47 protein-coding genes (1 of these 47 running past the window's edge) are annotated in these 57,671 nt (G+C 74.3%); 21 read left to right on the top strand and 26 right to left on the bottom strand.

Translation table 11 applies throughout. The features are described 5' to 3' along the window. Window positions 1–1,152 (bottom strand): acyl-CoA dehydrogenase family protein, encoded by a 1,152-nt coding sequence (locus tag ESG85_RS28835; protein WP_128984114.1) that lies wholly within the window; start codon window positions 1,150–1,152, stop codon window positions 1–3. A gap of 73 nt (window positions 1,153–1,225) precedes the next feature. Here ESG85_RS28835 and ESG85_RS28840 point away from each other — a divergent pair, with 73 nt between their 5' ends. Beyond that, window positions 1,226–1,762 (top strand): hypothetical protein, encoded by a 537-nt coding sequence (locus ESG85_RS28840; RefSeq protein WP_128984115.1) that lies wholly within the window; start codon window positions 1,226–1,228, stop codon window positions 1,760–1,762. 23 nt (window positions 1,763–1,785) lie between these two features. Here ESG85_RS28840 and ESG85_RS28845 read toward each other — a convergent pair whose 3' ends face one another. Further along, window positions 1,786–2,268 carry a DoxX family protein gene (locus ESG85_RS28845; protein ID WP_128984116.1) on the bottom strand — a complete coding sequence of 161 codons (483 nt, stop codon included), beginning with the start codon at window positions 2,266–2,268 and terminating at the stop codon, window positions 1,786–1,788. A gap of 644 nt (window positions 2,269–2,912) precedes the next feature. Here ESG85_RS28845 and ESG85_RS28850 point away from each other — a divergent pair. From ESG85_RS28850 to ESG85_RS28880, 7 genes are all read left to right on the top strand, one after another. After that, window positions 2,913–4,457, top strand: a complete 1,545-nt coding sequence (locus ESG85_RS28850) for a vanadium-dependent haloperoxidase (protein WP_128984117.1) — start codon at window positions 2,913–2,915, stop codon at window positions 4,455–4,457. 11 nt (window positions 4,458–4,468) lie between these two features. Then, the gene (locus tag ESG85_RS28855) at window positions 4,469–5,041 is read left to right on the top strand and encodes an HPP family protein (protein WP_128984118.1); all 573 of its coding nucleotides are present in this window, start codon (window positions 4,469–4,471) and stop codon (window positions 5,039–5,041) included. A 5-nt stretch (window positions 5,042–5,046) separates the two neighbouring features. Beyond that, on the top strand, window positions 5,047–5,973 hold the full coding sequence (locus ESG85_RS28860; protein ID WP_128984119.1) for a sulfurtransferase: 927 nt from the start codon (window positions 5,047–5,049) through the stop codon (window positions 5,971–5,973). Continuing rightward, window positions 5,966–6,382, top strand: a complete 417-nt coding sequence (locus tag ESG85_RS28865) for a cupin domain-containing protein (protein WP_181019145.1) — start codon at window positions 5,966–5,968, stop codon at window positions 6,380–6,382. Before ESG85_RS28860 ends, ESG85_RS28865 begins: the two co-directional genes overlap by 8 nt. Before the next feature lie 585 nt (window positions 6,383–6,967). Further along, on the top strand, window positions 6,968–7,438 hold the full coding sequence (locus ESG85_RS28870) for a cobalamin B12-binding domain-containing protein (RefSeq protein WP_128984120.1): 471 nt from the start codon (window positions 6,968–6,970) through the stop codon (window positions 7,436–7,438). Next, window positions 7,435–10,770 (top strand): FAD/NAD(P)-binding protein, encoded by a 3,336-nt coding sequence (locus ESG85_RS28875; protein ID WP_246095352.1) that lies wholly within the window; start codon window positions 7,435–7,437, stop codon window positions 10,768–10,770. Before ESG85_RS28870 ends, ESG85_RS28875 begins: the two co-directional genes overlap by 4 nt. After that, window positions 10,767–12,491 (top strand): acetate--CoA ligase, encoded by a 1,725-nt coding sequence (locus ESG85_RS28880; protein ID WP_128984121.1) that lies wholly within the window; start codon window positions 10,767–10,769, stop codon window positions 12,489–12,491. Before ESG85_RS28875 ends, ESG85_RS28880 begins: the two co-directional genes overlap by 4 nt. A 125-nt stretch (window positions 12,492–12,616) precedes the next feature. Here ESG85_RS28880 and ESG85_RS28885 read toward each other — a convergent pair whose 3' ends face one another. After that, the gene (locus ESG85_RS28885; protein ID WP_128984122.1) at window positions 12,617–13,210 is read right to left on the bottom strand and encodes a TetR/AcrR family transcriptional regulator; all 594 of its coding nucleotides are present in this window, start codon (window positions 13,208–13,210) and stop codon (window positions 12,617–12,619) included. Window positions 13,211–13,340: 130 nt separating this feature from the next. On the opposite strand from ESG85_RS28885, the gene ESG85_RS28890 reads away from it, so the two are divergent. Further along, a complete protein-coding gene (locus ESG85_RS28890) occupies window positions 13,341–13,889 on the top strand; it encodes a carboxymuconolactone decarboxylase family protein (RefSeq protein ID WP_246095353.1) in 549 nt (182 codons plus the stop codon). 145 nt (window positions 13,890–14,034) lie between these two features. Beyond that, the gene (locus tag ESG85_RS28895; protein WP_281288091.1) at window positions 14,035–15,048 is read left to right on the top strand and encodes a LysR family transcriptional regulator; all 1,014 of its coding nucleotides are present in this window, start codon (window positions 14,035–14,037) and stop codon (window positions 15,046–15,048) included. A 336-nt stretch (window positions 15,049–15,384) separates the two neighbouring features. Here ESG85_RS28895 and ESG85_RS28900 read toward each other — a convergent pair whose 3' ends face one another. Beyond that, window positions 15,385–15,792 carry a hotdog family protein gene (locus tag ESG85_RS28900; RefSeq protein WP_128984125.1) on the bottom strand — a complete coding sequence of 136 codons (408 nt, stop codon included), beginning with the start codon at window positions 15,790–15,792 and terminating at the stop codon, window positions 15,385–15,387. Window positions 15,793–15,918: 126 nt separating this feature from the next. Further along, a complete protein-coding gene (locus tag ESG85_RS28905; protein ID WP_128984126.1) occupies window positions 15,919–17,364 on the bottom strand; it encodes a glyceraldehyde-3-phosphate dehydrogenase in 1,446 nt (481 codons plus the stop codon). A 195-nt stretch (window positions 17,365–17,559) separates the two neighbouring features. Between ESG85_RS28905 and ESG85_RS28910 the strand changes: the two genes are divergently transcribed. Further along, on the top strand, window positions 17,560–18,258 hold the full coding sequence (locus ESG85_RS28910; RefSeq protein ID WP_128984127.1) for an esterase/lipase family protein: 699 nt from the start codon (window positions 17,560–17,562) through the stop codon (window positions 18,256–18,258). 173 nt (window positions 18,259–18,431) lie between these two features. Here ESG85_RS28910 and ESG85_RS28915 read toward each other — a convergent pair whose 3' ends face one another. Beyond that, window positions 18,432–19,448: a PhzF family phenazine biosynthesis protein gene (locus tag ESG85_RS28915; protein ID WP_246095354.1), complete on the bottom strand. Its 1,017-nt coding sequence runs from the start codon at window positions 19,446–19,448 to the stop codon at window positions 18,432–18,434. A gap of 255 nt (window positions 19,449–19,703) precedes the next feature. On the opposite strand from ESG85_RS28915, the gene ESG85_RS28920 reads away from it, so the two are divergent. From ESG85_RS28920 to ESG85_RS28935, 4 genes are all read left to right on the top strand, one after another. Further along, window positions 19,704–20,870 carry a hypothetical protein gene (locus tag ESG85_RS28920; RefSeq protein ID WP_128984128.1) on the top strand — a complete coding sequence of 389 codons (1,167 nt, stop codon included), beginning with the start codon at window positions 19,704–19,706 and terminating at the stop codon, window positions 20,868–20,870. Between the two features lie 143 nt (window positions 20,871–21,013). Then, the gene (locus ESG85_RS28925) at window positions 21,014–21,631 is read left to right on the top strand and encodes a phosphoribosylanthranilate isomerase (RefSeq protein WP_128984129.1); all 618 of its coding nucleotides are present in this window, start codon (window positions 21,014–21,016) and stop codon (window positions 21,629–21,631) included. A 157-nt stretch (window positions 21,632–21,788) separates the two neighbouring features. Then, a complete protein-coding gene (locus ESG85_RS28930; RefSeq protein WP_128984130.1) occupies window positions 21,789–22,484 on the top strand; it encodes an alpha/beta fold hydrolase in 696 nt (231 codons plus the stop codon). A gap of 144 nt (window positions 22,485–22,628) precedes the next feature. Continuing rightward, window positions 22,629–25,094 carry a SpoIIE family protein phosphatase gene (locus ESG85_RS28935; RefSeq protein ID WP_128984131.1) on the top strand — a complete coding sequence of 822 codons (2,466 nt, stop codon included), beginning with the start codon at window positions 22,629–22,631 and terminating at the stop codon, window positions 25,092–25,094. 21 nt (window positions 25,095–25,115) lie between these two features. Here the strand turns inward: ESG85_RS28935 and ESG85_RS28940 are convergent, their stop codons facing one another. From ESG85_RS28940 to rpmB, 10 genes are all read right to left on the bottom strand, one after another. Next, window positions 25,116–28,214 carry a HAMP domain-containing protein gene (locus ESG85_RS28940; protein ID WP_128984132.1) on the bottom strand — a complete coding sequence of 1,033 codons (3,099 nt, stop codon included), beginning with the start codon at window positions 28,212–28,214 and terminating at the stop codon, window positions 25,116–25,118. A gap of 41 nt (window positions 28,215–28,255) precedes the next feature. Then, window positions 28,256–28,636, bottom strand: coding sequence for an ATP-binding protein (locus ESG85_RS28945; protein ID WP_128984133.1), 381 nt, complete (start codon window positions 28,634–28,636; stop codon window positions 28,256–28,258). Between the two features lie 358 nt (window positions 28,637–28,994). Further along, window positions 28,995–29,567, bottom strand: a complete 573-nt coding sequence (locus tag ESG85_RS28950) for an ATP-binding protein (RefSeq protein WP_246095355.1) — start codon at window positions 29,565–29,567, stop codon at window positions 28,995–28,997. Further along, window positions 29,564–29,956 carry an STAS domain-containing protein gene (locus tag ESG85_RS28955; RefSeq protein ID WP_128984134.1) on the bottom strand — a complete coding sequence of 131 codons (393 nt, stop codon included), beginning with the start codon at window positions 29,954–29,956 and terminating at the stop codon, window positions 29,564–29,566. Before ESG85_RS28955 ends, ESG85_RS28950 begins: the two co-directional genes overlap by 4 nt. Window positions 29,957–30,027: 71 nt before the next feature. Continuing rightward, on the bottom strand, window positions 30,028–30,444 hold the full coding sequence (locus ESG85_RS28960) for an STAS domain-containing protein (protein WP_128984135.1): 417 nt from the start codon (window positions 30,442–30,444) through the stop codon (window positions 30,028–30,030). Window positions 30,445–30,624: 180 nt separating this feature from the next. Then, window positions 30,625–31,872: a GNAT family N-acetyltransferase gene (locus ESG85_RS28965; RefSeq protein WP_128984136.1), complete on the bottom strand. Its 1,248-nt coding sequence runs from the start codon at window positions 31,870–31,872 to the stop codon at window positions 30,625–30,627. 262 nt (window positions 31,873–32,134) lie between these two features. Beyond that, window positions 32,135–34,492 (bottom strand): RNA polymerase recycling motor ATPase HelR, encoded by a 2,358-nt coding sequence (gene helR / locus ESG85_RS28970; protein ID WP_246095356.1) that lies wholly within the window; start codon window positions 34,490–34,492, stop codon window positions 32,135–32,137. 212 nt (window positions 34,493–34,704) lie between these two features. Further along, window positions 34,705–35,547, bottom strand: coding sequence for an arylamine N-acetyltransferase family protein (locus tag ESG85_RS28980; protein ID WP_128984137.1), 843 nt, complete (start codon window positions 35,545–35,547; stop codon window positions 34,705–34,707). A 345-nt stretch (window positions 35,548–35,892) separates the two neighbouring features. After that, entirely contained in the window at window positions 35,893–36,198 is a 306-nt protein-coding gene (rpsN, locus tag ESG85_RS28985) for a 30S ribosomal protein S14 (protein WP_128984138.1), read from the bottom strand. Then, on the bottom strand, window positions 36,198–36,434 hold the full coding sequence (gene rpmB / locus ESG85_RS28990) for a 50S ribosomal protein L28 (protein ID WP_128984139.1): 237 nt from the start codon (window positions 36,432–36,434) through the stop codon (window positions 36,198–36,200). The genes rpsN and rpmB overlap by 1 nt, the downstream gene beginning before the upstream one ends. Window positions 36,435–36,501: 67 nt before the next feature. Here rpmB and rpmG point away from each other — a divergent pair, with 67 nt between their 5' ends. From rpmG to ESG85_RS29005, 3 genes are read left to right on the top strand one after another with little or no spacing between them, the layout of a single operon-like run. Then, entirely contained in the window at window positions 36,502–36,666 is a 165-nt protein-coding gene (gene rpmG / locus ESG85_RS28995) for a 50S ribosomal protein L33 (RefSeq protein ID WP_123456582.1), read from the top strand. Between the two features lie 49 nt (window positions 36,667–36,715). Beyond that, window positions 36,716–36,901 (top strand): hypothetical protein, encoded by a 186-nt coding sequence (locus ESG85_RS29000; RefSeq protein ID WP_128984140.1) that lies wholly within the window; start codon window positions 36,716–36,718, stop codon window positions 36,899–36,901. Beyond that, window positions 36,901–38,055, top strand: a complete 1,155-nt coding sequence (locus ESG85_RS29005) for a CobW family GTP-binding protein (protein WP_128984141.1) — start codon at window positions 36,901–36,903, stop codon at window positions 38,053–38,055. Before ESG85_RS29000 ends, ESG85_RS29005 begins: the two co-directional genes overlap by 1 nt. Before the next feature lie 206 nt (window positions 38,056–38,261). Here ESG85_RS29005 and ESG85_RS29010 read toward each other — a convergent pair whose 3' ends face one another. Continuing rightward, a complete protein-coding gene (locus tag ESG85_RS29010; protein ID WP_128984142.1) occupies window positions 38,262–39,278 on the bottom strand; it encodes a LacI family DNA-binding transcriptional regulator in 1,017 nt (338 codons plus the stop codon). A gap of 253 nt (window positions 39,279–39,531) precedes the next feature. On the opposite strand from ESG85_RS29010, the gene ESG85_RS29015 reads away from it, so the two are divergent. Continuing rightward, on the top strand, window positions 39,532–41,763 hold the full coding sequence (locus tag ESG85_RS29015; protein ID WP_128984214.1) for an RICIN domain-containing protein: 2,232 nt from the start codon (window positions 39,532–39,534) through the stop codon (window positions 41,761–41,763). A gap of 84 nt (window positions 41,764–41,847) precedes the next feature. Here the strand turns inward: ESG85_RS29015 and meaB are convergent, their stop codons facing one another. The 4 genes from meaB to ESG85_RS29035 form a co-directional block, all read right to left on the bottom strand. After that, on the bottom strand, window positions 41,848–42,843 hold the full coding sequence (meaB, locus tag ESG85_RS29020) for a methylmalonyl Co-A mutase-associated GTPase MeaB (RefSeq protein ID WP_128984143.1): 996 nt from the start codon (window positions 42,841–42,843) through the stop codon (window positions 41,848–41,850). Between the two features lie 4 nt (window positions 42,844–42,847). Next, window positions 42,848–45,043 (bottom strand): methylmalonyl-CoA mutase, encoded by a 2,196-nt coding sequence (scpA, locus tag ESG85_RS29025; protein WP_128984144.1) that lies wholly within the window; start codon window positions 45,041–45,043, stop codon window positions 42,848–42,850. Further along, window positions 45,043–46,860 (bottom strand): methylmalonyl-CoA mutase subunit beta, encoded by a 1,818-nt coding sequence (locus ESG85_RS29030; protein WP_128984145.1) that lies wholly within the window; start codon window positions 46,858–46,860, stop codon window positions 45,043–45,045. The genes scpA and ESG85_RS29030 overlap by 1 nt, the downstream gene beginning before the upstream one ends. 272 nt (window positions 46,861–47,132) lie before the next feature. Further along, on the bottom strand, window positions 47,133–47,750 hold the full coding sequence (locus tag ESG85_RS29035; protein ID WP_128984146.1) for a histidine phosphatase family protein: 618 nt from the start codon (window positions 47,748–47,750) through the stop codon (window positions 47,133–47,135). A gap of 404 nt (window positions 47,751–48,154) precedes the next feature. Here ESG85_RS29035 and ESG85_RS29040 point away from each other — a divergent pair, with 404 nt between their 5' ends. Next, entirely contained in the window at window positions 48,155–49,570 is a 1,416-nt protein-coding gene (locus ESG85_RS29040; protein ID WP_128984147.1) for a signaling protein, read from the top strand. Window positions 49,571–49,673: 103 nt separating this feature from the next. Here ESG85_RS29040 and ESG85_RS29045 read toward each other — a convergent pair whose 3' ends face one another. The 4 genes from ESG85_RS29045 to ESG85_RS29060 form a co-directional block, all read right to left on the bottom strand. After that, the gene (locus tag ESG85_RS29045) at window positions 49,674–50,129 is read right to left on the bottom strand and encodes a tellurite resistance TerB family protein (RefSeq protein ID WP_128984215.1); all 456 of its coding nucleotides are present in this window, start codon (window positions 50,127–50,129) and stop codon (window positions 49,674–49,676) included. Window positions 50,130–50,320: 191 nt separating this feature from the next. Then, window positions 50,321–52,348: a SpoIIE family protein phosphatase gene (locus ESG85_RS29050; protein WP_164986346.1), complete on the bottom strand. Its 2,028-nt coding sequence runs from the start codon at window positions 52,346–52,348 to the stop codon at window positions 50,321–50,323. A 179-nt stretch (window positions 52,349–52,527) separates the two neighbouring features. After that, entirely contained in the window at window positions 52,528–53,127 is a 600-nt protein-coding gene (locus tag ESG85_RS29055) for a TetR/AcrR family transcriptional regulator (RefSeq protein ID WP_128984149.1), read from the bottom strand. Window positions 53,128–53,382: 255 nt separating this feature from the next. Beyond that, a complete protein-coding gene (locus ESG85_RS29060) occupies window positions 53,383–54,642 on the bottom strand; it encodes an amino acid deaminase/aldolase (protein WP_128984150.1) in 1,260 nt (419 codons plus the stop codon). A gap of 278 nt (window positions 54,643–54,920) precedes the next feature. Between ESG85_RS29060 and ESG85_RS29065 the strand changes: the two genes are divergently transcribed. Beyond that, window positions 54,921–56,240 (top strand): D-arabinono-1,4-lactone oxidase, encoded by a 1,320-nt coding sequence (locus ESG85_RS29065; protein ID WP_128984151.1) that lies wholly within the window; start codon window positions 54,921–54,923, stop codon window positions 56,238–56,240. Window positions 56,241–56,321: 81 nt separating this feature from the next. On the opposite strand, the gene ESG85_RS29070 is transcribed toward ESG85_RS29065, so the two are convergent. Continuing rightward, on the bottom strand, window positions 56,322–57,671 hold the 3' portion of the coding sequence (locus tag ESG85_RS29070) for a DUF2264 domain-containing protein (RefSeq protein WP_128984152.1). It continues 807 nt past the right edge of the window; the window shows 1,350 of its 2,157 coding nt (coding positions 808–2,157); its start codon lies beyond the right edge, outside the window; the stop codon is at window positions 56,322–56,324.

The following is a 57,671-nucleotide window of genomic DNA, read 5'->3' on the forward strand; positions in this document are numbered from 1 at the left end:
TTACGGGAGGTTGCGGGCCATGACGATGCGCTGGACCTGGTTGGTGCCTTCGTAGATCTGGGTGATCTTGGCGTCGCGCATCATGCGCTCGACGGGGTAGTCGCGGGTGTAGCCGTAGCCGCCGAGGAGCTGGACGGCGTCGGTGGTGACCTCCATGGCGACGTCGGATGCGAAGCACTTGGCGGCGGCGCCGAAGAAGGTCAGGTCGCCGTCCACGCGCTCGGACTTGGCGGCGGCGGCGTAGGTGAGCTGGCGGGCGGCCTCCAGCTTCATGGCCATGTCGGCGAGCATGAACTGCACGCCCTGGAAGTCGGCGATCGGCTTGCCGAACTGCTTGCGCTCGGTGACGTAGCCCTTGGCGTAGTCCAGGGCGCCCTGGGCGATGCCGAGGGCCTGGGCGGCGATGGTGATGCGGGTGTGGTCGAGGGTCTTCATCGCGGTGGCGAAGCCGGTGCCCTCGGCGCCGATCATGCGGTCGGCGGGGATGCGCACGTTGTCGAGGTAGACCTCGCGGGTCGGGGAGCCCTTGATGCCGAGCTTCTTCTCCGGCGCGCCGAAGGAGACGCCCTCGTCGCCCTTCTCCACGACGAAGGCGCTGATGCCCTTCGACCGCTTCTCCGGGTCGGTGACGGCCATCACCGTGTAGTACTCGGAGACGCCGGCGTTGGTGATCCACCGCTTCACGCCGTTGAGGACCCAGAAGTCGCCGTCGCGGACCGCGCGGGTCTTCATCCCGGCCGCGTCGGAGCCCGCGTCGGGCTCGGACAGGCAGTAGGAGAACATCGCGTCGCCCTTGGCCAGCGGGCCGAGGTACTTCTTCTTCAGCTCCTCCGAACCCGACAGGATCACCGGCAGCGAACCGAGCTTGTTGACGGCCGGGATCAGCGAGGACGAGCCGCAGGCGCGCGCGACCTCCTCGATCACGATCACCGTCGCCAGCGCGTCCGCGCCGGCGCCGCCGTAGCTCTCGGGCACGTGCACCGCGTGCAGGTCGTTGGCGACCAGCGCGTCCAGCGCCTCCTGCGGGAACCGGCCCTCCTCGTCGACCGCCGCCGCGAACGGAGCGATCTTCGCCTCCGCCAGCGCACGGACCGACTCCCGGAGCATCTCGTGCTCCTCCGGCAGGCGATACAGATCGAAGTCCTTGGCCATGGTCTGGGGCTCCCCTAACGACGCTCGCGAGCATATTGGCACTGAGTACCCTCAGCAAAACACACTCAGTGCCATGATGCCAGTGGCCAGGGTGCCGACATGGACACGCAGGGGGGACGAGGGGCAGCTCCGGATCCACGAGGTCGAGGAGAACGGGCCGGGCCGGCCGCTGTGCGTCGTGCGCCGCGTCGGGGGAGTGGTCCGCCGGGGCGACCGGCTCGACGGCGGCCATCCGACCGTCGACCGCATCGAGGCGTACCCGCGCGCCGACCCCTACCCCTACCCCTACCCCGACTCCGTCGACGGCGTGGCGTCCGCCCGGGTCCTGCTGTCCGGCCCCGGTGTCTCCGGGCTGCGCCGCGCGACGCTCGTCGTCGGGACCGCGGGACCGCGAGTACGGCTGCGCCGGTCCGCCCGAGATCCGGCGGGCCGGGGGCTGGGATCATCCGGGCGGCCCGGTGCCGTCAGCTTCGCGGTGACCTACCGCCGAAGCCCCGCACCCGGCTGCGGGCAGCTCGACGTCGTGCGCGACGGGCTGTACGCATGCGCGGTGTGCGGGGCGACGCTGCCGGCGGGCGGGAACGCGGCAGTGGAGAACGCGGCGGAGTGAGGAGGGCCTCCGCCGGGCCGTGTCTACTCGGCCCGTGGGCGGGTCGTGAGGACGACGGCGGCGGCCAGGAGGACGACGTTCTTCACCACGAACTCGCCCACCAGGGTCAGCAGCACCGGGTTGCCGTGGTCGAAGGCGAGGTGCGGGGTGAGGACCAGGACGGCGAAGGTGCCGAGGAGGTGGCCGCCGAGCACCGGGAGGAGGAGCGCCGGGGCGCGGCCGGTGAGGAGCCAGGCGCCGAGGACGATCTCGGCCCAGCCGAGGGCCGGGACGAACCAGGCGCCCGTCTCGAACGGGATCACGGCGACGACCAGTTCGGCGGCCGGGCTCAGGTCCATCACCTTCAGGACGCCGAACCAGACGAAGACGCCGCCGAGCCCGGCCCGCAGCAGCACCAGGCCGTAGTGGTGCAGCCGGGGCGCCAGCCGGTCGTAGCGTCCCGCCGGCCGCGGCGCGGTGGGACGTGAGGTCGTACGCGTCGGTCTGAGCTGCGAGGAAACGGTCATGCGCGGCCACTCCAAACGGATCGGTGCGGGATCGGTGAGGTCCTGGCGGACGTCTCGGTGGTCGTAGGGATGCGATCACCGGTCCGGCGGCCGGCGGCCCGCGGTGTCCGCCCCTGAACCGGGGGCGACCGGGGTGGCCGGGATGACCGGGCGGACCCGGGGAACGGGTCGGCGGTGCGCGAGGGTGTCCTGCGGTACGGGCGGTGCCGTCCCACAGGGCTCGCCGGCCGCGGCCCCGCCCGGCGATGCGGGCGACGGGGTAAGGGCCGCGGGTGTCACGGACGCCGGCGGATGTCGGGCCCCCGGGCGGTACGGCGGTACGGGCGGCGCGGGCGGCACGAAGGCCCCTGGTGGACCGGCGCGCGCGACCCGGCCCCCGAGGAAGCCGCCCCGGGAACCGGGACCGGGTGCCGTGTCGGCGTGGCACGGCGTACCCGTCGGCCGGGGAGCCGACAGTGCCTGGCGTCGTCTCACGCTAGCCACTCGCCGGGCCCCGGACATATGCCCATCGCTTCCTTGCATGCCTCCGATGGAAGAAGCCGATAGGCCGTTGCCCCGGGCGATCGGATCTCGCCAGCCTGAGCACAGTTCGATCTCGTGTTTGATCCGCTCCCGCCACGCACCGCACGCGAAGGAAACCAGGGATGTCTCAGCGACCTGCCTCCACCGCCCGCACCACCTCGGCGCCGTTCAGCCGGCGCCGGGTCCTCACCGCCTCCGCCGCCGCGGCCGGCGCCTTCGCGCTCGCCGCCGGTGGCGGCACGGCGTACGCCGCCGCGCCCGCCACCCGCTTCGAGGCGGAGACCCGGACCGGCCGCCGGGCTCCCGGCGCCGTCCGCAACCCGAGCGTGGTGGTGCGCTGGAACCAGGCCACCATGGACGCGATCCTCGGCCGCTACCAGGCCGTCGGCAACCGCTTCGGCCCCGCGACCGTCAACGCCCGCATCCTCGCGATCGTGCACAACGCCATCTACGACGCCTGGGCCTGCTACGACAGAGTCGCCGAGGGCACCCGCTTCGGCGGCGGGCTGCGCCGGCCCCGCTCCGAGCGCACCCTCGACAACAAGAACGAGGCCGTCAGCTACGCCGCGCACCTCGCGCTCCTGGACTTCTTCCCGGAGTACAAGACCGCCATCGACTCGATGCTGAGCAGCCTCGGCTACGACCCGCAGCTGACCTCGCCGCGCCGCTACAGCCCCGCCTGGATAGGCCGCCGCACCGCCCAGGCCGTCCTCGACTACCGGCACGGCGACGGCGCCAACCAGCTCGCCACCCCGCCGTACGCCGACACCACCGGCTACCAGCCGAAGAACCCGCCGCAGACCGCCGGTTCCTTCGACCCCTCGATCGTGGTCGCGCCCGAGCACTGGAGCCCGCTGATCGTCGGCGGCAAGCTGCAGAAGTACCTGACGCCGCAGTTCGCCGTGATGAAGCCCTTCGCGCTCAGCCGCCCCGACCAGTTCACGGTCCCGGCGCCGCCCGCGTACCCCTCCGTGCGCATGACCGCCGCGATCGAGGAACTCCTCGACATCAGCGCGAACCTGACGGACGAGCAGAAGTGCATCGCCGAGTTCTGGCTCAACGACGACGTCACGCCGCCCGGCGCCCAGCAGATGTGGGGCCGCTTCGTCTCGGCCCGCGACGGCTACGGCATCGACGAGGACGCCAAGCTGTTCTTCGGCCTCAACATGGCCGAGTGCGACGCCGCCATCGGCTCCTGGGCCGTCAAGCTCGACTACGACTTCGCCCGCCCGTCCACCCTCATCCCGTACGACCGCCGCGGCCGGAGCATCCGCTCCTGGGGCGGCCCCGGCCTCGGCACCGTCACCATGGACGGCGTCGACTGGCAGGCGTACGTGGCGGTGCCGCCGTTCCCCGCCACCGTCTCCGGCCACAGCACCTTCTCCGGTGCCGCCGCCGAGTTCCTGCGCCGCTTCACCGGCACCGACGCCTTCGGCGACTCCTTCCGCTTCAAGGCCGGCACCTCCACCGTCGAGCCCGGCCTCACGCCGCACACCGACGTCGTCCTGACCTGGCCCACCTTCAGCGAGGCCGCGCGTCAGGCCGGCATCTCCCGCGTGTACGGCGGCATGCACTGGAGCTTCGACAACGAGCCCGGCATCGAGATGGGCCACCGGATCGGCAAGGTCGTCCACCGCCGCGCCATGCAGTACTTCCACGGCTGTTGAGGAGCGAGCACGTGACCAACCAGACCCCGACCCAGACGCCGGGAACGGGCGCCGCGCCGGGCTCGCCTCCGGCCGGGGCGGCCCCGGCCGCCGCGGCCAAGGGCGGCAGCGGAGCACCGCCGTTCCCCGGCGCGAAGCCCGCCCTGCTCGGCACCCTCGCCACGGTCGTCTCCCTCGTCGTCCTCGTGGCGCTCGGCGAGGCCACCGGCCATCTGCTGATGATCGCCCCGCTCGCCGCGACCGCGATGATCGTCTGCTCCACCCCGGCGCTGCCGCCCGCGCAGCCCCGCAACGTGGTCCTCGGCCAGATCGGCTCCGGCGCCCTCGGCCTGGTGGCCGTGGCCCTCCTCGGCCACTCCCTGTGGGTCGCCGCCGTCGCCGCCGGCCTCAGCGTCGGACTCATGCTGCTGCTGCGTGCCGTGCACGCACCGGCGGCGGCGACCGCCGTCCTCGCCGTCCTCCAGGACCCGAAGCCCGTCTCGTTCCTGGTCCTGCTCGCCGTGGGCAGCGTGCTGCTCGTCCTGCTCGGCCTGATCGCCTCCAAGGCCGGTGTGATCGCCAAATACCCGACGTACTGGTGGTGAACGCGATGACCGCGAAGAACCGCGACGGCCTGCTCGTCAGTGCCGAACGGATACAGGAACACCTGCGCACGCCCGTCGACGGGCTCGTCCTCGTCGAGATCACCGACGGCGGCAACGACGGCGGCGGCCGCGCCGGGCGCATCCCCGGCGCCGTGCGCCTCGACTGGACCGGAGACCTCCAGGACCCGGTACGGCGCGACCTCATCGGCCCGGAGGCGTTCGCGGCGCTCCTCGGCCGGCACGGCATCGGCGAGGACGACACCGTCGTCTTCTACAGCGGCAACAACAACTGGTGGGCGGCGGCCGGTTACTGGCAGTTCCGCCTGTACGGGCACCGCGAACTGCGCCTCCTCGACGGCGGGCGCGCCCGCTGGGAGGGCATCGGCGCCCCGCTCACCACCGAGGCCCCGGCCCGGCCCGAGGTCCGCTACCCCGTGCCGGCCGGCACGGACGAGACGATCCGGGCCCGGCGCGAGGACATGCTCGACCACATCGGGCGCCGGACCCTCCTGGACGTCCGCTCGCTCGAGGAGTACCTCGGCCACTCCAACACCCCGCCCGGTGTGCCCGACGACATCGGCGTGCGCTGCGGACACGCGCTGTCCGCCGAGCACATCCCGTGGCACACCGCCGTCGACGCGGACGGCACCTTCCGCGACGAGGACGAGCTGCGGGCCGCGTACGGCGAGCTGCGCACCGACGTCCCGACGGTCGTCTACTGCCGGGTCGGCTGGCGCTCCGCCCACAGCTGGTTCGTCCTGCACGAGCTGCTCGGCATGACGGACGTCCGCAACTACGACGGCGCCTGGCGGGAGTTCGGCTCCCTCATCGGCGCGCCGATCGTCAAGGGCCCGAAGCAGTGGGGACCCGATCCCATCCCGTCCGTCGTGCCCCAGCGCACCGCAGCATCGGAGGTCACCGCCCGTGCCTGATGTCACCGTCTACCGCGACGTGCTGCGCGACGGCTTCGCCCAGACCGACCTGCCCTGGGTCCCGTGGACCGAACCCGGCCGCGAGGGCGTCGAGTACGTGGTCCTGTGGGGACCCGGCCACGCCGGCGAGGAGGACTCCGCGAGCCTGCTCCTCCGCTTCCCGCCGGGCGCGCACGGCGACTTCCACGAGCACCTCGGGCACGAGCTGATGCTGGTCCTCGACGGCACGCTCGACCACAGCGACGGGCGCCGCTTCGAGCGCGGCGACCTGGTCGTCGAGGAGCCGGGCACCCGGCACCAGATGTCCAGCGCGACCGGCTGCACCGTTCTCGCCGTCCGCGCCCGCCCGGCCTCGCCGCGCACCCCGGTGCCCGGCGAGATCACGACGGGCGTGGGCGCGGGCGCCTGAGACGGACGACCGGCCGGGGCCCGGTGATCCGGGCCCCGGCCCGATCCGACGGGCACCACGGACCCACCCGTCCGCACCGCGGCAACCACCCGCACGGACACGCCTGCACCACCTGCACGGATCCATCCGCGCCACGGCACCGTCCCAGCCGCACCACGGCACCACCCCGCCCGTACGGACCCACCCGCATCACGGCACCACCCGCACCACCCGCACCACCCGCACCACCCGAACACACACTGCGGCCCCGGACGGACAGCGGTGCGGGGCTCCCCGTACCCCGCACCGCTGTCGGCGTCCACGCCGTCGTCCGTCCGCCCGTCCGCGCGCCCCGCGCCGTAGACGCACGCCTTCCGCCGTCCACGGGCCCGGACCGACCCACGCCCGCCGGCGCCCCGTGCGCCCGCGCGGCTCCGCCGCATCCCGTACGACCGGCCACGCCCACGACGGGCGGACGTCCCGACGGCCGGTCCGTGTCACCACTCCACCGGTCCGGCGACCCCACGACCCGGACGTGCCCCACCGCACCCGCACACCCCGGCCGCACACCCGTTCACCCATCCGCACCGTCACTGGAGACACGCCATGCAAAGTCTGCACAGTCCCGAGCCGTCCCGCCGGGTGCTGCTCACCACCGGGTCGTCGGACGCGCACACCTGGAACCTGGTGCACCTTCAGCTGTTCCTGGAGGAGCACGGCCACTCGGTGCTCAACCTGGGGCCCTGCGTGCCCGAGCGACTGCTCGTGGACACCGCGCGGATGACCAGCCCCGACCTGGTCGTCCTGTCCTCCGTCAACGGACACGGCCACCAGGACGGCCTGCGCGCCGCGCGGGCCCTGCGGGACGACGAGGAGACGCGCCGGATCCCGATGGTCATCGGCGGGCTGCTCGGGATCTCGCCGGACGGCGCCGAGGAGCGCACCGCCGAGCTGCTCGCCGCCGGGTACGACGCGGTCTACCCGGACGGCACCGAGCCGACCGCGTTGCTGCGGCACCTCGGCGAGCTCGGCGAGCACGAGCCGAGAGGCGCGTGTACCGGGCGGGCCGCGGCGTGACCCGTTCCGGACAGCCACCGCACCCGCACTCCGATCTCGGCGCCTTCGTCCAGGAGGCCGCCGCGGCCGGCGAGCTCGTCGTGCAGCCGCGGATGGGGATGGTCTCCCCGGACGAGATGGCCGCCGGCGTCGCCGCCGTCGCCGCGCTCCCCGAGCGGACCGTCGCGACCCTCACCATCGACAGCTACACCCGCGTCGGCGACCACGCCGCCGCCACCGCGGCGCTGCGCACCGGGCGGCCCCTCAACGGCTTCCCGATCGTCAGCCACGGACCCAGGACCGCCGCCCGCACCGCCGCGGCCGCCGGGCGCCGTACGCCGGTTCAGGTCCGGCACGGCTCCGCCGACCCGATGGCCATCTTCCGCACCATGGCCGCCGCCGGGCTCTCCGCCAGCGAGGGCGGCCCCGTCTCGTACTGCCTGCCCTACGGGCGTACCCCGCTCGCCGAGTCCGTCGCCGCCTGGCGGGACTCGGTGCAGTTCCTCACCGAGGAGAGCCGCGCCGCGGGCCGCCGCGCCCACCTGGAGTCCTTCGGCGGCTGCCTGCTGGGCCAGCTGTGCCCGCCGTCGATGCTCGTCGCCGTGTCCGTCCTGGAGTGCCTGTTCTTCGCACGGAACGGCGCCACCAGCGTCTCCCTGTCGTACGCGCAGCAGACCCACGCCGCCCAGGACGCGGGCGCGCTCGCCGCCCTGCGGATGCTCGCCGACGAGCTGCTGCCGCCGACCGTGGACCGGCACATCGTGCTCTACACGTACATGGGCGTCTATCCGCGCACCGTGCCCGGCGCCCGCCTGCTGCTGCGCCGCAGCGCCGAACTCGCCGTACGCGGCGGGGCACAGCGCCTCATCGTCAAGACCGAGACGGAGGCGCACCGCATCCCGACGGTCGCCGAGAACCTGACCGCGCTCTCCGTCGCCGCCGACGCGGCCCGCGCCGCCCGGGCCAGGCCGCGGGCCGCGGGCGCGCACTCCGGCAACGACACCGAGGAGATCCTGGCCGAGGCCAGGGCCCTGGTCGGCGCGGTCCTGGAGCTCTCGGACGACCTGGGCGTCGCCCTCCTGAAGGCCTTCGACCGCGGCCTGCTGGACGTGCCGTTCTGCCTCCACCCGGACAACCGGGGCGAGGCCCGCTCGGCGGTCGCACCGGACGGCCGGCTCCAGTGGACCGACCTCGGTGCGCTGCCGCTGCTCACCACCAGCCGGAGGACCTCACCCATGACCTCGCGCCAGCTCGCCGGCATGCTCGGCCGGGTCTCCCGCGAGCACGACCTGGCGGCGGAGACCGCTCCGCCGCCGGAGCCCGCCCCGCCGGCCACCCCGCGCTGCCTCGCCGACCCGGTCGCCGAGCCGCTGCGGATCGCGATCGTCGGCATGGGCCCGCGCGGCCTCTCCGTCCTGGAGCGGCTCGCGGCCCGCTGCGCCGAACGGCCGCCCGCGCGCCGCATCGAGGTGTTCGCGATCGATCCGCACGAGGCGGGGGCCGGGCGGATCTGGCGAACGGACCAGTCGCCGTGGTTCCTGATGAACACGCCGGCGCAGGAGGTCACCATGTTCTCCGGGCCGGCGGACGAGGGCCCGCACCGGCCGGGCGCCGGGCCGTCGCTCGGCGAGTGGTGGGTGGAGCACGACCCGGCGGGCGCGGAACCGCAGGGCTACGCGCCGCGCGCCGTCTACGGCCGCTACCTCACCTACGTCATGCGGCGCATCGAGGAGACGCTGCCGCCGTGCCTGACCGTGCACGCCGTTCCCGCGAAGGTGATCTGCGCGGACCGCGGCGCGCCCGGCTCCGACGAGGCGTACCGGCTGCGCCTGGACCGCGGCGACGTGCTCACCGCGGACCGGCTGGTCCTCGCCACCGGCCACCCGGTCAACGAGCTCGACCGCGAACAGCGGGAATGGCGGCACTTCGCCCGCGAGCACACGACTCCGGCCCGGCCGCTCCGCTACATCGCGGGCGGCTCGGCCAACGAGATGCCGCTCGCGGACATCCCGGCCGGCGCGAGCGTCGGCGTGATCGGCATGGGCCTCACCTTCTACGACGTGCTGGCCGAGCTGACCCTCGGCCGCGGCGGCACCTTCACGGAGGGCGGCGACGGGCTGCTCTACCTGCCGAGCGGGAAGGAGCCGAGGATCCTCACCGGCTCGCGCGCCGGCGTGCCGCTGCTCACCCGGGGCGTCAACCAGAAGCGGCCCGAACACCGCTACCGTCCGGTCCTGTTCACGCCCGAGCGGATGACCCGGCTGCGCGCCGAGCACGCCCCGCTCGACTTCGAGCGGTCCGTGCTGCCCTGGCTGCTCGCCGAGGTGAACCTGGTGCTGCTCGCCACCCGGATCCGTCTGGCCCACGGCCCGGACGCGGCACGGGAGTTCACCGAGCGCGCCGAGGAGGCGCTGGTCCCGGCCCACGAGCCGGTACCGGTCGCCGCCGACGCCGACGCCTCCGCCGCGGAGGCGCTCCGGGCCGGCGACGTGCTCCGGGGGCTCGCGGCCGGATACCGGATCGACCCGCAGCCGCTGACCGGACTCGACGCCCTGGCCCGGCCGTTCCACGGGCGACGGTTCGGCTCGCCCGCCGAGTTCCACAAGGTGCTGACCGAGTGGCTGCGCGCCGACCTCTGCGACGCCCGCCTCGGCAACGCGGACGGGCCGATGAAGGCGGCGGCGGACGTGCTGCGGGACGTCCGGCAGACGATCCGCGACATCGTCGACTTCGGTGGGCTCACGCCCGCGTCGCACCGCTGGTTCCTCGCCGAGTTCGGCCCGGTGGCGGCCATGGTGTCGACGGGTCCTCCGCAGCTGCGCTCCGAGCAGTTCCTCGCCCTGCTCGCCGCCGGCGTCCTCGAACCGGTCGGCCCCGGCGCCCGGTTCGGCACCGACCCGGTCGCGGGCCGGTTCACGGTGGAGTCGGCGCAGGTGGAGAACTCCTGGGCGGCGCTCGACGTCCTGGTCGACGCCCGGCTGCCGACGACGGACCTCGCGGCGGACCGCGATCCGCTGATCCGCGGTCTGCTGTCGGACGGGGTGGTGCGGCCGTTCGTCAACAAGGCCGGGGGCCCGGGCGCCACCGACCCGAAGGCCGGTGCTTCCGGCGGGCGGGCCGGATACGCCGACCGCGCGGGGGAGTTCAGGACCGGAGGGGTCGACTGCACGGACGCGCCCTTCCATCCGGTCGGCGCGGACGGGACGCCGGACCGCGCGATCCATGTGATCGGCATCCCGAGCGAGCACACCCGCTGGTTCACCCAGGTGGGCAGCGGCCGGCCCGGCCGCTGGGGCTCGTTCACGCGGGACGCCGACGCCATCGCCGGGGCCCTGGCGGGGGCGGCCGGATGACGGCGCCCGCCAGGCAGCGGCAGGACGGCCGCGCGGAGTACCGCAGGACCGCCGCGCACGAGGAGTACCGGGCCGCCCGGGACCTGCTGCTGCGGCTGCGCGGCGACCGGGAGGCGGCCGCGGCCGCGTTCCGGTGGCCGCGGGCCCGGTACTTCAACTGGGCGCTCGAATGGTTCGACGTGGTCGCCGAGGGCAATCCGCGGACCGCCCTGGAGATCCTGGGCCGGCCCGCCGCGGACGGTACGGTTCCCGTCGTCGACCGCGTCGGCTTCGCCGAACTCTCCGCCCGCTCGGACGAGTTGGCGGTGGAGCTGGCGGCGGCGGGCGTGGCGCGCGGCGACCGCGTCCTCATTCTGCTCGGCACCCGCGCGGAGCTGTGGGAGACCCTGCTGGGCTGCATCAAGCTCGGCGCGGTCGTGGTGCCCGGTTACCAGGACCTCACGCGGGACGAGGCCGCCGACCGGATCACCCGCGGAGGCATCCGGCACGTCGTCTGCGCGCCCGAACTCATCCACCTGGTGGGCGGGTTGGCGGTGCCGGGCATCCGGATGGCGCCCGGAGCCGTTCACCTGCCCGGCTGGCTCCCGTACCCCGACACCCGCGACCCGGAGCGGCGCCGCCGCTTCGTGCCGGACGGGCCGACGGCCGCCGCCGACCCGTCGTTCTGCTACTTCACCTCGGGCACCACCTCGCTGCCGAAGCTGGTGGAGCACTCCCACGCCGGATACGCCGTCGGGCACCTCTCCAGCCTCTACTGGAGCGGGCTGCGGCCGGGCGACCGGCACCTCAACATGTCCGCGCCCGGCTGGGCCAAGCACTCCTGGTCGAGCTTCTTCGTGCCGTGGACGGCCGGCGCCACGGTCGTCGCCCCGCCCGACGGCGGGCTGCCGGCGGCCGTGCTGCCCGGAGTGCTCGCCGCCCAGCGGATCAGCAGCCTGTGCGCGCCGCCGAGCGCGTGGCGGGCGATGCTGCCGTACGTGACGGAGGGCCGGGGCGCGCCCCGGCTGCGCGAGGCGACGGCGGCGGGGGAGCCGCTGACCGCCGAGGTGACGGACCGCATCGAGGCGGCCTGGGGCGTACGGGTCAGGGACGGGTACGGGCAGACGGAGGCGACGGCCCTGATCGGCCGGACCCCGGACACGCCGGCGCCGCTGTCGCCGCTCGGCCATCCGCTGCCGGGCTACCGGATCGTGCTGCGCGACCCGGAGACCGGAGGGCTGGGTGAGTCCGGCGAGGTGTGCGTGGATCTGACGGACCGTCCGCCGGGGCTGATGCGCGGCTACGCCGACCGGCCCGACCGGACGGCGGAGGCCTTCGCGGACGGTCTGTACCGGACGGGCGACCGGGGCGAGCGCTGCCGGGACGGCTCGATCCGGCTGCTCGGCCGGATGGACGAGGTCTTCAAGTCGTACGGTCACCGCGTCTCGCCGATGGAGATCGAGGCGGTCCTGCGCACCCACCCCGCGGTCGCCGACGCGGCCGTGATCCCGTGCCCCGACGACAGCGGCGGCCTCGCCCCGTACGCCGTCGTGGAGACCCACGGCGAGGTCGAACCGGCCCGACTGGAGAAGGAGTTGATCGCGCTCGCGGCGCGCAGCCTGGCCCCGGTCTTCGTCCCGAAGGGCGTGGACGTGGTCACCGCGCTGCCCCGCACGCGCTCGGGCAAGGTCCGCCGCGGCGAACTGCGGCCGCGCGCGCCCCACGGGTCGCGTACGTCCTGAGGCCCGCCGGGTCGAGGCCCCGCGCCCCGGAATCCCCGCGTCGTGAGTCCCGTACGTCCCGAAGGCCCGTCCGGCGCCGAGCCGCCGGACGGGCCTTCGGGCGTGTCCGGCGGCGTCCGCGTTTCTCAGACGGTGTCCGCGTGTGCCGGGACCGGCACGCGTTCGGCGGTGCGCAGGAGCACCGTCGCGACCGCGCGGGCGCGGACGGCCGCCTCGGTCGTGCCCTCGCGGAGGGCGGTGACGATGGCGCCGTCGCCGAGCAGGGCGAGCTGGCGGGCCAGGTTCTCGTGGTCGCGGTAGCCGCCGTCGGTGAGCAGCCGGTCGAGCCGGGCGATCACCTTCTCCTTGTGCTCGGCGGCCACGTGGTGGGCCGGGCTCTCCGGATCGGCCGTCTCGACCATGGTGTTGATGAAGGCGCAGCCGCGGAACTCCGCCGCGGCGAAGCGCTCGGCGAGTCCGTCGAAGAGGGCGAGGGGCAGTTCCGCGGGTCCGCGGTCGCTCGCCTCGATGCGGCCGTCGAGCCAGGCCCGCCACATGCCGTCGCGGCGCCGCAGCACCTCGACGACGACGTCGTCCTTGCTGGGGAAGTGCCGGTAGAAGGAGGCGCGGCCCACTCCGGACTCGGACAGGATCCGCTCGATGCCGACCGCCCGGATGCCCTCTTCGTAGAAAAGACGCTCCGCGGCGCTGAGGAGCCGTTCTTTCGCGTTCGTGGCCATACCAAACGGTACCACTCAGTTCCGAAAGTCGGATCGGAGTGCTCCCCTCCCGTTGCGCCTGACGGAACCGATCGGTACCGTCAGGATGGTACCGATCAGTTCCATCTTGGTCCGGCTCAAGGAGAGCTCCATGCCCCGCCTTCCCCAACTGACCGTCGAGACCGCCAACGAGGAGCAGCGAGAGCTGCTCGAAGGCACCCTCAAGCAGCTCGGCAAGCTGCCCAACCTGTACGCCGCCCTCGCCAACGGCCCCGCCGCGCTGCGCGGTTACCTCGCCCTGCGCGAGGCCCTCGTCGGCGGCAGCTTCAGCGCCCGGCAGCGCGAGCAGCTCGCGCTCTACATCGCCCAGCGCAACGACTGCACCTACTGCGTCTCCGCGCACACCCTGCGCGGCGGCAAGGTCGGCCTGAGCGAGCAGGAGCTCCTCGCCACCCGCCACGGTCAGGACGCCGGCGACCCGCACATGGACCAGGTGCTGCGGATCACCGGCGCCATCATGGAGAGCGGCGGCCGGGTCGACGACGCGGCCCTCGCCGAGGCCCGCGCGGCCGGCGTCACCGACGCCGAACTCGCCGAGATCGTCGGCCACGTGGCGCTCAACGTGCTGTCGAACTTCTTCAATCACGTTGCGCAGCCGGAACTGGACTTTCCGTTGGTCCCGGCGCAGCTCGCCGAGTAAAGTCCTTCGCGGCCGACAGGGGTGCCGGACGCGAAGGAGCGACCGGCACCCCTGTGGTGTCACGACTGGGGCGATCGAACGGGTGGGCGTGACCGGCCACCCGAGTGCCAGCTGCCGCCGGGGGGCGGCAAGGGGGGTTGTACACGTGGACATCGACGCAAGAACCCTGAGAACCTTTCGCGAGGTGACCTTGACGGGGTCCTTCACCCAGGCGGCCCGCCGCCTCGGGTACTCGCAGTCCAGCGTCACGGCGCAGATGCGTGCCCTGGAGCGGCAGGTGGGCGAACCCGTCTTCGAGCGGCTGCCCAACGGCGTACGGCTCACCCGCACCGGGGCCGTCCTCTGCGACTACGCCCGCCAGATCCTCACCCTCGTCGGCGAGATGGAGGCCGCACTGCGCCGGCCCGCGGCCAACCCGCCGCGGATGACCGTCGGCGTCGTGCCCGCCCTCGCCTACGGCCAGCAGCTCGCCCGGCTCACCCACATCGGCCGCAGACTGCTCTCCGGGGCCCAGCTCGCCCTGCGGGTGATGGGCACCGGGGAGATCCACGACGCCTTCCGGGCCGGCTCCATCGACGGTGCGCTCGTGCTCACCGCCGCCGACGCCGACGACCAGCTGGCCGCCCTGCCCGGCGCCCTCGCCGACCCCTTACGCCCCGAACGACCCGACGAACTGACCGAAGTCCGCCTCCAGGAAGTCGAGTTCGCGCCCGTCATCGGCGTCGCCGCGCGCCACCGCGGCCCGGCCGCGGGCCGCCAGGTCGTCATCGCCGACCCCGACTGTCCCTCGCAGCGCTGGCTGCCCGAATTCCTCCGGCTCCGCTCCGACGGGCCGCCCGAGATCCACGAACTCGGCTCCATGGCCGGGGTCCGCGCCGCCGCCCAGTCAGGGCTCGGCTGCGCCATGCTCCCGATGGCCCTGGCCGCCTCCCCGCGCGAGGCCGGCGGCCTCCGCCCGCTTCCGGGCGTGCCGCGGATGCGCTGGAACGCCTCCATGCTCTCCGTCCGCGGCGACGACCGGCCCGCGCTCGACTGGGAGAACCTCGCCGAGACCCTGCGCCAGGCCACCGCGCTGGCCTGTGCGGGGTCCCTGGACGAGGAACCGGAGGGAACGCCCGCCGTGTCGGCGCTCGGTCCCGACCCGGACTTCGCCGGCTGACCTCCCGTCCGTGGGTGCCGCGCCCGCCGGCGCACACCCGCGGCCGTTCCCCCGCGCAGCCGTTCCGCCCGTACGGGACGGCCCGCGCCCCACGAACCGGTGCCACGGCCCCTTCACGTCTCCCCGGACCCACACCCCCGACCGGGCCCAGAGACGGGAAGCGCCGTGGCACCTTCGTGCGTCCTGGTGCCTCCATGCGTCCTGGCGGCTTCATGCGCCGTGGCACCCGCACGCGACGCGTCCTGGCGCTTCCACGCGTCCTGGTGCCGTCATGCGCCGTGGCGCCCGCACGCGCGTCAGCGTCACGTGCCCGGCGCCTGCCGCGTGCGTCGGCGCTCAGTGGCGGACGATGCCCGTGCTCTCCCCGCGCAGCACGGTCTCGCCGTCCTGGTTGGTGATCTCGATCTCCAGCTCGAGGCCCGTGCCGGCCCGGACCTCGCTCAGCGCGCGGACCGTCACTTCCGCGGTGATCGTGTCGCCCGACCAGACCGGCTTCAGGAACTCCCAGCTCATCCGGCGCGCGAGGAAGTCGAGCTGCCCGCCGATCTCGGTGGCGAGGGACGCGGTGAACAGTCCGTGCGCCATCGCCCGTCCCTGGTCGGGGAGATGGTGCCGGCCGCGGTCCCTGGCGAGCTCGGCGAAGGCGACGATCGACTCGTCGGTCACCGTGCGCTCGGCGCGCAGCACCTGGCCGACCTTCAGGTCGGGTGCGCCGTTCTCCAACGAAGCCTGCTTCTCTGACACTTCGCTCCTCCGGACAGGTGTCGGACGGACAAGGGCCACCAGTCTGTCAGGCGCCCGGAAACGCCGGACGGCGGCGGGGCGGAGTGCCCCACCGCCGTCCGGCGTGTGCGTGGTCCGTGCGGCGGATCAGGCCGCCGGAGCCGGGAAGGTCGGGTACTCGACACCGGAGACGTGCTGGACGACCCGGATGACCTGGCACGAGTAGCCGAACTCGTTGTCGTACCACAGGTACAGGATCGCGTTGTCACCGTCGACCTTGGTCGCGCCGGCGTCGACGATCGAGGCGTGGCGCGAGCCGACGAAGTCCATCGAGACGGCGTCGGGGGCCGTGGTGAAGTCGATCTGGCGCTTCAGCGGCGAGTGCAGCGAGACGTCGCGGAGGTACTCGAGGACCTCCTCGCGGGTGGTCTCGCGGCCCAGGCGCAGGCTCAGGATCGCGATCGAGACGTCCGGGACGGGGACGCGGATCGAGCTGCCGGTGATCGGCGCCTTCAGGTCGGGCAGCGCCTTGGCCACGGCGGAGGCGGCACCCGTCTCCGTGATGACCATGTTGAGCGGCGCGGAGCGACCGCGGCGGTCCGCCTTGTGGTAGTTGTCCAGCAGGTTCTGGTCGTTCGTGAACGAGTGGACGGTCTCCACGTGACCGCGCAGCACGCCGAACTCGTCGTCCATGGCCTTGAGCGGCGGGACGATCGCGTTCGTGGTGCAGGACGCGCAGGACAGGACCTTCTCGTCCGGCTTGATCGTGTCGTGGTTGACACCGTGCACGATGTTCGGGACGTCGCCCTTGCCCGGGGCGGTCAGGACGACCTTGTCGATGCCCGGACGCAGGTGCTTCGACAGGCCCTCGCGGTCGCGCCACTTGCCGGTGTTGTCGATGAGGATGGCGTTCTCGATGCCGTACGCCGTGTAGTCGACCTCGGACGGGTCGTTGGCGTAGATCACCTTGATCGTGTTGCCGTTGGCCACGATCGTGCCGTTGGCCTCGTCGACGGTGATGGTGCCCTGGAACTGGCCGTGGATGGAGTCGCGCCGCAGCAGCGAGGCACGCTTGACCAGGTCCTGCTCGCCGCCGCCGCGCACGACGATGGCGCGCAGTCGCAGACCGTTGCCGGAGCCGGCCTTCTCGATCAGCAGACGGGCGACGAGCCGGCCGATGCGGCCGAAGCCGTACAGGACGACGTCGCGGCCGTCACGCCGCTCGACCTTGTTGGCCCCGATGGCACCCGCGACGGCCTCGGCGGTGAACTCCGCGACCGACAGGCCGCGGTTGTCGGCCTTGTACTCCGCGGCGAGCATGCCGATGTCGATCTGGGACGGGCCCAGGTCGAGCGTCGTCAGGGTCTCCAGGAACGGCAGCGTCTCGGTGACCGACAGCTCCTCGCCGTCGATCTGCCGCGCGAATCGGTGGGTCTTGAGAATGCTGACCACCGACTTGTTCACCAGGGAGCGGCTGTGAACGAGGACCGTGACGTCCTGCTCTCGGTGCAGCTTCCCGATGATCGGAATCATGGACTCCGCGATCTCCTCGCGGTTCTTCCAGTTTGTGAACGAGTCCTCGTTGACAGTCACAGTGCATCTTTCGAGCTAGGGAGTGCTCATATGCTAACCCGCCCGATCGGATGTGCGGCAGGGGGCCCCTGTGTGGTCCTGGACACGGGGGCTGCGGTGGCGAGTTTCCGGCGGTAACATCGCGGCCATCGATCTGACGTACCGTCAGGTGGTCCGACGCCGGCCCACGCCCACCCCGCTCCCGGAGGCCCACCGATGCGCCGCCCTGCCGCTCCGCTCCTCGCCGTCCTGCTCGCCGTGGCCGCGGCCCTCCTCGCGGGCCCCGCCGCCCCGGCGGAGGCCCGTACCGCCGCGGCGGCCGCGCCCCGCCCCGTGATCCTCGTCCACGGCTACAACGCCGACCCCGGCGTGTGGGGGAGCCTCGAGACCCGGCTCCGGGCCGCGGGCCACGGGGACGGACGGATCTTCCGCTGGGGCTACGACACCCACCAGTCGGTCAACGAGGTGCTGGCCGGCCGGTTCGCCGCGTACGTCGACGAGGTACGGCGGCGGACCGGCGCCGACCGGGTCGACGTCGTCGCCCACTCCTTCGGCAGCCTGCCCACCCGCTGGTACGTGAAGTACGGCGGAGGCACCTCCACCGTCGCCCACTGGATCTCCCTCGCCGGCCCCAACCACGGCACCGGCGTCGCCTGGGCCTGCGCCCTGTGGGACCAGGCCTGCCGGGACATGACGCCCGGCAGCTGGGTCCAGAAGCGGCTCGCCGAGGGCGACGAGACCCCGGGCGAGGTCGCGTACACCACGTTCTGGTCGAACTGCGACGAGGTGATCAACCCCGACGACAGCGTCCCGCTGAACGGCGCGGCCAACCACCCGGCCGGCTGTCTCGACCACAACGCCCTGCTCGGCGACGCGACGGTGGGAGCGGGAGTGGTGGCCGCGCTGGCGAGCTGAGACCGGCGGCGGGGGGCGTTCGGCGTACGAGAGGGGCGGAGGAGGCGGCGCGCGTCGGGACGGGAGCGCGGTCGGGACGGGAGTGCGGTCGGGACGGGAGTGCGGTCGGGACGGGAGTGCGGTCAGGTCGGGAGCGCGGTCGGGACGGGAGCGCGGTCAGGTCGGGAGCGCGGTCAGGTCGGGAGTGCGACGGTGCCGCCGAGTTCCACGGTCCCGTCCGGGCGGGTCGCCGCCGTGATCGTGGCGGGACTGCCGAGCGAGTCGCCCATGTCGACGGTGATCGAGGCGATGCCCGCCTGTGCGAGACGGGCGGCGAGACAGGCGGTGCTGTTGGCGTTGGCGATGTCCTCGGGGACGCCGATCGACGGCGCGAACATCCGGGCCGCGAGCGCGCCCCCGGCGGTGGGCGCCGAGTGGACGTACGCGCCGAGCAGCCCGAGCCGGTCACAGGCCGCGCGGAGCCGGTCGAGGTCCGGGGCGAGCGCGGCCAGCGCGGCACGCGAGGGGACGGGCACGAGCAGCCGCTCCCGGCCGACCCCGGCGACGCGGACGTCCGGTCCGGTCCCGCCGGGAGCGAGCCCGAGGGCGGGCAGCACGAGCCGCCGTTCCTCGGCCGTGGGCGCGCGGAGCACCACCGGCCCGGGGTCGAAGACGGCGGTGAACCGCCCCTCGGCCCCGGCGGCCGGCTCCGCCCGGCCCGCGAAGACCCGCCGTCCGGTGCGCAGCCGGACCCGGCACGGACCTTCGCGGGAGGCGAGGACGGCGAGCGCGGCGACGGTGCCGTGCCCGCAGGCGGGCAGTTCCCCGGCCGAGGTGAAGAAGCGGAGCCCGACGACGCCGTCACGCTCCCGTCGCACGAAGACGGCGTGGGAGGTGCCGTGGACGACGGGCACCCGCCGCCGGTACCGGTCCCGGACCTCGTCCCCGCCGTCGTGCCCGAACACGCCCCCGGCCGCGGCGGTTCCGGCCCCGGTGCCCGTCCCGATGCCGTCTCCGGCGTCGGTCCGGTGCCGGTCTCCCTCCGCGCGTTCGACCACGACGGCCGTCGGACTCCCGCCGCTTCCGCCCCGCAGACACGCCCGCACGACGACCACGTCCGCGTCCACGCCCAGGCCCAGGTCCGGGTCCGGATCCGCGTCCGGTTCCGCGGCCGGATCCGCAGCCAGGTCCGGCTTCCGACCCCTGTCCACGTGCGTCCCCTCCCGTCTCACGGCGACCGGTTCACGCTACTCCGCACTCCGCGGCCCGCGCGAAGGTGCGGTGGACGAGGAGAAGGCTCGTACCGGAGAGACGGCTCGCGCCGGAGGAGACGGCGGGATCCGTGGGCGGAGGCGGCGGACGTCGCGCGTGACGCGGCGCGCGGGAACGGCCGGGTTCGGACGGGGAGCCGACCGGATTCCGGAATCCCTTCGAAACCGTCCCGCCCGGCCTGGCAGGCTTGCGCCGTGACGTACGTCGTGACCGTGGATACGTGCATACCCGACGACTCCTCCGACCTCGACGCGCTCGGCCGGTTCGGCGCCGCCGTCCTGCTGGAGCGCGGCTTCGGCTCCGTGGCCGGCGTCGAGGGGCCGGGCGGTGTGGAGGTGGACGTCCTCGACGTGACCGTGGCGCCCCACGCGCGCGGCGCCGAGCTGACGGTGACCGTCCTCGCGCCGTGCCTGGAGGCCGCCGAGGACGCGGTGGGGGCCGTGACCCAGGAGGTGCTGGACCGGGCGGAACCGCTCGAGGGCTGGCTGGTGGTCAGCAGCGAGGTGCGGCTGCACACCGACCGCGCCCGGGAGAGCCTGGCGGCGGCCGACGGGCCGGACGCTCCGCCCAGCGACCCGGCCGCCCGCCGGGCCCGGCACGCCGCCGCGAGACGCGGCCGGCAGGCGGGGCCGGCCGTGGACGGGACGACCGGCCACGGAGCCGGGCGAGGCGACCGCGGGGCGGGGGACGGCGACGGGATCGAGGACGGCGACGACGAGGACGACGTGTGGTCGGACGTCATCGAGGACGCCCCCGACCCGGAGACCGAGATCCGCGCCGCGGCCGTACGGCTCCGCTCCTTCGCGCCCGAGGTCTTCGGCGCGAGCCCCGACACCGCGCAACTCGCCGCGGGCGCACTGGTCCACGCCGCCGAGGTGCTCATCGACGAGCTGTACGACGACGTCCAGGCCCTCGCCGACGAGGACACCGACGTCGCCGGCTGCCAGGGCCACCTCTGGCACCTCGACCGGCTGCCGGCCCGGCACGCGGCGCGCTACGACGAGCCGTTCGCCCGCCGGTTCCTGGTCACCGCCGTCGCCTTCACCACCCGCCTGACCGGCGGCGGTTTCGGCCGGCTGGGCTGCCTCGCCGAGGAACTCGTCCTGAGGTTCCTGCTGGAGCAGGCCCGCACCGCCCTCGATCTGTACGGCCTCCTGGACGACGACGTCGCGGCGGCCCTGGAACGCTTCCACGGCCGCGTGCGCGAGGAGGCCGGCATCGGCGCCGACCCGGGCCCGGAACCGCCGCTCCTGGGCTTCGGCACCTGGTTCACGCCGTTCGGCGAGGACTGCTACGTGCACCCGTACGCCGCCGACACGTCGGCCGAGGAGGAAGCGGCGGAGGAGCCGGAAGGCGCCTGAACGTGACACCGGCCGGTGCGGCGGGCCCGGAGGACGCCCCTGCCGCAGGCCGAGCGGCGCCCGTGCCGCCCCGGTGGGGGCACGGGTAGGCTCGGGCCGGCGGGCCGGTGTGAGGGCTCGGCGTGGGCAGCGGAGGAGAGACAGTGTTCGTCAAGGTGTGCGGGCTCGCCACGACCGCCGACGTCGACGTGGCCGTCGAGGCGGGGGCCGACGCGATCGGCCTGGTGATCAGCGGGACCAGCGTCCGCGGTCTGACGCGCGACCGGGCCGCGGCGCTCGCCGCCCACGCCCGCGCCCACACGCCCGCCCGGGTCCTTTCGGTCCTCGTCGTCAACGACACGCCCGCCGCCGAGGCCGCGGCGCTCGCCCGCGAACTCGACGTCGACGCCCTGCAGTTGCACGGCCCCTACGGAGAAGCCGACTTCGCCGCGGCGGCGTCCCTCTTCCCCCGGCTGTGGCGCGCCACCTCCCTCAAGGAACGGCCCGACACCCGTGTCGGCGCCTACGGCGAGGAGGTCCTGCTGCTCGACTCGCCCCGCGCGGGATCGGGCGCCCGCTGGGACCTCTCGCTCCTGGACACGGCCCGTCCAGAAGGCACCTGGCTGCTCGCCGGGGGCCTCGCCCCCGAGAACGTGGCCGAGGCGATCGGCGCGGCCCGCCCGTGGGGCGTGGACGTCTCCAGCGGCGTGGAGTCGTCGCCCGGCGTGAAGGACCACGACCGCATCCGCGCGTTCGTCGCCGCGGCGAAGTCCGCGGTCTGAACTCCGGTCGGCCGACCGCTCGGACACGTCGAGGGTACGCACCGCCGGTCCGCTGTCAGACCCTCCGGCTAGCGTGCGAACCGCCGGTGCGCCGCGCCGGCACCGGCGCGGCAAGCGTGCCGGCACCCGGCACTCGTTCCCGGAGGATCGCTCGCTCATGGACATCCTGCTCATCGCCGGACTCTGGCTGGATGGATCCGCCTGGGACGACGTCGTGCCCCGACTCACCGAGCTCGGGCACCGGCCCGTGCCGCTCACGCTCCCCGGGCAGGGCGACGGGGCCGCCGCCGCCACGCTGGACGACCAGGTGGCGGCGGTCGTCGCGGCGGTCGACGCGGCGCCCGGGAAGCCCCTCGTCGTGGGCCACTCCGCCGCCGTGAGCCTCGCCTGGGCGGCCGCCGACGCGCGACCGGAGAAGGTGGCCGGGGTGGCCATGATCGGAGGATTCCCGGCCGGCGACGGGCGGGCCTACGCCGACTTCCTCCCGGTCCACGAGGGATGGATGCCCTTCCCCGGCTGGGAGCCCTTCGAGGGCCCGGACGCCGCCGACCTGGACGACGACGCGAGGAAGCGCTTCGCGGCCGCCGCGCTGCCCGTGCCCGAGGCGGTCGTCAAGGGAGTCGTGCGCCTCACCGACGAGCGCCGCTTCGAGGTGCCCGTGACGCTCGTGTGCCCGGAGTTCACCCCGGCCCAGGCCCGTGAGTGGATCGCCGCCGGCGACAGCCCGGAGCTCGCCAGGGCCGCGCGCCTCGACTGCGTCGACATCGACTCGGGTCACTGGCCGATGCTCACGAGCCCCTTCCCTCTCGCCCTCCTCCTGGCCGGCGTCGCGGACCTCCACGCGGACACGTAGGACGTGACGTCCGGCCGGGCCAGGCCCCCGGCCGCGTCCCGCCGCCCGCCGCCGTCCGCCCCGGACGGCGGCGTCGGACCGGGCCCGGGACCGGTCGCGCGGGTAGACTCCGAGGAGGTACGAGCGCCTGCTCCGGAGGTCGTCGTGACCGGTTCGGCGGAGCCCGAGGGCACGTCCCCGGGGGCTCCCGATCATGGTGAGCCCGGTTTCGCGGGCCTGGCCGCGGAGAACCTGCGGCTCCGGTCCGAGCGGGCCCGCCGCCATCTGACCGACCTCGCCACCGGCGCCCTCGCCGCCCAGCTGGGCGTGTCCGCCGCCGACGCCGCCGAGCACCTCTCCGCCCTCGCCGCCGCCACCGGACTCTCCGCCGAGGACCTGGCCGCGGACGTCGTCAACGCCCTCGGCGGTCCCCGCGAGCTTCCACGCACCTCCGGGGCCGGTCCGGACGGCGGTCCCTCCGCGGCCCCTTCCGGCCGCGGTGGACCGGCCGGCGAGGCGTCGGTCGTCCTCGCGCGCCGGATGCGTCGCACCGCTGCCGCCGCCGAGACGGCGGACGACGTCGGCGAGGCCGCCCGGACCCTCCTGAAAGGCGGCCTCGGACCGCTCGGCGCGGACAGTCTGTGGCTGTGGCGGTGCGCCGACGCCGGCTGCCTGCGGCTCGCCGGCCACGCCGGCGTCGGCGCCTCGGAAGCGCTGGCCTGGTGGTGGATTCCGCCCGCCGCCCCGGAGCCGATCCGAGCCGCCCTCGACGGGAACGCCCCCGTGTGGCTCGGCGACGGCCCCGGCGCCGCGTCCGTCCTGCCCGGCGCCGGCCCCGGCGCCGCCCAGGCCGTGCTGCCCCTCCGGCGGCGCGGCACGACCGCCGGCGTCGCCCTGGTCGGCTGGCCCGGCCCCGTGCACTTCGACCCGGCCCTGCGCAAGGCCGTCGCCGGACTGATGGACATCGTCGTCACGGTCCTCGACCGGCCCGACACCGACGCGGCCGACGCACCGCTGCTGGTCGACCTCCTCGACGCCCTCACCCACCCCGCGGCGCTGCTGCGCATCGGCGCCACCGCCGACGTCCTCGTCGTGGAGCACGCCAACGAGGCCGCCGTCACCGCCCTCGGCGGCCGACTCCTGACCGGCGACCGGACCCTCACCGGCGTCTTCCCGCACGTCCACGCCGCCCTCGACCGGCTGGCCCGCCGCGCCCGCCACACCCGCCGCGCCCAGCACGCCGCCCACCTGTCCCTCGTCGACCCGGCCGATCCGGCACCGGGCTCGGGCCCATCGGGAGCGGCAGCGACGGCACCGGACCCGGGGCAGCCGGAGGCCGTGGTCCCGGAACGGCAGGACGCGCTGCTCGACGTCCGTGTCCTGCCCGCCGGAGCCGACCGCTGCGCGGTCCTCTGGCACTGCGCGGCCGATCCCGGCCTGGCCGTCGGGCGGGCCGTCGCCCGGCTGCAGAGCGTCGCCACCTTCCAGGACAGCCTCACCGGCGGCGACACCGTCTGGTCCGAGCAGGCGTACGGGATCTTCGGCATGTCCCGCGACGAGCCGCCGCTGCCGCTGCTCGCCCTGCGCCCCCGCGTCCACCAGGAGGACGGCGAGGCCCTGACCACCCTCCTCAGGACGCTCACGGAGCGCCGGACGGGCGCCCAGACGGTGCTGCGGGTCCTGCTGCCCGAGGGCTCCGTCCGCCACGTCCGGGTCGCCGCCGAGCCCCTGCTCGACCAGAACGCCGTCACCGGGTTCGTCGGCGTCTTCCAGGACGTGTCCGCGACCCGGCGCACCGAGCTCGCCCTCACCGCCACCTTCGACCACCTCAACGCCGTCCGCAGCCAGGCCGAACTGCGCCACCAGCTCGCCCTCCAGCTCCAGCAGGCGATCGTCCCCGAGGCCACCGCGCTGCGCGAACTGCCCGGCGGCCTCGTCGCCGCGGCCCGCTACTGGCCCGCCGCCGAGGAGTACCAGGTCGGCGGCGACTGGTACGACGTCGTCGCCCTGCCCGACGGCAAGGTCCTGCTCGCCGTCGGCGACATCGCCGGGCACGGCATCGACTCCGTCACCGGCATGGTCGCCCTGCGCAACGCCCAGCGCGCCCTCGCCTTCACCGGCCGCCCGCCCGCGGAGCTGATGGGCTGGCTCAACGAGGTCACCCTGCGCACCGGCGGCGGCTCCACCGCCACCGCCGTCTGCGCGCTGTACGACCCCGCCGACGGCGGCCTCGTGTGGTCCAGCGCCGGGCACCTGCCGCTGCTGCTGATCCGCGGCGGCCGGGCGCGGCTCCTCGACCCGCCGCAGGACATCCTGCTCGGGGCGGTCCCCTCGTACACGTACGAGGAACGGCGCACCGAGCTGGAGCCCGGCGACACCCTGCTCTTCTACACCGACGGGCTGGTGGAGCGGCGCCACGACGGCCTGGGGCCCGGTCTCGCCCGGCTCCTCGCGGTCGCCGGACGGCTGGCCGACCGGGAGAGCCCGGAACTGCTGGTGGACGCCCTGCTCGGCACGGCGCTCGGCGACACCGACGACGACACGAGCGTCGTCGCGGTACGCCTCCGCCGCCCCGGCGAGGCGGTGCCCGGAGACCCGGGCGGACCCGGCGCCCGACCGGCGGGCGCATGAGCCGCACTCCTCCGGCCGGCCCTACCCCTCCAGCCGGCGGAAGATCTTCACCAGCAGTTCCTTCTCGTCGACCGGCTTCGCCAGGTAGTCGTCGGCGCCCGCCTCCATCGCGTGGACCCGGTCGTCCGGCATCGCCTTCGCCGTGACGACGATGACCGGCACGCCGGCGCGGTCCGGCAGGCGCCGGATCTCCTCGATGGCCTGGTAGCCGTCCATTCCGGCCATCATCACGTCCATCAGGACCAGCCGGATCTCCTCGTGCTCGCGGAGCAGGTCGATGGCCCGCCGGCCGCCGTCGGCGGTCAGCACCCGCAGTCCGTGGGCCTCCAGGACCTCGGTGAGCGCGAAGACGTTCCGGGTGTCGTCGTCCACGAGGAGGACGGTGGGCGCCGGTTCCGCGTCCGCCGTCGTGGCGCCGGCCGCGGATCCCACCGCCGGCCCGGCGTCCGCCGTCGTCGCGGCACCGAGCGCCGCCGCGCCGGACGAGGCCCGTTCGGGAAGGTGGAAGGTGAAGCGGCTGCCGCGCCCCGGTGTGCTCTCGACCTCGATCGTGCCGCCGACCAGCGTGGCCACCTCCCGGCTGATCGACAGACCGAGCCCGGTTCCGCCGTACTCGCGCACGGTGGTGCCGTCGCCCTGCTGGAAGGCCTCGAAGACGTTCCGCAGCCGGTCGGCGGGTATGCCGATGCCGGTGTCCTCGACGCGGAAGGCGAGGACCGGCCGTTCGTCCCGCAGGGAGGGCGGCACCTCGTCGGGCGGCGTGTGCTCGACGGTCAGCGACACCTGGCCCACGTCGGTGAACTTCAGCGCGTTGGACAGCAGGTTGCGCAGCACCTGCCGCACCCGTCCCTCGTCGGTCGTGAGGTACGCCGGTACGTCCGGGGCGACGGTGACGGTGAAGTCCAGGCCCCGCTCGTCGGCGACCGGCCCGAACGTCGCCTCCAGGTACTCCAGGAGCTGGGACAGCGCGAACGGCTCGCGCCGCACCTCCATCTTGCCCGCCTCCACCTTCGACAGGTCGAGGATGTCGTTGATCAGCTGGAGCAGGTCGGAGCCCGCCGAGTGGATGACCTCCGCGTAGTCCACCTGCTTCTCCGTCAGGTTGCCCTCGGGGTTCTGGGCGAGCAGCCGGGCCAGGATGAGCAGGCTGTTCAGCGGGGTCCGCAGCTCGTGGCTCATGTTGGCGAGGAACTCGGACTTGTACATGGACGTGCGCGACAACTGCTGGGCGCGGGCCTCCAGTTCCTGCCGGGCCTGCTCGATGACCCGGTTCTTCGACTCGATGTCCTCGTTCCGCTCGGCGAGCAGCTCCGCCTGCTCCTGCAGCTCCTCGTTGGAGCGCTGGAGTTCCCGCTGCCGCGCCTGCAACTCCTGGGTCCGCAGGCGCAGTTCGTCGGCGAGCCCACGGAACTGGGCGAGCAGTTCGTCGGTGCGCAGATTGGCCACCAGAGAGCTGAGGACGGCACCCGCGCTGACCACGAAACGGTCGAGGAAGTCACGCTGGAGGGCGCTGAAGGGCCGCAGCGAGGCGAGTTCGAGGGCCCCGAGCACCTGGTCCTCCACCACGATCGGCAGGATGATCAGTGCGGCGGGCTCGCCGGTGCCGACGGCGGAGCTGATGGTGGCGTAGCCCTCGGGCACCGGCTCGACCAGCAGGGTGCGCCGGTCCCGTGCCGCCTGCCCCACCAGGCCCTCGCCGAGCCGGAAGCGGCGCGGCGGGCCGCCCGGCGCGACCGGCAGCCCGTACGAGGCGGCGAGCACCAGCTCGGGCCCGGCGGCCCCGGGGGCCACCGCCGCGCCGCCCGTACCGGCAGCGGCCGGCCCTCCTGCTCCGGCGGCACCGTCTCCGCCGCCCGCCGCACCGCCCCCGTCGTCCCCGCCGGCCGTGCGGACCTCCTCCGCCCGCTCCGGTTCCGCCGTGAGGAAGAAGGCGCCGTACTGCGCCGAGACCAGCGGCGGCACCTCGGCCATGATCAGTTCGGCGATCTCCGGCAGTCCACGGGTGCCCTGGAGCAGCGCCGTGGTCCTGGCCAGGTTGGTCTGCAGCCAGTCCTGCTCCTCGTTGGCCCGGGTGGTGGCCCGCAGCGACTCGACCATCGCGTTGATGTTGTCGCGCAGCTCACCGACCTCGCCCGGTGCGTCGACCGTGATCGACCGCGTCAGGTCGCCCTCGGCGACCGCGCTGGTGACCTCGGCGATCGCCCGCACCTGGCGGGTCAGGTTGCCGGCCAGCTCGTTGACGTTCTCGGTGAGCCGCATCCAGGTCCCGGAGACGCCCTCGACCTCCGCCTGGCCGCCCAGTTTTCCCTCGGTGCCGACCTCGCGCGCCACCCGGGTCACCTCGGCCGCGAACGACGACAGCTGGTCGACCATCGTGTTGATCGTGGTCTTGAGCTCCAGGATCTCGCCCCGGGCCGACACGTCGATCCGGCTGGTCAGATCGCCCTGGGCGACCGAGGTCGTCACCTGGGCGATGTTGCGCACCTGGTTGGTGAGGTTGTCGGCCATCGAGTTGACGTTGTCCGTGAGGTCCTTCCAGGTGCCGGAGACCCCGCCGACCCGGGCCTGACCGCCGAGCTTTCCCTCGGTGCCGACCTCGCGGGCCACCCGCGTGACCTCCTCGGCGAAGGAGGACAGCCGGTCGACCATGGTGTTGATGGTCTCCTTGAGCTCCAGGATCTCGCCGCGCGCGTCCACCCGGATCTTCTGCGTGAGGTCGCCGCGGGCCACGGCGGTGGCGACCTGCGCGATGGAGCGCACCTGCGACGTCAGGTTGTCCGCCATCGTGTTCACGCCGGTGGTCAGCTCGCGCCACGCGCCGCTCGCCCGCGGCTCGCGCACCCGCCCGCCCAGCAGGCCCTGACCGCCCACCTCGCCGGCGACCCGGGTGACCTCGGACGTGAGCAGGGAGAGCCGGTCGATCATGTCGTTGTAGACGGTGGCTATCTCGCCCAGCACGCCGTCGGACCCCTCGGTGAGCCGTACGGAAAGATCCCCGTCCCGTACGGCCGTCAGGCCGGCCAGGAGCCGTCGCAGACCGTCGTCGTCCGGACCGCCGTGGTCGCCGTGCGTCTCCTGGCGGTCGTGCGTGCCGTGGGGTACCTCTCTGCGGTGTGCCATGAGGCCTGCTCGGCGGGGTGCGAAAGCCCCGCTCGTCCACTCTAGGACCGCGTGGGGCCGGGGGCCTCCGGAGCCCCGGTCGGCGCCGGGAGCATCTCCACCTCGAACCACACCGTCTTCCCGGCCCGGCCCCGTGGCACGCAGCCCCAGCGCGTCGCGAGCCGTTCCAGCAGGTAGAGGCCGTGGCCGGAGGAGCGGTCGGCCCGGTGCGGGCCGTGCGGACGGGGGCGATCAGGGCACGTGTCGGTCACCTGCACCCACAGCGCCCGGTCGGTGCCCGCCAGCTGCAGCTCGCTCACGTCGCCGCCGTGGGTGCGGGCGTTGGTGACCACCTCGGAGACCAGCAGCAGCGCGTCCGAAGGGGCCGGCAGCTCGGGTGAGCCGGCGGGCCCGAACCAGGAACGGAGCGCACGCCGCGGCATCGCGCCACCACGCCCGCTTCGTGTGATCCCTCCGTCAGGTCGTACCGCAGCGAGCGGTCGACGGCCCGGAGCTCCTTCCCGTTGGCCATGAACGGCGACTTTCCCCCTACGGGCCGGGCAAACGGCGTCCGGGAGAGGTATCGCGCGGAGGGGAGCCGGGGCGAGCGCGCGACCGGGCGAGAGGCCGCCGTGGACGGCGGGCGCGCGGGCGCGAGGCCCGAGGGCGCCCGGAGACCGGGGCGCCCCCGGGTGACGGACGGACGAGAGGCCGCGCGCGGCGTTCAGCCGTGGGGCGGTGCCGCCGGGGCGGACGCGGCGGTCAGCCGGGGGACGGTACCGCCGGGGCGGGCGCGGCGCGTCAGTCGCGGGGGAGGCGCAGCCAGGGCGGGGGCGACGGGCGGCGCACCTCCAGCCACACCACCTTCCCCGGGGCGCCGTTCGGCTTCGCCTCCGAGCCCCAGGCGCCGGCCAGCCGGTCGAGCACCATGAGTCCGTGCCCGCCGGGCATCGCGGGCGAGCGGGGGACGCGGGCTCGCGGGTGCGCCGGGTTCCCGTCGTACACCTCCACCCGCAGCCGTCCGGCGGAGTGGCGCAGCACCAGTTCCTCGGGGCCGTCCGCGTGCAGGCAGGCGTTGGTGACGACCTCCGACACCAGCAGCAGCACGTCCTCCGCCCGCTCCTGGTCCTCCGGTACGGCTGCCGGCAGCCAGCCCCAGTCGGTGAGCGCCTCGTAGGTGAAGTCGCGGCAGCGGGTCACCGCGCCCGCCGCGCTGTTCAGCAGCAGGCGTCTGACCTGCTGCTGCCGGGCGAGCGGCGGGAGCTCGTCCGGTGGCACGTCCCGCCACTCGTCGGCGGGCACGCCCGCGTTCCCGGTACCCTCGGTGCCCGCCGGGTCCTCGGCACCGCCGTTCCGCGTGTCGCCGCGCCTCATGCTTCCTCCGCGGCCGGAGCGTCCGCGAGCGCGGCCGCGGTGTCGGCGTACACCCGGAACACCGTCAGCGCCCCGGTGATCTCGAACATCCGGTCCACCGGCGGCCGCAGTCCGGCCAGGTCGAGCCTGCCGCCGCTCTCGGTCATCCGCAGCCGGCTCCTGAGCAGGACGTTCAGTCCGGTGGAGTCGCAGAACCGCAGCCCCGAGCAGTCGACGACGATCCTCTCGGCCGTCACATGTGTCTCCAGGGCCTCCTTGAGGGGGGCCGCCGTGTCGTGGTCGAGTTCGCCGGTCACGGCCAGGACGTAGGTCGCGGGCCGTTGCCCGTCCCGCACCCGTACGCCCAGCCGACCGGTGAAGTCCTCCGCCGCCTGCTCCGTGCTTCCCATGCGGACGCGGCCTCCTTCCGTCCCGGACCGTGAGTGGTCCGTCCTGCCGGCGGTGGCCGGTAGCCCCATGATCAGGCGAACCCGAGCACCGCGCGATCCTTGACAATCCTGAACAGCCGTAGCGTCCCCGTCATCATGAACAACTGGTGCAGCCGGCGCGGCACCGGCCCGGCGAGCACGAACCGCCCGCCCGTGAAGTGCGCGATGACCAGCTCGTGCAGGAACGAGGAGTCCCCGAACCCGATCCGCGAGATGTCGAGGACGGTCTGCCGGGCCTCCAGCAGCCGGGCCTCGGCGAGGGCCTGCCGCAGGCAGTCGACCGTGTCGACGTCGAACTCGCCGGCCGCCGAGAGGACGACGGTGCCGGGCGCGGGCGAGGGCTCGCGGACCACCCACGCGGTGCCCGCCGGAGCACGGTAGGTACGCGACTCCGTGAGGGCGGGCCGCGCACCACTGCCTTGTGGCGGCACGGAACCAACCGGGACCATGGGGGCACCTCCGACGGGCGCATGCCCCGTCCGCGCCGCAGCATGCGCGGCCGGACCCGGGAATCGGCGTCGCGGTCGCCGAGCCCGGCCGGGCCGGCCGGTCCGCCCCGGTGGCGAAACGGCGCGCCTCCCGTGTGCGACCGGCGCGACCGGCCGGTGGCCGGTCCGGCCCGCCTGCGGTCAGAACCAGTGCAGGCAGTGCGGCGGGCGGCCGGCGCGGAAGAGGGCGTCGGCGAGGGCGGCCGCGCCCGGGCGGTGCGCCCGGACGTGCCCGGCCCGCACGAGCGTGCTCGGGGCGGTGCCGCCCAGGTAGATCGCGCCCAGGTCGCCCACCTCCAGCGACAGGTCGGGCTCCCGGTCCGTCGGGACGCACGCGGCCTTGCCGTCCCGCACCGTCAGCAGGTGACGCCCGTGCTCGCCGAGGAACGGGTCGTCGACGTCCAGGACGAGCTCCCCGTCACCGGACCAGCCGCGCGTGGTCAGCGCACGCGGGACGTCGAGGAGCCGTACCCAGAGCCAGTCGGTGTGGTTGCTCACCTCGGCGGCGCGGAAGTCCGCGAACCGCCAGCGCAGCGGATGCTCGGGCGGAAAGTGCCGGAACACGATCCGGCCGACCAGGTCGTGGCCGAGGACGAACCCGGCCAGTGCGGTGAAGACCGCGTCGTCGGCGGCGACGGTCTCGTCGACCGTCAGGGTGACGGCGTCCCCCTGGCCGTCGATCGAGTAGGTGGCGTAGCCGTCGGGGACGCCGTCGGCGTCGCGGTGCACGGCGACGTAGCGCGCCGCCCGGGCGACCGGCGGCTGCCCCGCGCCCCTGGCCCACCAGCGGGACGGCCGGGACAGGGCGCCGGGCTGGGCGCGGCGGTAGCGGTCGTAGACCTCCTCGAGGATCTCGCCGCACCCGGCCCGCCGCACCACCTCGACCGAGCCGGCGTCCGGGACGGCCCCGGCCGCGCCGCCGGCACGTCCCCCCGCCCGTCGCGGGGCGAGGGCGGCCCGGTGGCGCGGCACCGTCAGCCGCTGGGTGTAGGTGGCAGGTCCGTAGCCGAACCTGCCGTAGATCGGTGCCTCCGAGGCCAGCAGGACGGAGAGGAATTCGCCCCGGGCCCGCAGCTCGGTCAGCTGGTGCCGCATCATCGCGCTGAGCACGCCCTGCCGGCGGTGCGAGGGCACGACGCCGACGGCGGTCACCCCGGCGGCCGGGGCGAGCACCTCACCGGGCAGGGTGAGCTCGAACGAGTACGCGCCGGCCGTGGCGACGGGCCGCCCTTCGGGCGTCACGGCGAGCAGGCCGCGGTCCATTTCGAGCGCCGCCCACCAGACGCCCCCGCCGTCCTCGGCCGGGGTTTCCGGGAAGCGGCCGAACGCGGCGTGGAGGGTCTCGACGAAGACGTCGTGGTCCTGGTCGCTGGTGGCGCGGATGTCCATGGCTGCTGCTGCCTCCCCGGGTCGGCGGCATCCCGGCGCGTGCCGCCCCGCGACAGTGCAGCGCTCGTCGGAGTCGGGGTCAACCGAATTACGGGTCAACCGCCATACGGGGCAACCGCATGACGGTCGACCGCATTGCGGGCCGGCTCCGGCGGAGCCGTCCGCTCCGCCGGGGCCAGGTGGCTCGGCGCGCGGCAGGGTCCTCGAGGCCCGCCGTACGCCGGTGCGGAGGCGGTCGCCGTGCCGCACCGGCTCCGCCGGCTCAGGCGCTGGTCAGGACGACCAGCTGCCGGGTCGCCCGGGTCATCGCCACATAGCGGTCCACCGCGCCCTCGACGCCGGTGCCGAACCCCTCCGGGTCGACCAGCACCACGAGGTCGAACTCCAGCCCCTTCGCCAGCGTCGGCGTGAGCGAACGGACCCGGTCCCGACCACCTGCCGGGCGCCCGTCCCTACCCCGGTCCCGGCCCTGTGCCGGGTTCCGGTCCTCCGGCCGGAACGGGTCGTCCGCGCTCGCGGCGCCGATGACGCACGCCGTCCCCTCCGCGTGCTCGGCGAGCCACTCCTCCAGGACCCGTTCCAGGTCCGCGACCGGACCGAACGCCACCGGAACGCCGCTGCGACGTACGGACGCCGGCACGTTCGCGTCGGGCAGCGCGGCGCGGATCGCGGGCTCGGCCACCGCCATCACCTCCTCCGGCGTCCGGTAGTTGATGCTCAGCGAGGCCTGCTCGATCCGGTCGAAGCCGACCCGTTCGAGCCGTTCCCGCCACGACTCCGTGAAACCGTGCCGTGCCTGGGCGCGGTCGCCGACCACGGTGAAGGACCGGGACGGGCAGCGCGACAGCAGCATCTGCCATTCCGCGTCGCTCAGTTCCTGGGCCTCGTCCACCACGATGTGCGCGAACGGGCCCGCCAGCACGTCGCGTTCGGCGCCGGGAAGCGAGGTCTCGTCGACCAGGCTGACCTTCGCGTCCGCCCCGCGCAGCATCCGCACGAGGCCCTCGCCCTCGTCGCCGTCGGCACCGGAGTCGGCCGCGGCGGCGATCAGGTTGTCGACGACCGCGGACATCTCCCTGCGCTGCGCGGCGAGCGCCTCCTCGTAGCGGCGCCTGCGCAGCGCCGACTCGGGCGCGCCGAGCCGCTGCCGGGCCGCGTCCAGGAGCGGCAGGTCGGACACCGTCCACGCCCGGGCGTCCGCGCGCTGGAGCAGCCGCACCTCCTCGCCGGACAGCCACGGCGCGCACATGCGCAGATACGCGGGCACGGACCACAGGTCGCCGACCAGGTCCGCCGGGTCGAGGACCGGCCACGCGCCGTGCAGCGCCTCCACCAGCTCCCGGTCGGCGCGCAGCGACTTCCGGAACAGGTCCTCGGGGATCTCGGAGCCGTCGAGCCTGTCCAGGAGCAGGGTGCCGAGCTCGTCCCAGATCAGTTCCCGCGCCTCGTTGTGCGGGGTTCCCTCGGCGGCCTCGAAGGCCTCGGACCAGTCGTCGGCGGTCAGCCGTACGTCGGCCCAGGGCGTGCTCACGGTCAGGCCCCGCACCGGAGGCTCCTCGTAGAACCGGACCGCGAGTTCGATCGAACGCACCATCTCCGCCGACGACTTGAGGCGTGCCGCCTCCGGATCGGTCTCGGGCACCGCCGTGGCGCCCTCGGGCACGAGGTCCCGCACGGTGCAGGTCCGTACGCCCTCCTCGCCGAGGCTGGGCAGGACGTCGGAGACGTACGCCAGATACGGCTGGTGCGGGCCGACGAAGAGCACGCCGCCGCGCCGGTGGCCGAGGCGCGGGTCGGAGTAGAGCAGGTGGGCGGTGCGGTGGAGGGCGACGACGGTCTTGCCGGTGCCCGGGCCGCCGTCGACGACGAGCGCGCCGCGCGAGCCGGCCCGGATGACGGCGTCCTGGTCCGCCTGGATGGTGGCGAGCACGTCCCGCATCCGCTCCGAGCGGTTGCCTCCCAGGCTCGCGACGAACGCGGACTGGTCGTCGAGGGCCGCGTGCCCTTCGAGGCCGTCGGCGGTGAAGACCTCGTCCCAGTAGTCGACGATCCGGCCGTCGTTCCACTGGTAGCGGCGGCGGCTCGCCAGGCCCGCCGGCCGTGCGTGGGTGGCGGCGAAGAACGGCTCGGCGGCGGGCGAGCGCCAGTCGACCAGCAGCCGTCGGCCGTCGGCATCGGTGAGCCCGAGCCTGCCGATGTACACGGGCCCGGCGGAACGGCCGTCGGCCGCCACGGCTTCCGCGCCCGGAGCCGCAGGGCCCGAAGTCTCCGCCGCCGCGTCGGCTTCGGCGTCGGCGCCCGCCGTGGGGTCCGGGGCCGTGGTCGTCGCCGCCGCGGTCGCAGGAACGATCCGCCCGAGGCACAGGTCGAGTCCGAAGCGCTGGAAGGTGCGCAGCCGTGCGGACAGCCGGTGGATCTCGGCGTCCCGCTCCATGGCCTCCCGGCCCATGCCTCCGGGCGCCCTGCGCAGGGCGTCGAGGCGTTCGGACAGTTCGGTGACCGTCCGCTCCAGGCTCTGGGCGACGGCGGCGAAGTGCCGCTCGTCGGCGGCGATCAGTGCCGGGTCGGCCTTGGGGGAGAGGCGGTCGGACAGATTGAACGCGGACGTAGTGGTACGCACGTCGTGAAGCTCCCATTTCCGCAGGTTCCGGCGTCAGGCCAGCGATTCTGCGGCACGAGGGGGGCCTTGCCGCAAGACCCCCCGTGCGCTATAAGTTAAGAGTGGCGAGGAGCGTGTACTCCTCGCCTTTCGCGTTCCCGGGTCCGGGGGGCCGGTGCCGCGCGGGCGCACCGGCCGGAGACCGATGCCCGGTCCGCACCCTCCGGCGGCCCTCACTCCCGGCCCGCGGCCTCCCACTTCTCGTGCGCTGTGCGCACGCGGTCCCAGAGCCCGGCGCGTGCGGACGCGCCGACGTCGGACAGGTCCAGCCGGAACAGCCCGGTCAGCACGTCGTGGAAGTCCTCGGCCGTGTCGATGGTCCGCTCCTCCGTGCCCTGGGCGTCGATCCGTCGCAGCACGCATCCGCGCAGGACGTCCACGGCCTTGGCGCCGCGGAGCTGGGCCGTGAGGACCCGGACGAAGCCGGACTCGGGCGAGGTGGACAGCCGGACGTGCTCGTCGGCGAAGGAGGAGAGCTCCACGGGCTCCGGCGCGAAGACCATCGTCCTGAACGAGCCGCGGGGGTCGTGGGTGAACCGCCAGCCGCCGGGCACCACCGTCGAGAGGGCCATCGCATAGGTGAACGGCCCCTGGACGTAGGTGCCTTCGCGCAGGGGCAGGGGCTCGTGGATCCCGTCGCCGAGGCCGGTGTCGACCAGCCACCGCTCGCCGTCGAGCCGTACGGTGAGCGCGAGATGGTTGCCCGCCGGGCCCGCCGGATCCTCGCCCTCCTCCTCCCGCACCCCGGCCCGGTGCAGGGTGACGTCGTACCCCAGGACCCGGAGCAGCGCGGCGAAGGCTCCGTTGAGGTGGAAGCAGTAGCCGCCCCGCCCGCGCGCGATCCGGGCGACGGACTCCGTGGCGCCGATGCCGGTGGGGCGGCCCAGGTGGATGTCGAGGTTCTCGTACGCGACCCGTTCCCCGTGGGCCCGGTGCAGCGCCCACAGCGCCTCCGCGGTCGGCGACTGAGGCCGGGGCACCCCCAGCACGGCCAGATACCCGTCGACGTCGATCATGCGCCCCCCTTGCTCCATGGCCGTCCCGGTGGGGCTCGCCGCCCCTGTCCCGCGCGCCGGCCGCGGTCCGCGCGCCGACCTGGGCCGCTTGCCGCCCCGGTCCGGCGTTCCGTCCTGTACCGGCTTGCCGTTCCGCTCGCTGTCCGGGAGATCGTCGCCCGAGGTGCGGAAGATCGTCAACGTGTGCTGCGGTGACGTGCCCGCCCGGACCGCACGCCGTATCCGCGCATCGACTTCCGCCCGCGCCCGACAGCCCCGCCCGACAGGTGCACCCCACAGCCCCGCCCGACAGTCGCACCCGACGGCCCCGCCCGGCGTCCCGGCGGGCGGGGCTGTCGCGAGGGCTCACCAGGAGGACTTCGTCACGCCCGGCAGGAAGCCGGCGTGTGCCAGCTGCCGGGTTCGCACCCGGGAGAGGCCGAACCTGCGGAGGTGGCCACGGGGCCGGCCGTCGACGGCGTCGCGGTTGCGTACCCGGGTCGCACTCGCGTCGCGCGGCTGGCGGCGCAACTCGGCCTGGGCGGCGGCGCGTTCGGCCGGCGTGGAGGACGGCCGGCGGACGGTCTCCTTGAGCTCGGCCCGGCGGGCGGCGTAGCGCTCGACGGTCTTCCCGCGCCGTTCGCTCTTCGCGATCTTGCTCTTCTTCGCCATCAGACGCGGCCTCCTCGCGCGCGGATGCGCGCGACGGCGGCCTCGATGCCGATCGTGTCCACGGTCCTGATCGCGCGGGCGCTCAGCCTCAGCCGCACGTACCGGCCCTCGCTGGGCAGCCAGTAGCGCTTGCGCTGGACGTTCGGATCGAAGCGGCGCGAGGTGCGGCGGTGCGAATGGGAGACGGTGTTGCCGAATCCCGGCTTGGCACCGGTCAGTTGGCAGTGGGCGGACATGGTCGGACGACCCCTCTCGACGGAAATGGTTATCGGTAATGAAAACCATTGTCGTATACTAGCGCCCATGGCACGCAACGAGATCCGCCCCGTCATCAAGCTCCGCTCCACCGCCGGTACCGGGTTCACCTACGTGACGCGCAAGAACCGCCGCAACGACCCCGACCGCCTGGTGCTGCGCAAGTACGACCCCGTCGCCGGCCGGCACGTCGACTTCCGCGAAGAACGCTGACCCGCCGGCCCCGAACGTCCCGAAACCGACCGTCAGGAAAGGCCCTGCCATGAAGCCGGGAATCCATCCCGCCGACGACGTCGGTGTCCTCCGCGACACCGCCGGCCTTGCCGACCGCGTCGAGTGCGACAGGCGCACCGGTCGCACCAGCCGCATCGGCCGCATTGGCCGCGTCGAGCGCTCCTACCGCATTTACCGCGCCGACTGCTCCGAGCGCCGCCAGGGAGCCCGCTGATGGGGCGCGAGCGGCAGCAGATGCCCGTGGTCGTCGTCGCCGGGCTCCACTCCGATGCGCGCAAGGAGGTCGTCGAACGCCTGCTGCGGACCGTTCCGGGCAGCGTCGCGCTCCATCACGACCTGACCCGCGCGCCCGGCGGCACCGTGCTCCGCACCGTGCGCGACGCCTCCGGGACCCTCTCGTACGGGGAGACGCCGCTGGTCGACGACTGCGCCTGCTGCGCGCTGCGCGAGGACCTCGTACCGGAGCTGACCCGCCTCGCGGACGACGGTCCGACCCGGCTCGCCGTCGTCGAACTGTGGGACTCCGTCGAGCCGAGGACCATGGCCGAGGTCATCGCCGCCCACGGCGGCGACCGGCTCGCCCTGACCGGCGTGATCACCGCCGTGGACCCCGCGCTCGTCCTGCCGTACCTCGGCAACGGCGACGACCTGGCCGACGCCGGCCTCGCCGCCGCGCGGACCGACCGGCGGACCGTCGGCGACACCTGGGCCAGGCAGCTCGAGTACGCGCCGGTCCTCGCCCTCGTCGACAGCGGCGAGGCCGACGACGGGGACCACGCGCTGCTCGCCCAGCTGCATCCCACGGCGCTGCGCGTGCCGGCCCGTTCCGTCGAACTCGCCCGGGCCGCCCTGGCCGGATTCGACGTCGAGACCGCGGCGGCCGCCCAGGATCCCGCGTGTGCGCTGCTGCCGCAGGAGGCGGACGACGCGGGCGTCGCGACGCTGGTCTGGCGCCGCCGCCGGCCCTTCCACCCGGGCCGGCTCCACCGGGCGCTCGAGGACCTGTGCTGTGCGGCGGCCCGCAGCCGCGGCCGGTTCTGGCTGGCCGACCGCCCCGACACCCTGCTCGCCTGGGACGCGGCGGGCGGCGCGCTGTGCGTGGAGAACGCGGGCCCCTGGCTCGCCTCGCTGCCCGACGCCGACTGGGAGCGGGTCCCGCCCATGCGGCGGGCGGCGGCGGCCCTGGACTGGCACCCGGACCACGGCGACTGCTGCCAGCACCTGGTGTTCACGTCGCCCGGCCTCGACCGGGACGGTCTGGCGCGGCTCCTGGACTCCTGCCTGCTCACGGACGCGGAGTACGCCTCGGGTCCCGAGGCGTGGAAGCGTCTGCCACCGGCCTTCGGCGCACTGCTGGACGCCGCCTGACGCCGGGCGCGTGGCCGCTCGACCGCCGCTGCCGGGCGCGTGGCCGGTCGACCGCCTGACGCCGGCGCGTGGCCGGTCAACCGCCGCGCCGCCACCCGCCGCCCGGTGCGGCCGCGCCCCGCTCACGGAGCGCTCCCCGACGCGCCCCGCCCCTCGGCCGCTCCCGTGCGCGTCGGCGCGGCCTTGCCTCGCCGCTGCCGCTGCCGCTACCGCTCCCCGTGGCGCGGCCCCGGGCGGGCCGTGCTCGTGCCGGGCGTGAGGCGGGGGAGGAGGAGGCGAGGGCCGGGTGTCGGGCGGAGCGGGGTGGTGATCGCCTGCAGGGCCAGGTCGACGGCCTGCCGGGACATCTCGCGCTTGGGCAGGACCACGCCGGTGAGCGCGGAACGGGACAGCAGGCCCTCGGGCGTGTCGTCGTGGGCGACGACCGACAGGTCCTCGGGCACCGAGCGGTCCAGCGCGCGGGCCGCCTCCATCGCCGCCGCCGCGAGCACGTCGTGGGTGGCGAAGAGGGCCGTCACGGAGGGATCGGTCCGCAGGGCCGTCAGGGCGGCGTCGAGCCCGCCGCGGAAGGTGGGCGCGGCGGCCAGGTGGACGGCCCCGTCCGGCACGGTGATCTCGTCCTCGCGGAACGCCCGCCGGAAGCCCTCCACGCGTACGGTGTGGGCGGGACTGGCGAGGACCGCCACGCGTTCGTGGCCGAGCTCGCGCAGATGACGTCCCGCCAGGTGGCCGCCGTGCTCGTAGTCGACGGTGACGACGGGGAAGCCCTCCGGCAGCGGCGCCTCCCAGGCGCACAGCACCACGGGGAAGCGGACGTCCGCGAGCAGCGGCAGATGCCCCGTGAGTCCCTGGTCGCCGGCGATCAGCAGGGCGTCCACGGAGCGGCTGGTCAGCCCGGCCAGGTGCCGCCGGGCGCGCTCGCCGTCGAGGCGCGTCGTGCACAGGAGCAGGTGGTAGCCGCGCTCCTCCAGCGCGTCCTCGACCTCCTCGACCACGTCGGCGTAGAACGGCGCGGACACGGTCGGCACGAACAGACCGACCGTGCGGGTGCTGCCCGTCGCCAGGGAACGGGCCACCAGGTTGGGCACGTAGCCGAGTTCGGCGATGGCGGCCCGCACGCGTGCCTCGGTGGCGGGGCGCACGGCCACCCGGCCCGTGACGACGTTCGAGACGGTCTGCTTGGTGACGCCGGCCCGTTCGGCCACGTCCTGCATGGTCACCATCGCGCCCCCGTCGCACCGCTCACGTGAGGTGGCACCGTAGCCCCGGCCTCCGGACCGGTCAAGGCCGCCCCCAATCGCCCTGACACGGCCGGGCGTTGGGGAGGGCCCCCGTTGCCGCGGCCGGTTTCCCGCTGGTGCGCGGAGTCTTGTTTTACCGGTCAAAGAACCCCTATGGTCCGTGCCACCACAGGCACCTCCCGATCCCCACCCCCCCCTTCAGGGAGTACTCGTGACCACCTCGCTCGGCAGTCCCGTGACCGCTCCACGCGGCAGGCTCGTGGGCGCGCTCGTCGCCGCGGCCCTCGCCGTGACCGGCGGCAGCGCACTCGCCGCCCCCGCACCCGCCCCCGCGGGCGCCACGGCCACGTACACCGTCACCGTCGGCGCCAAGGGCTCCTGGACCCACCCCGACGACACCCCCGCCAGCCCCTACATCGACAAGGACGGCACCTTCTACTTCCAGCAGGCGCACGCCCTCTACGGCGCGAACGACCCCCGGAAGTGGAGCTTCTTCACCGGCACCGACCTCGACACCGCCACCCGGTCCGCCGCCCTCAGCGACGCGGTCGACCCCGCCAACGCCAACGACCGCAACAACGACACCACATGGCGCTGCAACAACAGCCCCACCGGTGTCGAGTCCACCCAGGCCCCGGCCGGCAGCGGCTACGCCCACCGCAACTACTGCGACCTCACCGGCATGTGGGTCGACCCGGACACCGGCGACTGGTACGGCCTCGTGCACAACGAGTTCACCCCGCAGCCCTTCGGTGACGGCGTCCACTACGACGGCATCGACTACGCCGTCTCCAGGGACCAGGGCAGGACCTGGACCGTCAAGGACCACGTCATCACCTCGCCGTACAGCACGAAGCGCGGCGACACCACCGCCTTCCCGCAGCAGACCTACCACTACGGCACCGGCGACCCGCGGCTCTTCGCCGACACCGCCTCCGGCTACTTCTACGTGTTCTACGGCTCCCGCATCGTCAACAAGGGCGGCGGCTGGGCCGCGTTCTACGGGCACGTCGCCCGCGCCCCGATCGCCGCGAAGATGGCCCGCGGCTCCTGGCAGAAGTGGTACGGCGGCGGCTGGTCCCAGCCCGGCGTCGGCGGCCGGGAGAGCACCATGGTCCCGGTCGGCGCCGACAGCACCACCGGCTACGTGCCGACCGCGAAGGAGTACGACCCCGCCAACAGCGGCACCGTCGGCCAGCAGGTCGCGGCCGGCCTGACGCCGCCCACCTCACCGCTGTTCGTCATGGACATCACCTGGAACGCCCACCTCGGCCTGTACATCGGCGAGCCGCAGGCCGTCGACCAGAGCGGCAACGCCCCGCAGGAGCTGTACGCCACCGACGACCTCACCACCCAGAAGTGGTTCCGGCTCGGCGACACCGGGAGCTACAAGACCGCCTCCTGGTACCGCTGGTTCCTCGACAGCCGCAGCCGGACCGCCTCCGGCATCGTCGGCAAGGACTTCCGCGCCTACTGCTCGTTCGGCTGCTCCGGCGGCGCGAGCAGCGAGTACGTCAACCTGAGCATCGGCACCGACCGGCCCGCCGCTCCGGTCGACACCACGAAGAGCTACCGGATCGGCAGTGCCGGCGGACGGGTCCTCGCCCAGGTCGCGGGCGGCACAGCCACCACGTCCGTGGCCGCGGCCACCGGCTCCGCGCTCGAATCGTGGGTCTTCACGGCCAAGGGCGACGGCTCCTACCGCATCGCCAACGCCGCCACCGGACAGCTCCTCGGCGTCCCCGCCACCGGCACCGCCGGGCGCGCCTGGGGCGCGAAGCCGACCGTCACCGCCGCCGGAGCGGGCGGCTCCACCGTCGGCCAGGAGTGGTTCGTGATCCGCGGCGCCTCCGCCGCCGACAACGCGCCCACCGGCACGTACAAGCTGGTCAACCGCTACAGCGGACTCGTCGTCGGCCTCTCCGGCGACACCGGTCGGCTCGCCGAGACCACGCCCGTCCGCAACTGGACGGACGCGACCGGCAGTTCCGTCGGCGACGGCCGCACGGCGGGCGAGCAGAGCCTGACCCTCACCGCGACCGGCGACGCCCCGTCCTCGCCCGACGGCGTCCGCACCTTCACCACCGGCGGCAAGGCCCTCGACGACCCCGACAGCAGCGCCGCCAACGGCACCCAGCTCGTGACCTGGACGCCGAACGGCGGCGCCAACCAGAAGTGGACCCTGACCCGGCAGTCCGACGGCAGCTACGAGATGAGGAACGGCGCGTCCGGCAAGTGCGCCGACATCGAAGGCGGTTCCACGGCCGCGGGCGCCCGCGTCATCCAATGGACCTGCCACGGCGGACCCAACCAGCGCTGGCGCATCGTCCGGCTGCCCTCCGGCGACTCCACCGTCGCCTCCGTCGGCAGCGGCCTGCTGCTCACCACGGCGTCGACGGCGAACGGCGCCCGGGTCACCCAACAACCGGACACGGGCGCCGCGTTGCAGCACTGGACCATCGTCTGACGACAGCGGTCGACCCGAGCCGGAGCGGCACCCGTCATCGCGGCTCGGCCCGGCCGGCGGAACCTCTCGGGGATCTCCGGACGGCTACGCCGAAGCCGCGCGCCCGTCCCCGAACGCCGCGAGGATGCGTTCCGCCGCCAGCGTCGCCGTCAGTTCGCCGTCGCGGACCCGGCGCTCCACCTCCGGTGCGAGCGCGCGGACCGACGGGTCGGAGTGGAGGCGGCCGAGGAGTTCGTCGCGGACCATCGACCAGGCCCAGTCGACCTGCTGGTCCCGGCGCCGGGCGTCCAGGCGGCCGGTCGCGTCGAGCAGGGCGCGGTGCTTCTCCAGCCGGGCCCACACCTCGTCGAGGCCGGTCGACTCACGGGCGCTGCAACTCAGCACCGGCGGCGTCCAGAACGCCTCCTGGCCGTGCATCAGCCGCAGCGCGCCCGCGAGTTCGCGGGCGGCGGCACGGGCATCGGTGGCGTGCGGACCGTCGGCCTTGTTGACGGCGACGACGTCCGCCAGTTCCAGGACGCCCTTCTTGATGCCCTGCAGCTGGTCGCCGGTACGGGCGAGGGTGAGCAGCAGGAAGGAGTCGACCATGTTCGCCACGGTCGTCTCCGACTGCCCGACGCCGACCGTCTCGACGAGGACGACGTCGTAGCCGGCGGCCTCCATCACCACCATCGACTCCCGGGTCGCCTTGGCGACGCCGCCGAGCGTGCCCGCGCTCGGCGAGGGCCGGACGAACGCCGCCGGATCGACCGCGAGCCGCTCCATCCGGGTCTTGTCGCCGAGGATCGAGCCGCCGGTGCGGGTGGAGGACGGGTCGACGGCGAGCACCGCCACCCGGTGCCCGAGCCCGGTCAGCATCGTGCCGAAGGCGTCGATGAAGGTGGACTTGCCCACCCCGGGCACCCCGCTGATCCCGATCCGCCGGGCCCGGCCGCTGTACGGGAGCAGCCGGGTCAGCAGTTCCTGCGCGAGCACGCGGTGCGCGGGCCGGGTGGACTCCACCAGGGTGATCGCGCGCGCCACCAGCGCCCGCTTCCCGTCCCGCACACCCTTCTCGTACGTGTCGATGTCGATGGCCATGGGGCTACCGGGCGTCCTCCGGGCCGGCCACCTCGTGCCCCAGACCCTCGGCGAGCCGGCGCACCAGGTCCGCCGCCGCGTCCGGGATCACGGTGCCGGGCGGGAACACCGCCGCGGCGCCCATCTCCAGGAGCGTCGGCACGTCCTGCGGCGGGATCACCCCGCCGACCACGATCATGATGTCCTCGCGGCCCTCCGCGGCCAGCTCCTCCCGCAGCGCCGGGACGAGCGTCAGGTGACCGGCCGCCAGGGACGAGACGCCCACGATGTGGACGTCCGCCTCGACGGCCTGCCGGGCCACCTCGGCCGGGGTCTGGAACAGCGGGCCGACGTCGACGTCGAAGCCCAGGTCGGCGAACGCGGTCGCGATCACCTTCTGGCCGCGGTCGTGGCCGTCCTGGCCCATCTTGGCCACCAGGATGCGGGGACGCCGGCCCTCGTTCTCCTCGAAGGAGTCGACGAGCGCGCGCGTGCCGTCCACGGACGGGGACTCGCCTGCTTCGTTGCGGTACACGCCGGAGATCGTACGGATCTGGCCCGCGTGCCGCCCGTACACCTTCTCCAGTGCGTCCGAGATCTCACCGACGGTGGCCTTCGCGCGGGCGGCGCGCACGGCCAGCTCGAGCAGGTTGCCTTCGCCGCCCGCCGCCCGCGTCAGGTCCTCGAGCGCGTCCTGGCAGGCCCGCTCGTCGCGCTCGGCGCGCAGCCGGCGCAGCTTCTCGATCTGCTGGGCCCGCACGGACGAGTTGTCGACCTTGAGGACCTCGATCTGCTCGTCGCCGTCGACCCGGTACTTGTTGACGCCGATCACCGGCTGGCGGCCCGAGTCGATCCGGGCCTGCGTCCGGGCCGCGGCCTCCTCGACGCGCAGCTTCGGGATGCCCGCGTCGATGGCCTGCGCCATGCCGCCGGCCGCCTCGACCTCCTGGATGTGCTTCCAGGCCCGGCGCGCCAGGTCGTAGGTCAGCCGCTCCACGTACGCGCTGCCGCCCCACGGGTCGATGACCCGGGTGGTGCCCGACTCCTGCTGGATCATCAGCTGCGTGTTGCGGGCGATGCGGGCCGAGAAGTCGGTCGGCAGCGCCAGCGCCTCGTCCAGCGCGTTGGTGTGCAGCGACTGGGTGTGGCCCTGCGTCGCCGCCATCGCCTCGACACAGGTGCGGGTGACGTTGTTGAAGACGTCCTGCGCGGTGAGCGACCAGCCGGAGGTCTGCGAATGGGTGCGCAGCGAAAGGGACTTGGCGTTCTTCGGGTCGAACTCCCGGACCAGCTTGGCCCACAGGAGACGGGCCGCGCGCAGCTTGGCGATCTCCATGAAGAAGTTCATGCCGATCGCCCAGAAGAACGACAGGCGCGGCGCGAACGCGTCCACGTCCAGACCGGCCTCACGGCCCGCCCGGAGGTACTCGACACCGTCCGCCAGCGTGTACGCCAGCTCCAGGTCGGCCGTCGCACCGGCCTCCTGGATGTGGTAGCCGGAGATCGAGATGGAGTTGTAGCGCGGCATGTTCCGCGAGGTGAAGGCGAAGATGTCGGAGATGATCCGCATCGACGGCTTCGGCGGGTAGATGTAGGTGTTGCGGACCATGAACTCCTTGAGGATGTCGTTCTGGATGGTCCCCGCCAGCTTCTCGGCCGGCACACCCTGCTCCTCGGCCGCGACGATGTACAGCGCGAGCACGGGCAGCACCGCGCCGTTCATCGTCATCGACACCGACATCTTGTCCAGCGGGATCCCGTCGAACAGCGTCCGCATGTCGTAGATCGAGTCGATCGCCACGCCCGCCATGCCGACGTCGCCGGTGACGCGCGGGTGGTCGCTGTCGTAACCGCGGTGCGTCGGCAGGTCGAAGGCCACCGACAGGCCCTTCTGGCCGGCCGCCAGGTTGCGCCGGTAGAAGGCGTTCGACTCCTCGGCCGTCGAGAAGCCCGCGTACTGGCGGATGGTCCATGGCTGGTTGACGTACATCGTCGGGTACGGGCCGCGCAGGTACGGCGTCACGCCCGGGTACGTGCCGAGGAAGTCGACGTCCTCCAGGTCACGCCCGGTGTACAGCGGCTTGACGGCGATGCCCTCCGGCGTCTCCCACAGCAGGTCGTCCCCGCCGGAGGCGCGCTTCACGGCGGCCCGCCACTCGTCGGCGCTGCCGGCCGGCGTGGGGGATCCGAGGTCGATCCCGGTGAAGTCGGGGATTCCCATCAGGACACTCCCATGCGGTCGAGGGTGGCGGAGAGCACGGCGATCGCGTCGCACCCCGCGAAGACGTACGAGTCGGCGTCCGGGAACGCCGAGGGGCGCCCGGCCAGCGTGACGTGCCGGGCCCCGGCGGCACGGAACTCCGCCGCCTCGGCCGCCGCCCGCTCCTCGTACAGCGCGTCGCTGGAGCAGAGGCAGACCTCGGTGGCGCCGCTGTCCGCGAACGAGCCGTCGGTGACCGGCTCGATGCCGCCGGCCTGGAAGAGGTTGGCGGCGAAGGTGAGCCGCGCGGTGTGCGCCGCCGCCGGGCCGAGCGCGGCCAGGTAGACCCGCGGCCGTGCGCCGGTCGCCGCGAGATGGGCGTCGGAGCGGGCGCGCAGCGCCTCGAAGGCCTCGTCGCGGCGGACCCGCGGCAGACCGCCGCCCGGCGCGGCGGGCGCGGGCTCGCGCTCCACCGGCTTCTCCGCGAGGAACGGGAACTCGCTGACGCCGGTGATCGGTTCGCGCCGCTTGGCCAGCGCCTTCGAACGCTCCGCCCAGGTCGCCGCGAGCCGGTCCTTGACCAGACCCGAGCGCAGCGCGGCCGTCTGGCCGCCGGACCGCTCGATCTCCTGGAAGAACTCCCAGGCTGCCCGGGCCAGTTCGTCGGTGAGGGACTCCACGTACCAGGAACCGCCTGCCGGGTCGATGACCCGCGCGAGGTGCGACTCCTCGACGAGGATCGTCGAGGTGTTCCGGGCGATCCGGCGCGCGAACGCGTCCGGCAGGCCGAGCGCGTGGTCGAAGGGCTGCACGGTCACCGACTCGGCGCCGCCCACACCGGCCGCGAGCGTCGCGACCGTCGTCCGCAGCATGTTCACCCACGGGTCACGCGCCGTCATCATCACCGACGAGGTGACCGCGTGCTGCAGCTGCGCACCGGCCGCCGGCGCTCCGCAGGCCTCCGCGACCCGCGCCCACAGCCGTCGCGCGGCCCGCAGCTTGGCGATCGTCAGGAACTGGTCGGCAGTGGCCGCATAACGGAACTCCAGCTGACCCAGGGCCTGTTCGAGGCTCAGGCCGCCGCCGGTGAGCGCCCGCAGATAGGCCACGCCGGTCGCCAGCGAGCAGCCGAGCTCCTGCGCGGCCGAGCCTCCGGCGTCGTGGTACGGCAGGGCGTCCACGGTCAGCGCCCGCACACCCGGGTACGACTCCGCGCACAGCCGCGCGAGCGCCACCGTGGCGGCGAAGCCGTCGCCGTCGTAGGCCGCGCCCGTGCGCGCCTCGGTGCCGAGCGGATCGGCGCCCAGGTTGCCGCGGGCCGCCTCGGGAGCGACACCACGGCGCTCGTACAGCGAGAGCAGCTCGTCGGCCGCCGCGGCGGTCTCCGGCCCGGCCTCCAGGACGATCGGGGCCAGGTCCAGGTACACGTCGCGCAGGACCCGGTCGAGCTCCTCGACGGCGACGCCGTCGGGGCCCACGGCCAGCCACAGCGAGGTGACGCCGTTCTCGAGGTCCGTCAGGACCGCCTCGGCGTCGGCCGTACGGTGACGCTGGCGCACGTCCCAGCCGCCCGCGGTGTTGCCCTCGGCGCGGCCGGAGCGTACGAACGGGGCGAATCCGGGCAGGCCGGCGTCCGGCGCGGCGTCGGCGGCCGTGTACAACGGCCGGGCTCGCAGGCCGTCCTCCAGCGCGGTGGAGAGCGCGTCCTCGGCCTCGGTCTCGGGAACGTCCTTGCCCGACCTGCTCAGTACGCCCGCCACGAGGCGCTGCCACTGCGCATGGGTCGCTGCGGGGAACTCGGCGGCCAGGGAAAGGCCGTCGTCAGGCAGCACAGTCATGCCCGGATGCTAGGCCAGGGGCCCGAAGTCACAGCAGTGTGATCCGCTGTGACCTTGACCTCTTCGGGTGGGCCTTGATCCCCGGCGCGGGTCCGTGGTCAGGTTTCCGGGGGTGTCTCGACGGGTCTCTCGGCGGGTGTTCCGACGGGTCTCTCGGCGGGTGTTCCGACGGGTTTCCGGGCGGGCGTCTCGGCGGGTGTTCCGACGGGCTTCTCGACGCGTTTCTCGATGGGCGTCTCGGCGGGTGGTGTTCCGGGAGGTGTCCCGACGGCTCACCCCGCGGGGTCCGCGGCCGGCCGGGGCCGCTGGTTCCACCCGGCGACGACGGGCAGTCCGTGCTCCGTCGACAGCCGCCCGAGCGTGGCCGTCGTCAGCAGGAACAACCGTCCCTCCGACGGCGGCAGGCCGAGGTAGCGGGCGGTGAGCACCCGCAGCAGGTGCCCGTGCGCGACGAGGACGCCGTCCTCGCCGGACGTGGCGAGCGCAGCCGCGAGGCGTGCGAGCACCCGGTCGGCACGGCGCCCCACGTCCTCGGCCGATTCGCCCGGCCGCCCGTCGGGGTGTGGCGGAACGCCGTCCCGCCACAGCGACCAGTCCGGCCGGTCCTCGTGGATCCGGGCCGTGGTCAGCCCCTCGTACCCGCCGTAGTCCCATTCGCACAGGTCCTCGTCGGCCTCCGCACCGCGCAGTCCGGCCAGCTCCGCCGTCCGCCGGGCCCGTCGGAGCGGGCTGGTCAGGACGAACGCGAAGGAGCGCCCGGTGAAGTACGGCGCGAGGGTACGGGCCTCGGCCTCGCCCGCCGCGGTCAGCGGCAGATCGGTCCGCCCGGTGTGCCGACCGGCGGTGCTCCACTCCGTCGCGCCGTGACGGACCAGCAGGAGGTCACCCATGGGCAGCCGTCCTGGCGGGGCGGGAGGAGAGAAGAGGGGACACGTGCGCTCCGATCGAGAGGGCCGGCGAGACTATCGCCACTATCGCCCGGGCGTGCACGACGCGCGGTGAAGCGCGCGGGGTGACGGGCACACGGTGACGGGCGCACGGTGACGCGCGCACGGTGGCGCGCGCGGGGTGACGGGCGCGGGGACCGGGCGATCGGTGGGGGGCGCAGGCACGCCGTGTGCGAGGATTGCGGACCGCATCTGATGATCTTGAAAGGGGGGCGCACGCTCATGAAGGGTCGTTCCGACCGCAGACCGTGCCGCGGCCTGTCGACATCCGTGCCCGCGAAGGCAGTGGCCGGCGGGGCCGGCGTCACCGGGGCCGTCGTCCTCGACCTCGCGGGAGAGGCCGCCTGATGTCGCTGTCTCGCCGTACCGTCCTGAGCGCCGTGGTGGCGGCTCCGGTCCTCGCGCCCGTCACACCCGCGCAGGCGGCCGGTCACCGGGCCGCCCCGGCGGCCGTCCCCGCCGCCCTCGCCGCCGAGAGCGGGACCGGCGGGAGCGGGACCGCCGCCTTCCTCGACGCGCGGAACAGGTTCGACCTGCGCTCCCAGCCCACCGATCTGTTCGGCGGGGAGATCGCGCTCAAGCAGGGCAGGGTGCACCAGCAGGTCGCCTTCGACCCGGTGACCGGCCTGGCGTACGTGACGCAGATCATCAGTGACGGCCGCCGGCTCGCCGACGAGACCGTCACCCTGCCCGAGGGCGAGCGCGGTCGCCGGGGCGACCTGTGCGTCAACGAGGTCGCACCCGACGGCACCGTCCGCGCCGTCATGTACCTGCGGGGCGTCGGCCACGGCGGCGGACTCGGCGTCGAGCACGCCGACGGCCGCCCCCGGCTCTGGATCGAGACCGACGCGGACCCCGTCACCAGCGGCTTCGCCTACGGCAAGCGCGTCGGCCGGGTCACGTTCACCCCGGACGCCATCGTCGACGCCGGAAGCCCGCTGATCGAGGTGTTCGACCCCGTTCCCGGCTCCTCCCACGTCACGCCGTCCGTGGACGTCGCCCACGGCAGGATCGCGGTGCGGCACGGGGCGCCCGGCGCCGAGGAGTACCGCGTGTACGCCCTCGACGCCTTCACGAGCCGGACGTTCACCGCGCTGCACGGCTTCCCGGCCCGCTACCGCACCCAGTCCTGGTGCCTCTACGGCGACCTCGTCTACCAGAACGAGGGCAGCGCCTACAGCAGCACCAACCCCCGGCCCGGCAACTCGTGGTGGAACGTCTACGACGTCACCACCGGTCAGATCATCGAGCGGACCTTCAACACCACCGCTCTCGACCTGTCCCACCGGGAGACCGAGTCCCTCACCGTCCGCCAGACGCCCGACGGGCCGCAACTCGTCTTCGGCTTCGCCACCCAGGAACCAGGACCGCGCAAGATGGCCCTCTTCGGCATCACCGGCACCACCGACGGCACCGGCGACCACGTCCCGTGGACCGAGCTGGACTACGACACCGCCGTCTACCAGCCCAACTCCTCCCACTACGTCCCGCAGTACCGCCAGACCGGCAACCGCATCGACATCCACCTGCGGCTGTCCCGCGTCGACGGCGCCGCGTGGACCAACGGCGAGACGATCCTCACCCTGCCGCCCCACATCAGGCCCCACCGGACGCAGGGCATGGTCGGCCAGATCACCGGCGCGGGGGTCACGGACTCCCTGACCATCCGGTGGGAGGTCACCACCGACGGCCGGCTCCGCATCTACGACCAGCGCGCGTTCAGCGGCTGGATCGGGCTGGACGCCGGCTTCTTCACCAGCTGAGCCGACCGCTCCGCACCCGGCCGCGTCCGGGCGCGGAGCGGCGCCGACCACGACCGGCACCGTCGCCCGCGCGTGCGGAAGGGCGACAGCACGCCCCGGTCGGCTACAGGTCGAACTCGTGCGGCGGCAGGCCGAGGGTGAAACAGGCCTCGCGGACGACGGCCTGCTCGGTCTTGTCGAAGTCGCCGTCCGCGCCGCCGATGACGATGCCGATCTGGACCACGGCACGGGCCTCGGCGGGCTTCTTCTTCGCCTTGGCCACCTCCTGGAGCACGCTGACCTTGCCGAAGTCGAAGTCGGCGGCGAGCCTGTCGAGGTTCTCGTCGAAACGGCGCTGCAGATCGGTCGCGTCGAAGTTCTGCAGCACCTCGTTGGACGCGATGAGCTGGGCGACGCGACGGCGTTCGGAGGGGTCGACGGTCCCGTCGGCGGCGGCCACGAGCGCGCACATCGCCATGCTCGCGTCGCGGAACGCCCCGCTCTTGAGGTCGTTCTTCCGGGCGATCAGCTGGGTCTGCATCGTCGATGCGGACTCCTTGATGCGGTCCCACAGGGCCATGGTGCGGTACTCCCGATGTCGGTGTATCAACTTCTACGTTCTTGTAGAACGTGACGGGCCGGCTGCGAGTTCCCCGGTCCCGGAAGTTCTTCCGCGGAGCGTCAGAGGCCGTGACCGGAAGCCGTGACCGGAAGCCGTGACCGAAAGCCGTGAAGCGCCGTCCTCGCCGGAAGCCTCGCCGCAAGCCCTCGTCAGATGTCGTCCAGGGAGCGGGTGACGTCCAGCTCGGCCCACACCGTCTTGCCGTCCTCCCGGTACCGCACGCCCCAGCCGTCGGCGAGGCTCGCCGAGATGTGCAGGCCGCGGCCGCCCTCGTCCGAGGCCTTGGCGTGGCGGATGTGCGGCGCGACGAGGGCGGCGTCGTCGACCTCGCAGACGACCGTCGTCTCGCCCCGGATCAGCCGCAGGGTGATCGGCGCGGCGCCGTGCCGGACGGCGTTGGTCACCAGCTCGCTCACCACGAGTTCCACCGGGAACGCGTCGGCGTCCGGCCACCACTCCCGTACGCGCTTCTCCGCGTGCCGCCGGGCCGGCGAGACGGCCCGGAGCTCGGCGGGCACGTCCCACTCGCTCACGTCGTCCGCCGGCAGGCGCCGGGTGCGTGCGACGAGGAGGACCCGGTCGGGGGAGAGGTACGGTGCCACGTCGTTCGCCATCGCCTCCGGGCCGCGGTCCGCCTCGGCGAGCGCGGCGACCAGTTCGGCGTTCGTCGGCCCCTCGTCCCGCGACGTGGCCGGGGAGGCGAGACAGATCGTGCTTCCCTCCGGCAGGACGAGACTCGCGCTGGCGAACGGTGGCCCCTCCTCACCGAGCAGCGGGCCCTCGGGGAGCGGAGACGTGTCCACCGAGCCGTCCGGGCGCACGACCGCGAGGAGCGAGGTGCCCGCCCGCGCGATGTCGAGCCGCCCGGTGACCGGGTCGTGGACGACGAACGTGCAGTGCGCCGTCGGCTCGTCGCGCCCTGCCGCGCCGCCGCCCGGGCCGCCCGGGTCGTCGTTCGCGCCGCCCTGCTCGCGGGCGAGGCGCAGGACGGTCGCGTGCAGGCGGGCGAGCAGCTCGTGCGGGTCGAGGTCGAGCGTCGAGAGGCTGTGCACGGCGGTCCGCAGTCTGCTCATGGTGGCGACGGCGCTCAGCCCGGGGTGCGCCACCTGCCCCACCACCAGCGCCACCCGCGCCCCGGGCAGCGGCAGCGCGTCGAACCACGAGCCGGCCCCGCTGCCCCCGGCCCGGTGCCGCTGGGCGATCTCGGCGGCCCGCTGCGTCTCCCGCTCCTGCCGCAACGGCCAGCTCTGCAACGCCGTCATGACGATGTGCTCGCGGGTGAACCGCAGCGCGTTCTCCAGGCTTGCCGCGGCGTGCTCCGTGATGCTCTTCGCCAGGTCCAGATCGGCCGCCACGTACGGCTCGGAGCCCGGCCTGCGCTCGAAGGACACGGCGCCGAGCACCTGGCGGCTCCGCACCGTCAGCGGCGCCACCAGCCGCACCCCGTCCGCCGAGGGCACCAGCACGGGCTCGTCCGGCAGCGGCGAGCCGAAGAGGCCGGGCAGGAGCACACAGCCCACCGTCGGCACCGGACTTCCGGGATCCGTGGCACCGACGGCCGCACAGCGCATCAGCATCCCGTCACCGTCCGCGAGTTCGGGTGCCTTGCCCTGGAGCACCGCGTCCGTGAGCGCCACGACGGCCGCGTCCGCGAAACCGTTGTCGAGCGCGACCTCGATCAGCTCGCGGGCCGTCCGCTCCACGTCCAGCGTGCCGCCGATCCGCTCCCGTACGTCGTACAGGAGCCGCAGCCGGGCGTTCGCGCGTTCCCGCTCGGTCACGTCCAGGGTGGTGGCGACGACCCCGACGACCCGGCCCGTCTCGTCGTGGAGGCGGTAGACCGACACCGAGAAGACGTGCTCGTGCCCCGGGTCCGCGAGCGGCGTGCTGCGGATCAGCGCGTCCTTCACCGGCTGCCCGGTCGCCAGCACGTCGCGCAGCGCGTCCTCGTCGACGGTCACCCCCAGCGCCGCGTACGCCTCGGCCGCGGGCCGCCCGACCAGGAGCTCCTCGGGCAGGCCGCGCATGCCGACGGACACCGGGTTGACCCGCACCACCCGAAGATCGGTGTCGAGCACGTGCAGTCCCACGTCCGACTGGGTGAACACGGCGTCCAGGACCGCCTCCCCCAGCCGCGGAGCCTGCCCGCGGCCGCCCTCGTCCTCCGGCTCCGGCACCGGGACCTCCTCGCCTCGGACCCGATCGGCTCCTCCGACCATCCTGCGGCGCGGCGGCCGGATCGGCACGACGAAGGGCTCCGCGTCCGGACGTCACGACGGCGGGCTCCGCGTCCGGCCCGTGCTCCCTCCGCAGCGAGCCGGTTCCGGCACGCTCCACGGGCTGACGGGCGGCCCGGTCAGCGTCCGGCCACGGTACCGAGGTAGCGGGCGTACTCGTCGAGCGCGGCCTCGGCCTGGGCGTCGTCGCGGTCGATGAGCCAGGTGAGGGTGAGGCCGTCGAGGAGGCCGAACCCATGGCGTGCGAGGACATGCACGTCGACGGTCCAGCGGATGCCGGCGGCGCGGGCGACGGCCTCCAGGTACTCGCCGAACACGGTCAGGTAGTGCGCGTACTGCCGGCGGGCCACCTCGGCCATCTCCGGCTGCCGCAGGGCGTACTGGGTCAGCTCGTACGTCACCATGTGCTCGGCGGGGCTCCGGCGGATGCCGTCCCAGTAGGCGTGCAGGGTGCCGCGGATGATCTCGTACGGGGAACGGCCGTCGTCCTCCCCGGCCGTCGTGGCCGTGGGGACGAGCGTGCGCCGCATGATCCGGTCGATCACGGCGTGCAGGAGCTCCTGCTTGGAGCGGAAGCAGTAGTGGAAGGCGCCCAGCGGGGCGCCGGCCTCGGTGGCGATCGCCCGGGTGGTCGCCTTCGCGACGCCGTCGCGGATCATGACGGCGATGGCCGCCTCGACGAGCTGGTCGCGGCGTTCGTCGGCCGACAGGCGGGTCATGCAGGCTCCCTGGGCGTGCTGCGGACGGAGGGACAGGAGTCTACGAAGTGGAGAGGGACGGGAGTCGACCCAGGGCGCGCGGACCGTGCCCGGCCCGCGGCGGACCGACGTGGGGCGCCGCCGGACCGAGGACGCCGAGGCCGGCCCCGGCGTGCGGAGGCTCGACGGGGGGCGGCGTCCGATCCGAGGACGCCGAGCCGGGCCCTGCGCGGCGGGCGGTCCTGCGCGGCGGCGGTCCGGCCGAGGGCGCGGAGGTCACAGGAAGGCGTGGCCCTCTCCTCTGTACGTGGCGACCTCGTCGACGATCCGACCGCCCGCGACGAGGTGCAGCCGGTCGACCCGCTCGCACAGTTCACCCGCCTTCGCGTGGCGGAACCAGACGCGGTCGCCGAGCCGCAGGGCGTCGGCGGCCTCTCCGGCGAGCGGTGTCTGCACCTCGCCCGCGCCCTCGCGCGGCAGCAGGCGCAGCCCGGGCGGCCAGACGGGCACGGGCAGCCGGTCCGCGCCGGCCGGGCCGGAGGCGGTCCAGCCGCCGCCGAGGACCGTGACGTGCCGCGGCGCGGGACGCCGGACGACCGGGAGGACGAAGAAGGCGGCGGGATACGGCGTGAACGCGCGGTAGTGGTCGAACAGCGCCGGCGCGTAGAGGCCGGAGCCGGCGCCGAGTTCGGTCACGGCCGCCTCGGCCGAGGTGGTGTGCAGGCTGCCGGTGCCGCCGCCGTTGACGAACTCCAGGTCGGCGACCGACCGGACGGCGCGGATCGCGTCGGCCCTGCGCCGCGCCAGTTCGCGCGCGGAGACCCGTTGCACGAGCCGGAGCGCGGCCCGGGCGGCGCGCGGACCGGGCTGGTCGTCCCCGACGCCGGCGATCTGCCCCTCGTACGACATGAGTCCGACGAGCCGGAATCGGCGGCGGGCGACGACGGCCCGGGCCAGTTCGCGGGCCTGCGCGGGGGAGTGCAGCGGCGAGCGCCGCATCCCGAGGTGGACGCGGCCGCCCCAGAGGCGCAGGGAGGCGTCGAGGTCGAGGCAGACCCGTACCGGAGGGCCGTCGTGGCCGATCACGGACGTGACGTGGTCCAGGTGCTCGACCGAGTCGATCATGATCGTCACCCGCGCGGCGAGCGTCTCGTCGGAGGCGAGCCGGCGCAGGGCCTCGGGGTCCGTCGTGGGATAGCCGACGAGGACGTCCTCCGCCCGCTCGGCGAGCCACAGGGCCTCGGGCAGGGTGAACGCGAGGATGCCGGCGAAACCGGGCAGGCGCAGCACCTCGGTGATCAGCGCGCGGCAGCGCAGCGACTTGCTGGCGAGCCGGACGGGCTTGCCGTTGCCGCGGCCGGTCATCTCCCGCGCGTTGGCGCGCAGCGCGTCCAGGTCGACGACCGCGAACGGCGGCGTGAGTCCGGCCGTCGCCTTCTCCAGCTCGGCGAACGGAGCCGAGGCCGCGGCGGCGGGGGAGCGGGCGGGCGCGTGCGGCGCGGAGCGGATGCGGGGCGCTGGGGGCGGGGTGCGCATGGCGTGGCTGCCTTCCTGGCGGGGCGGCGGCATGAGCCGTCCGAGGCGCGGCCACCTTGTCCTTGGTCGGTCGTCCAAGTCAAGACATCGGGACCCTTGACTTGGACGACCGACCAAGACGACCATCCGGGGCACGACAACCGAAGCCCGCCGTCGCCCCGGTAGGCCGTCCCGCGACCGGGCCGCCGCGCGTACCCGGACGCCCCGGCCGCCCGGGTGCCCCCGCCGTCCCGGCTGCTCCGGCCGCCCCGGCCGCCCCCGTCGAGAGGAATCCGCCCGTGACCGAGACCTGGCGCAACTGGTCCGGAAGCCAGCAGGCCCGTCCCGTGAGGGTCGCCCGGCCCGCGAGTACGGGCGAGGTGGCCGACGCCGTGAAGGAGGCGGCCCGCGAGGGACTGCGCCTCAAGGCCGTCGGCGCCGGGCACTCCTTCAGCCCGGTCGCCGTCGCCGACGGCGTCCAGCTGCGGCTCGACCGGCTGGACGAGCCGTACGCGGTCGACACGGAGAGCGGTCTGGTCACCGTCGGCGCCGGCATGCCCCTGTGGAAGCTCAACCCGCTGCTCGCCGCGCACGGCCTCGCGCTGGAGAACATGGGGGACATCGACCGGCAGACCGTCGCCGGGGCGATCTCGACCGGCACCCACGGCAGCGGCATCCGCTTCGGCGGGATCGCCACCCAGGTCAGGGCGCTCGAACTGGTCCTCGCCGACGGATCGGTGGTCACCTGCTCGGCCACCGAGCGGCCCGAACTGTTCGCGGCCGCTCGGGTCGGCCTCGGCGCGCTCGGCGTCCTCACGCGCGTGACGCTCCAGTGCGTGCCGGGCTACGTCCTGCACGCCCGGGACGCCACCGCGCCCGTGGCCGAGACGCTCGACCGGATGCACGAACTCGCCGACACCCACGACCACTTCGAGTTCTTCTGGTTCCCGCACAGCGAACTGACCCTCACCCGCAGGTTCCGCCGCCTGCCCGGTACGACCCCGCTCAGGCCCATCGGCGAGCTGAGCCGGCGCGTCGACGAGACCGTCAGCGGCCTCGGTTTCGAGGGGCTCAACCGGCTGGGCACCCGCTTCCCCGCCCTCGTGCCGCCCCTCACCCGCCTCGCCGCCCGCGCCATGTCCACGCGCGAGTGGACCGACCTGTCCCACCGGGTCTTCGCGTCCGCGCGCGACGTCCGCTTCCACGAGGGCGAGTTCGCCATCCCGAGGGAGCGGGCCGGCGAGGCGCTGCGGGAGCTGAAGAGCTGGATCGACACCCACGACGAGAGGGTGTCCTTCCCGCTGGAGGTCCGGTTCGCCGCCGCCGACGACATCTGGCTCTCCACCGCGTACGGCCGCGAGAGCTGCTACATCGCCTTCCACCAGTACCACCGGATGCCCTACGACCGGTACTTCCGCGCCTGCGAGGACATCCTCGGCGCCCACGGCGGCCGGCCGCACTGGGGCAAGACGCACGGCCTGGACGCCGAACGCCTCCGGCCCCGCTACGAACGCTTCGACGACTTCGTCGCCCTGCGCGACCGGCTCGACCCGGCCGGCCTCTTCTCCAACCCGTACCTCGACCGCGTCCTCGGCCGCGCACCGGGGGACACGGCGTGACGCGCCGACGCACACCCGCGTCAACCGGTCCTGCGGGGTGGCCCGGCCCGTGCGCGTCCCACCGCCGGGCCCGGACGGTTCTCAGCCGGCTGCCGGGTGGTTCACGGTGACCGTGACCGCCTCGGGCGTGAGGAGGGCCTCCAGTTCGGCGCCGTCGGGCCTGCGCAGCCGGATCCGGTGGCCCTCCACGCGTACGGAGGCCTCCGGTTCGGAAGGCCCGCTCGCGGAGAGCCTCGTCGCGGCGACGAACAGGGAGGCCGGCCCGTCCGTGCTGCCGGTGAGGACGGGCAGCGCGGCCGCCGGCCCGTACGCGGTGCCGTTCGGTACGGGAAGGGTGAGGGCCGTGGTGTACCCGTGGACGTTCCGCATGGACGAGGCCAGCCTCGTACCGTCCGGCCTCGCGGCGACCGCCCGGGCGGACAGCCCGCCAGGGCGGCCCACGGCCTCCGTACCGTCCACGTCCTCCGTCGCGTCCACGACCTCCGTGCCGTCCACGGCCTCCGTCTCGTCCGCGACGCCCGTCTCGTGCGCGACCCCCGTGCCGTCCGCGACGCTCGTGCCCGCCGTCGCCCAGCCGCTGTGGCGTACCTCCGTGCCGGGCTCCGCGCCGGCGACCAGGTGGGCGTGGATCTCGTCCGCGCCGGCCGCCAGGACGACCGAGGTCACGGTGACACCGGGGAGTTCGGCGCCCCGGACGCGGGGCCGGTGGGCGGAGGCGGCCCAGCCGTCGCCCGCGCCGAGCGGGCGGACGCGGGCGCGCAGGCTGAGTTCGCCGTCGACGACGACGCCCACGTGGTTGTCGGGCGGGCCGTCGAACACCGGGCCGGTGACGGTGGAGTGGGCGAGGCGGGCGTACAGCGGATCGTCCGGCAGGACCTGGTCGGCCGGCTGGTCGTCGCTGCCGTGGTTGTGGAGCCGTACGACCCCGTCGGCGGCGGTGGACTGGATCAGCCAGCCGGGCCGGGCGAGCGGCACGACCGCGTCCCCGCGTTCGACCGGCGCGGGGTCCTCCACCGCCGTCCACACCGGGTGGCCGGGCGGAAGGAGCAGCCCGAGGAAGCCCTTGCTCGCCCAGTACGGCGAGGCGGGGCCCGAGTACTCCTGGACGAGCGGGAGATGGGGGCCGTGCCAGCCGAGGGTGAGCAGCCCGTCCGCGTCCATCGCGCCCCGGTCGACGAAGTGGCGCAGCGCGCCGGAGGCGATGCGGCGGGTGGCTCCGGGCGTGAGCGGGGTGTGGCCGGTGAGGGCGCCCGCCCACAGCGGCGCGGTGGCGGCGAAGCGGTAGGTGAGGGAGCGGCCCTGGTGCATCGGGGAGCCGTCGGCACCGAACGTGCGGGCGTAGCCGTCGAGGTGGGTGCCGAGGCGCGGGCCGTAGACGTCCGTCAGGCGGCCGTCGCCGGCCAGGTGGGCGTGCAGGACGGGGTAGAGGTG

Origin of the sequence: Streptomyces roseicoloratus (assembly GCF_004117935.1) — a bacterium.
GTDB lineage: Bacteria > Actinomycetota > Actinomycetes > Streptomycetales > Streptomycetaceae > Streptomyces > Streptomyces roseicoloratus.

Bases quoted from the DNA above. Each gene is read 5' to 3' on its own strand.
- ESG85_RS28835 (WP_128984114.1), bottom strand. From the start codon at position 1,152: ATGGCCAAGGACTTCGATCTGTATCGCCTGCCGGAGGAGCACGAGATG.
- ESG85_RS28840 (WP_128984115.1), top strand. From the start codon at position 1,226: ATGATGCCAGTGGCCAGGGTGCCGACATGGACACGCAGGGGGGACGAG.
- ESG85_RS28845 (WP_128984116.1), bottom strand. From the start codon at position 2,268: ATGACCGTTTCCTCGCAGCTCAGACCGACGCGTACGACCTCACGTCCC.
- ESG85_RS28850 (WP_128984117.1), top strand. From the start codon at position 2,913: ATGTCTCAGCGACCTGCCTCCACCGCCCGCACCACCTCGGCGCCGTTC.
- ESG85_RS28860 (WP_128984119.1), top strand. From the start codon at position 5,047: ATGACCGCGAAGAACCGCGACGGCCTGCTCGTCAGTGCCGAACGGATA.
- ESG85_RS28870 (WP_128984120.1), top strand. From the start codon at position 6,968: ATGCAAAGTCTGCACAGTCCCGAGCCGTCCCGCCGGGTGCTGCTCACC.
- ESG85_RS28880 (WP_128984121.1), top strand. From the start codon at position 10,767: ATGACGGCGCCCGCCAGGCAGCGGCAGGACGGCCGCGCGGAGTACCGC.
- ESG85_RS28885 (WP_128984122.1), bottom strand. From the start codon at position 13,210: ATGGCCACGAACGCGAAAGAACGGCTCCTCAGCGCCGCGGAGCGTCTT.
- ESG85_RS28890 (WP_246095353.1), top strand. From the start codon at position 13,341: ATGCCCCGCCTTCCCCAACTGACCGTCGAGACCGCCAACGAGGAGCAG.
- ESG85_RS28910 (WP_128984127.1), top strand. From the start codon at position 17,560: ATGCGCCGCCCTGCCGCTCCGCTCCTCGCCGTCCTGCTCGCCGTGGCC.
- ESG85_RS28930 (WP_128984130.1), top strand. From the start codon at position 21,789: ATGGACATCCTGCTCATCGCCGGACTCTGGCTGGATGGATCCGCCTGG.
- ESG85_RS28940 (WP_128984132.1), bottom strand. From the start codon at position 28,214: ATGGCACACCGCAGAGAGGTACCCCACGGCACGCACGACCGCCAGGAG.
- ESG85_RS28945 (WP_128984133.1), bottom strand. From the start codon at position 28,636: ATGCCGCGGCGTGCGCTCCGTTCCTGGTTCGGGCCCGCCGGCTCACCC.
- ESG85_RS28950 (WP_246095355.1), bottom strand. From the start codon at position 29,567: ATGAGGCGCGGCGACACGCGGAACGGCGGTGCCGAGGACCCGGCGGGC.
- ESG85_RS28955 (WP_128984134.1), bottom strand. From the start codon at position 29,956: ATGGGAAGCACGGAGCAGGCGGCGGAGGACTTCACCGGTCGGCTGGGC.
- ESG85_RS28960 (WP_128984135.1), bottom strand. From the start codon at position 30,444: ATGGTCCCGGTTGGTTCCGTGCCGCCACAAGGCAGTGGTGCGCGGCCC.
- ESG85_RS28965 (WP_128984136.1), bottom strand. From the start codon at position 31,872: ATGGACATCCGCGCCACCAGCGACCAGGACCACGACGTCTTCGTCGAG.
- ESG85_RS28980 (WP_128984137.1), bottom strand. From the start codon at position 35,547: ATGATCGACGTCGACGGGTATCTGGCCGTGCTGGGGGTGCCCCGGCCT.
- rpsN (WP_128984138.1), bottom strand. From the start codon at position 36,198: ATGGCGAAGAAGAGCAAGATCGCGAAGAGCGAACGGCGCGGGAAGACC.
- rpmB (WP_128984139.1), bottom strand. From the start codon at position 36,434: ATGTCCGCCCACTGCCAACTGACCGGTGCCAAGCCGGGATTCGGCAAC.
- rpmG (WP_123456582.1), top strand. From the start codon at position 36,502: ATGGCACGCAACGAGATCCGCCCCGTCATCAAGCTCCGCTCCACCGCC.
- ESG85_RS29000 (WP_128984140.1), top strand. From the start codon at position 36,716: ATGAAGCCGGGAATCCATCCCGCCGACGACGTCGGTGTCCTCCGCGAC.
- ESG85_RS29005 (WP_128984141.1), top strand. From the start codon at position 36,901: ATGGGGCGCGAGCGGCAGCAGATGCCCGTGGTCGTCGTCGCCGGGCTC.
- ESG85_RS29010 (WP_128984142.1), bottom strand. From the start codon at position 39,278: ATGGTGACCATGCAGGACGTGGCCGAACGGGCCGGCGTCACCAAGCAG.
- meaB (WP_128984143.1), bottom strand. From the start codon at position 42,843: ATGGCCATCGACATCGACACGTACGAGAAGGGTGTGCGGGACGGGAAG.
- scpA (WP_128984144.1), bottom strand. From the start codon at position 45,043: ATGGGAATCCCCGACTTCACCGGGATCGACCTCGGATCCCCCACGCCG.
- ESG85_RS29030 (WP_128984145.1), bottom strand. From the start codon at position 46,860: ATGACTGTGCTGCCTGACGACGGCCTTTCCCTGGCCGCCGAGTTCCCC.
- ESG85_RS29035 (WP_128984146.1), bottom strand. From the start codon at position 47,750: ATGGGTGACCTCCTGCTGGTCCGTCACGGCGCGACGGAGTGGAGCACC.
- ESG85_RS29040 (WP_128984147.1), top strand. From the start codon at position 48,155: ATGTCGCTGTCTCGCCGTACCGTCCTGAGCGCCGTGGTGGCGGCTCCG.
- ESG85_RS29045 (WP_128984215.1), bottom strand. From the start codon at position 50,129: ATGGCCCTGTGGGACCGCATCAAGGAGTCCGCATCGACGATGCAGACC.
- ESG85_RS29055 (WP_128984149.1), bottom strand. From the start codon at position 53,127: ATGACCCGCCTGTCGGCCGACGAACGCCGCGACCAGCTCGTCGAGGCG.
- ESG85_RS29060 (WP_128984150.1), bottom strand. From the start codon at position 54,642: ATGCGCACCCCGCCCCCAGCGCCCCGCATCCGCTCCGCGCCGCACGCG.